This window comes from Streptomyces sp. NPDC110618 (genome assembly GCF_055657065.1).
On sequence record NZ_JBVKBN010000006.1, the window covers coordinates 55076 to 109900 of the forward strand.

The window sequence follows — 54825 nt, forward strand, 5'->3', positions numbered from 1 at the left end:
GTGCAGCACGTTGAGCTTGTGCAGGGCGAGGAGGTCGACGAAGCGGCGGAGGTAGGAGGCCGGCTGGAAGTGCCGGGCGACGTCGAGGAGCATGCCCCGCCAGGGGTGGGCGGGTACGTCCGTGATCTCGACGCCGGGCAGTTCGATGCCGTGGACCGGCGCGGACAGGGCTTCGTGGGGCAGGAGTTGACGGATCGTCTGGACTCCGCGGAGCAGTCCGGTGGGGTGGGCGGCGCGCAGCAGGACCTGTTCGCCGGAGACGGTGAGGGCGTACCCCTCCTCGGCGAGGCCGGTGAGGGCGGGGTCGAGGGCCAGGACGAAGGAGCCGTCGTCGGCGTGCTTCAGGGGCAGTCCGGTGGCGGGGTCGAGGTAGGCGCGCAGGAGGTCCGCGGCCTGCTCGGTGCCGGGGGTGACGCGCAGTCGGGCGGTGTCGTCCAGGCGGTATGGGTCTGGGCGTGGCGAGAGTGCGGTGGGGCGGGGGACGAGGGCGAGTTCGGGGTGTGGGGGCGCGGAGGGCAGCGGGTCCACGGGGCGGGGTCTCCGGGGTTCGGCGGGACGCGTCAGGAGGTCGGGACGCCTGGAGTCCACGCAGAGGGAGGAGGACCCCGACCTGACCAATCACTAGCCAGTGCTTTACCAGTTGGGTGCGCCACGAAGGTGGCATAGACCAATTGAACCGTCAACCCCTGGAGCAGCAAGGTCTTTTGAGCCGCACTCGGCCCGTGGATCCCACATCGCCGACCCACCACCACCTGACCACTTGACCAGTTATAGTTGACCAGCGAGTTTCCAATACGTCCCGACGACGAACGAGAGCCCGTATGGAGATCGGCGCGGCAGCCTCCGGCGCGATGCTCAAGCGCGAGCGGGTCCGGGACGCGATCCTCGAACTCATCGAGGCGCGGCGCCCCGGAGACGCCATCCCCTCCGAGCGCACCCTCTGTTCCCAACTCGGGGTGTCACGACCGACGTTGCGGGCGGCGGTGGACGAACTGGTCGTCGCGGGACTGCTGGTGCGGGAACACGGACGCGGCATGTTCGTGGCCGCGGAGAAGATCACCCAGGAACTGGTGTCCGACCGCAACTCGATGAGCCTGCCGCAGGCCGGCGGGGTGTGGACCAGCAGGCTGCTGGAGCTGAGCAGGCATCCGGCGGGCGCCCGGGTGAGCCGCAAGCTCCGCATCTCCCCCGCCGCGGAGATCCTGTACGTGGCGCGCCTCCGTCTGGTCGACGGCTCCCCCATCGCCATCGAGCACCTGCATGTGCGGACGGATCTCGCGCCGGGCCTGACCAGCGAGGAGCTGCAACAGGGCGACCTGTACGAGCATCTGCGCGACCGGCACGGCATCCAGGTCAGCGAGGCGGTGCAGTCCATCGAGCCCACGGTCGTCACCCGCGTCGAGGCCGAGCTGCTCCAAGTGCCGGAGCTGTCCCCCGCGTTGCTCTTCGAGCGGCTCACCACGGACACCCGCGGCCGTCCGGTGGAGTACGTCCACTCCCTCTACCGCGGTGACCGCTACCGCATCGTCTCCCGCCTCACCCTCAGCGCCCGTGACGAGCACCCCACCCCGGAGGACGGCCACCATCCCGGGATCCCTCCGGGGGATTTCACCGCGGGCGATCCGGTGAGCTTCTCGACCCGGGGAATCGTCCAGCAGAACACCTGAGCCGGCCTTCCCCGAACCGAGAAACGGAATCCATGACGAACTCCCCACTGCAGGTCAACGCCCTGATCATCGACGCCGTCGACCCCGAGCGGCTCGCCGCGTTCTGGTCCGAGCTGCTCGGCAGGCCGGTGGTGGGCCGCATGGGCCCGTATGTGTGGCTGCGCCGCGAGAACGGCCTCGGCCTGGGCTTCCAGCGCACCGACGAGCCGAAGTCGGGCAAGAACCGTATGCACTTCGACATCACCTCACCCGACCCCGCGACCGAGCAGCAGCGGGTGGAGTCCCTCGGCGGCCGCCGGCTCGGGCAGTACGACGACGGAGGGTTCCTGGTGATGGCGGACCCGGAGGGCAACGAGTTCTGCGTCATCCCGGAGGGCGCCTTCGAACTCGACGACGAGGGACGCGCCCACTACCTCGACTGACGGCGCCGGTCCGGCCGTCACACGTGCTGCAGGACAAGCACCGCGACGTCGTCCATCCGCTGCCCGTTCGTATCCGTGCCCAGGAGCAGGTGGTCGATCAGTCGGTCCAGGTCGCTGTCGTCGGCGGTGGACAGCTGGTGGGCGAGGTCGGTGATGGCCTCCTCGATGTCGGTACCGGGGGCCTCCACCAGGCCGTCCGTGTAGAGGGCGAGCAACGTGCCCTCGGCCAACGGGACTTCGGTGACGGGGTAGTCGGCCGTGGGGTCGATGCCGAGGAGGGGGCCGGGGGTGACGGCGAGGGGACTCGCGGTGCCGTCGGGGCGGCGCAGCAGGGGCGGTGGGTGGCCCGCGCTCGCGATCGTCGCTCGACGCAGGGCGAAGTCCAGGTGGGCGTAGAGGCAGCTTGTGAGCAGGTCGGGGGCGATGTCGATGAGGAGGTGGTTCGTGCGGTACAGGACCTGGTCGGGGGGTGCGCCGAGGGTCGCGTGGGCGTGGACCGCTGTGCGTACCTGGCCCATCAGGGCCGCCGCGGCGGCGTTGTGGCCCTGGACGTCGCCGATGACCGCCCCCGCCGTGGTGTCGCCGAGCCGGATCAGGTCGTAGAAGTCGCCGCCGATGTCCATCCCGCGGGTGGCGGGCAGATAGCGTGCGGCAACCCGCAGGCCGGTGATCCCGGGCAGGCTGCGTGGGAGGAGGGCCTGCTGAAGGCTGTGGGCGAGTTCGTGCTTGGTGTCGTACAGCCGGGCCCGGTCGAAGGCCTGGCCGATGAGCCCGGCGAGGGAGGTCATCACGGCGCGTTCCTCGGCGGAGAACGCGTGCGGGCTGTCGTAGGACAGGATGCACACCCCGACCGGCCGCCCGGAGATGATCAGCGGCAGGAAAGCCCAGGCCTGTTTGCCGCTGATCAGCGCCACCTCGGCGTAGCCGCGCCGCATCTCCTCCGCGGTGCCGAAGAAGGCGGGGACACCGGTGCTGAGGGCCTGGCCGGCCGGGGTGAGGGAGGTGTCGACGCGCAGTCCGTCGAGGCGGTCGATGGCGTCGGCGGGGTAGCCGCGGTGCCCCACGATGTGCAGCCGTCCCCCGCTGGCGGTGGACATGACCAGGCCCTGGGCGCCGAAGGCGGGCATGATCTCGTCGGCGACCAGGTCCACCACGTCCTGGACGCCGACGACCTCGGTGAGCGCGGCGGCCAGATGGGTGAGCTGGTAGAGCCGGCCGGCCCGCGTCGGGGTGGCGGTGCGAGCGGACCGGGGCGGTGCCGGTGCGGCGGGGGTCCGGCCGCCGCTGGGGACGATGCGGGCGCTGATGCCGCTGTCGTCCGGGTACAGGTGGAACTCCAGCCACTGGCCGGACGGGCGGCACGCGGTGAACGACACCGGCTCGCGGCTGATCACCGCGGCCCGGTAGCGGTCCTCGATGGTGGGGTCGTCGAGCCAGCGCAGCGACTGCCAGGGGCGGGTGCCCAGCAGCCGCCCCTCGTCGCAGCCCAGCAGTGCGCAGGCGCCCGAGCTGACGTAGGTGAACCGTCCGTCCAGGTCCACGGCGCAGCTTCCCCCGGGCAGCCGTTCGGCGAAGTCGGCGGCGGCCGTGGCCTGCCTCCCTGTGGGGACGTCCTTGTCCAGGGTCACGACGCGGGGCCGGGCGGGCCGCTCGGCGGCCTCCTCCAGCAGCCGGGCCAGGCGGCGGCAGCTGGACGTGATGTTGGCCCGCTCCCGCTGGGTCATGTACGGCGGACGCGTGGCCGGGGGCCACATCAGCAGCAGCGAGCCCCACTGCCGGACACCGGTGACCGGCGCCGCGACCAGGGCCAACGGGTAGGGCAGGACGATCGCGGTGCGCGGGTAGGAGCGGGCCATCTCCTCCATGCCGCTCACCCAGACCATGCGATCGTCCCGCACGGCGTCGGCGACGGGCGCCGGGGCGGCGAGCGGCACGCGCTCCCACGGCGCGGCGAACTCCAGCGGCGCTCCGTACAGCGCGTCCAGGCACAGCAGCTCTTCGCCCGGGGCCAGCAGGTACAGGGCACCGATGGTGGCCCCGGTGGCCCGTACGGTCTGCGCGAACGCGGCGTCCAGCGCGTCGGCGTCCGGGGTCGCGTCAGCCGTACCTGTCATGACCGTTCAGGCCTTTTTCGCGGCCGTCCGTTTCGCGCCGCTCCTGCTCCGGCCGGTGGCGCCGCTGCTCCGCGCGGACGAGGCCGGCCACTTCAGCTCGATCTCCAGCTCGACCTCCCCGTCGCCGATCTCGACCTCCACCTCGCTGCTGAGGTCGTCGGGGAGGCGCAGGCTCAGCGTTGCCGCTCCGAGGTCCAGCTCGGCCTCCCCGCCCTCCCTCAGCGCCTCCGCGAGCGCCATGAGCTGGTCGGCGGCCTCCTGGCGGGACAGTGAGCGCTTCTGCTCGAACTTGAGGTCCTTCATGGGCACCTTCCGATGCGTGCGCACGGGGCGCACATGTCATATAGGCCGCATAGATGGACGTAGAGGCCTGATATCGGTCATTGTGGCGCGCTGTGCCGTGCGGGGCATCCTCGCCCGGCCCGGCCGCGCCCCGGCCCGCGCTTGTACGCTTTTGCCATGGTGGAACGGTGCGAGGAGTGGGCGACGGCCCCACCGGCGCCGCCGCTGCTGCCGTTCGTCGAGCGGTACTGCGGCTACCGGCTGACGGGGTTCCCGCCGGCCGTCCACCGCGGTCTGCCGTCACGCCATATGACCTTCATCGTCAGCATCGGCGACGACATCGACGTAGTGGCCCAGACGGACCCGGCGCAGTCCCCGCGGCACTACGCCTGTGTGCTCAGCGGCCTCCAGGCGTCGTCGGCGCTCATCTCCCACAGCGGCGATCAGGAGGGCGTGGCGATCGAGCTGACGCCGCTCGGGTCCCGGGCGCTGTTCGGCATGCCGGCGGGCGAGCTGTGGAACACCTCGGTCGAGCTCGGGGACGTGGTCGGGGCCACCGGCCGTGAGCTGTGGGAACGCCTGCAGACCACCCCCGGATGGCGGCAGCGGTTCGCGGTCTGCGACGCCGTGCTCGGCCGTCTGACCGGTGACCGTGCGCCCGCGCCCGAGCTGCGGTTCGCCTGGGAGACGGTGGTCGCCTCCCGGGGCGAGGTGTCCGTGCGCGACCTGGCCGAGGAGAGCGGGTGGAGCCGCCAGCACCTGGCGCGCCGCTTCCGTGACGAGTTCGGTCTGTCGCCGAAGCTCGCGGCGCGGGTGGTGCGGTTCGAGCGGGCCCAGCAGATGCTGCGCGACGCGCCGCCGTTCGTCTCGATCGCCCAGGTGGCGGCGGCCTGCGGGTACTACGACCAGTCGCACCTGAACCGGGACTTCGTGACGCTGGCCGGCTGTACTCCGACGGAGTTGCTCGCCGGGGATGTTCCATCCGTACAAGACGGCACCGGCGACGGCGGGGCATCGTCGCCGTATGAACGCCAACACCACGACAACGACAGCAAGCGTCTGGCCGTGCCTCGCCTACCGTGACGCACGCGCCGCGATCACTTTCCTGACCGAGGTCTACGGTTTCCGCGAGATGGCGGTCCACGCCCGCGAGGACGACCCGTCGGTCATCGAGCACGCGGAGCTGCGGTGGCCGCTCGGCGGGGGCGTCATGCTGGGCAGCGCCGGCAAGGACGACTCGGCCTGGGGGCGCCGCGCGCCGGGCAACGACGCGATCTATGTCGTCTGCGACGACCCCGACCGGCTGTTCGAGCGGGCCGAGAACGCCGGGGCCGAGATCGTCCGCGGTCCGGTCGACGAGGACTCCGGCTCCCGCGGCTTCAGCGTCCGCGACCCCGAGGGCAACCTGTGGAGCTTCGGCACCTACCGGGGCGAGGGCGCGGCGCCGAGGGCCGACCGGGAGACCTTCGCCGCCCTGCTGGACGAGTGGGCCGCCGCCCTCGTCGCCAACGACGCCGAGGCGATCGCCCGTTTCGCCACCCCCGACTGGACGTTCGTCACCAGCACCGGGATCACGGCGGGCTCGGAGTTCCTCAAGCTGGTCGCCGCCGGTGAGGTGACCCACGACTCCATGCACCTCGAAGTCGAGCGCGTGGCAACGCTGTCGGACACGACCGCACTGGTGACCACCCACGGCACCAACAGCGGCACGTTCCGGGGCGAGCGGTTCACCGCGGACGAGTGGGCCACGGACGTGTTCGTGTGGGACGGCGAGCGGTGGCGCTGCTCGCTGACCCAGCTGACGTCGGTCGACTCGCAACAGCAGTGACCGGAGGGCTGTGGCCCGGCACGGGGAACAACACGGCCTCGGAAGGCGCTGTCACTGATACCCCGTACGGCATCGAGGCAGGAGGTGGACGATGACGACGGCAGAAGGCACCCGGTTCGTCCCGCATCACCACGACGACCAGGTCGTGACCGGCTGCGGGCGCAGGATCGCCGTGCGGTGCCTGCAACTCGCGCCTGCCGAGCGGCCGATCAAGCGGGTCACCCTCAACGTGGGCCAGGACCGCGACGGCGAACACGGCGCGTGGGCCGCGCTCACCGCGGACGAGGCCCGCGATCTGGCCCGCCTGCTGCTGCGCCACGCCGACCTGGCCGAGTCCGGCATCTGACAGCCGGCCGAACCCAACGGCTGACAGCCGGCCGATTCCGGCCGCTGACAGCTGATCACCGTCCGAAAGGACCCGGTTGCCGCTCCCGAAAGCGCCGGTAAAATACCGGGCAGGGTATATCGCCGAGACATTCGGGCGCGCAGACCGACCGGTCCCGGCGTGCCTCGTCGGCCCCTCCCCCGGCCCCGTGCCCAGCGGTGGCCCGGAGTCGGGCAGCCGACGCCAGCGAGAAGGGCACCGGCCATGACCGGCAGCACACTGCAGCCCCTCGGAACGGTGAGCACGGCATCGGCACCGCCCGCCACGGCGCTGCTGGAGCGCATACGCGACGGGCTCATCGGCGACGACGAGGTGCTGGAGGGCCCGTACGGGCCGAAGCGGATCGTCTACGCCGACTACACCGCCTCCGGCCGCTCCCTGGACTTCATCGAGGACTTCCTCCGCGAGCAGGTGCTGCCCCGCTACGGCAACACCCACACGGAGAGCTCCAGCACCGGTCTGCAGACGACCCGGCTGCGCGAGGACGCCCGCCGGATCATCCGGGACGCCGTCGGCGGCACCGAGGACGACCTCGTGATCTTCTGCGGTTCCGGTGCCACCGGCGCGGCCAACAAGCTGGTCGGCATCCTGGAACTGCGCCGCCCCGACCGGCCACCGGAGCGGCAGCGGCCGGTGGTGTTCGTGGGCCCGTACGAGCATCACTCCAACGAGCTGCCCTGGCGCGAGTCGATCGCCGACGTCGTCGAGATCGGCGAGGACGCCGACGGCCACATCGACCTCGCCGCCCTGGAGGCGGGGCTACGGCGGTACACGGACCGTCCGTTGCGCATCGGCAGCTTCTCCGCCGCCTCCAACGTCACCGGCATCCTCACCGACACCGAGCGCGTCGCACGCCTGCTGCACGCCCACGGCGCCCTGTCCTTCTGGGACTACGCGGCGGCGGGACCGTACGTCCCGATCCGGGTGGCGGAGAGCGCTCCGGGCGCCGGGGACCACAAGGACGCGCTGTTCCTGTCCCCGCACAAGTTCGTGGGCGGGCCGCAGACTCCGGGGGTGCTCGTGGTCCGCCGGGACCTGGTCCGCAACCGGGTGCCCACGGTTCCCGGCGGCGGCACGGTGCTGTTCGTCGATCCGCTCGTCCACCGGTACCTCGACGACCCCGTGGCCCGTGAGGAGGGCGGCACCCCCGCGATCGTCGAGTCCATCCGGGCCGGGCTGGTCTTCAAGCTCAAGCAGGCCGTCGGCACCGACACCATCCAGGCCGCCGAGGAACGCCACTGGCGCCGCGCCCTCGCGCGCTGGGACCGCAACCCCGACATCCAGATCCTCGGCAACCACCACGCCCGCCGGCTGTCGATCGTCTCCTTCCGCATCCGCCACGGCGAGCGGTTCGTGCTGCACCACAACTACGTCGTCGCCGTGCTCAACGACCTGTTCGGCATCCAGGCCCGGGGCGGCTGTTCCTGCGCCGGCCCCTACGGCCACCGCCTGCTGGCCATCGACGCCGCCACCTCGCACGCCCTGCTCGACGAGGTGGTGCAGGGCTGCGACGGCATCAAGCCCGGCTGGATCCGCGTCAACTTCAACTACTTCATCAGCGACACGGTCCGCGACTACCTCATCGACGCCGTCGACCTGATCGCGACCAGCGGGCACCGGCTCATGGCCGACTACCGTTTCGACCCGCACACGGGGCAGTGGCACCACCGCGCCGGTCCGGTCGATCCGCCGCTGCGGCTGACCGATGTGCGGTACACGGCCGACGGCCGTCTCACCGCCCCGGCCGTCACCCACCGGCGGCTGGGCGAGGACGCGCTGCCCGCTCAACTCGACCGCGCCCGCGAGGTGCTGGCCGCCCGCCCCGACCGTCTCGACGACGGTCCCACCGGTCTGCCGCCCGACTTCGAACAGATGCGCTGGTTCCCGCTGCCGCCCGTCTGCGTGGCCGGGCACGGGGACGGCCCGCACCCCTGAGGACCCCGGTCAGGGCCGGATGTTCTCCAGGTCCGCCAGCAGTCCCGGCTGCTTCGGCACCCAGTCGAGGGCCTGCCGGGTGTGGTCGCTGGAGGCGGGCTGGTCGGTCGCGAAGATCGGGCCGATGGGGCCGTACGTCTCCGCGGGCACGGACGCGACCGGCAGGCCGAGGCGCCGGCCGATGACCTCGGCGATGTCCCGTACCGCGTCGCCCTCGTCGGCGACCGCGTGCCAGGCGGTACCGGCGGGCGCCCGCTCCAGGGCGAGCCGGAAGAGCGCGGCCGCGTCGAGCGCGTGCACGGCGGGCCAGCGCTGCGTGCCGTCGCCCGGGTAACCGGAGACCCCGCTCTGGCGTGCGATGCCGGTGAGCAGCCCGGCGAAGCCGCCCGCGCCCTGGTTGTGGACCGTGCGCGGCAGGCGTACGGCGGAGCTGCGCACCCCGCGCGAGGCCAGTTCCAGCACCGCGTTGACGGCCCGGCCCCGGCCGCCGACCGGCCCGTCCAGGGGCACGGGGTCGGCCTCGGTGGCGGCGCGGCCCGGTACGGCGGGCGTGCCCGAGACGGTGACGAAGGGGCGGTCGCTGCCGACGAGTTCCTCGCCGAGCGCCGTGAGCGCGGCGGTCTCCTCGTCCATGGACCTGGCGAGGGCCTCGGGGCTGCTGAAGTCGTTGCCGAACGCCAGGCGGATCACCCCGTCGGCGCGGGCGGCTCCGGCGCGCAGGACATCCAGGTCGGCGAGGGATCCCCGGATTACCTCGGCACCGGCCGCCCGCGCCGCCTGTGCGGAGGCGTCGGAGCGGGCGAGCGCGAGGACGGTGTGGGCGTTGCCGAGCAGTTCGGCGACGACCGCGGAACCGACGAGACCGGTGCCGCCGGTGACAAAGACACGCATGGGAAACTCCGAACAAGTGACGGGACTCTTGTCCCATCACAGTAGCGAGTGACGGGACCTTTGTCTCATCACGTATGATCGACCCATGCCTCGATGGGAACCCGGTGCACGCGAACGCCTTGTCGTGGCTGCTGTCGATCTCTTCACCGAGCAGGGCTACGACGCCACGACGGTCGCGCAGATCGCCCAGCGCGCCGGCGTCACCAAGAGCACCTTCTTCCGGCACTTCCCCGACAAGCGCGAGCTGCTGGTGGCGGGGCAGGAGACGCTGAGCAGGCTGCTGGCCGAGGGCATCGCCGAAGCCCCTGGCGACGCCGGCCCGCTCGACGCGGTCGCCGCGGGCCTGGAGCGTGCCGCCGGCGCGATGGGGCCCATGAACCGGGAACTCGCCCCTCGCCTCAAGGCGGCCGTCGCCGCCAGCACCGAGCTTCAGGAACGGGACGCCCTCAAGAGCGTCAGCCTGGCGGCCGCGATGACCGGGGCCCTGACCGCCCGGGGCGTACCGGACGCGACCGCGGCGGTGGCGGGCGAGTTGGGCGTCCTCGCCTTCAAACGGGGCTACGCCGCATGGTCGGAGAGCGACCGCGGCACCGACGAGGCCCTGGCCCCGTACGTCCTGACGGCCCTGGCCGAACTGCGCGCGGCGAGCGCGGCATTGAGCTGACCGGGCAGGTCAGCGGCCCATTCCGCCCCGGGGGCGGCCGAGTTCACGCCCGTGCGCGGCGACCGCGCGAGGTGACGGATGTGCCTTTTGGTTCATCTGTCTTGTGACGAAATGCAGTTGGGGGCATTCGGGTGGACCGCGGCTCGATCCGCAACTTCCCCGGCCCCCGGCCCGTCGTGTCTTTCGACGACATCCCGACCGAGGAGGAACTCGTGACTGGAATGCAGGCATTCACCACGGGCCACGCGGCGATTCAGGATCTCGACCCCTACCGCTTCCCCGCCGCGCGCATGGAGGAGCGGCCGGAGCAGGCGCCGACCGTGGTCGGCCTCATGGATCACGACGACTACCTGCTGCCCGCCCCCGACCCGGCGACCCGGCTGTCCCTGCCGCTGGACCCGGCGGACCGGCGGCGCCTGGAACTGCACGCCGCCCTGACCACCGCGGGCATCGCGCCCCTGCCGGGCGACCTCGACGCGATCAAGGCACTGTGCGAGCTGGACGACTCCACGCACGCCGCGCTGCGGCGGTGGCTCCAGCACTCCCTGTGACCCGGCAGAGGGGCGAACCGGCGGCCGGTCAGCGGCCGGCGAGCAGTTCCAGCGTGTCGATCACGCGGTTGGAGAAGCCCCACTCGTTGTCGTACCAGGCGACCACCTTGATGTGGCGGCCGTCGACGCGGGTCAGGGCCGAGTCGAAGATCGACGAGGCGGGGTTGCCGGTGATGTCGGACGACACCAGCGGGTCCTCCGAGTACTCCAGGACCCCCTTGAGGGGGCCCTCCGCCGCGGTGCGGTAGGCGGCCAGGACGTCCTCGCGGGTCACGTCGCGGGCCACGGTCGTGTTGAGCTCGACGATCGAGCCCACCGGCACCGGGACGCGGATCGAGTCGCCCGACAGCTTGCCGTCGAGGTTGGGCAGCACCAGGCCGATCGCCTTCGCGGCACCGGTCGTGGTCGGCACGATGTTGACGCCGGCGGCGCGGGCGCGGCGCGGGTCGCGGTGCGGGCCGTCCTGGAGGTTCTGCTCCTGGGTGTAGGCGTGCACCGTGGTCATGAACCCGTGCTCGATACCGGCGAGTTCGTCGAGGACGGCGGCCAGCGGGGCGAGCGCGTTGGTGGTGCAGGAGGCATTGGAGACGATCGTGTGCACGTCCGGGTCGTAGGCGTCGGTGTTCACGCCGTACGCGAGCGTGACATCGGCGCCGTCGGACGGCGCGCTGACGAGGACCTTCTTCGCACCCGCGTCCAGGTGGGCGCGGGCCGCCTTCGCGGAGGTGAAGCGGCCGGTGGCCTCCAGGACGATGTCGACACCGAGGTCGGCCCACGGCAGCTGGGCCGGCTCCCGCTCGGCCAGCACCTTGATCCGGCGGCCGTCGACGACCAGCACGTCCCCGTCGACGGTCACCGGGCGGCCCAGTCGGCCGGCGGTGCTGTCGTAGGCGAGGAGCCGGGCCAGCGCGGTCGGCTCGGTGAGGTCGTTCACGGCGACGACCTCGAAGGCGCTGTCCCGTTCGAGCAGGGCACGCAGCACATTGCGTCCGATGCGGCCGAATCCGTTGATGGCGATGCGAGTCATGAGTGTGAAGTCCCTTCGTCCCTTGCTTCGCCACCAGGGTCGCCCGCGGCCGGGCCCGCTGACAGTGGCGGCATCGCCATGGTTCAAAAGGATCTCGCCACCCGGGGGCCCCGCTCGCCACCCGGCCCCGGGCGGCCTCACTCGCCCCGGGTGAAGGTGCGTCGGTACTCGCTCGGCGTGGTGCCGAGGATGCGCTGGAAGTGCAGGCGCAAATTGGCGCCGGTGCCGAGACCGACATCGGCGGCGATCTGCTCGACCCCGCGCTGGGAGCGTTCGAGCAGCTCACGGGCCAGGTCGATACGGGCCCGCATCACCCACTGCATCGGCGTGTACCCGGTCTCCTCCACGAAGCGCCGGGAAAACGTGCGCGGCGACACCCCCGCCTGCCGCGCCAGCATGTCCAGGGTGAGGGGTTCGCCGAGCCGGTACAGGGCCCACTCCCGGGTCGCCGCGAACCGTTCCCCGCGCGGCTCGGGCACGCTGCGCGGCACGTACTGGGCCTGGCCCCCACTGCGGTACGGGGCGGCGACCAGGCGCCGGGCGGCGTGGTTGGACGCGGCCACGCCGAGGTCGCCGCGCAGGATGTGCAGGCACAGATCGATGCCGGAGGCGGCGCCGGCCGAGGTGAGCACGCTGCCCTCGTCGACGAAGAGCACGTTCTCGTCGACCCGGACGCTCGGGTACCGGGTCATGAGCGCCCGCGTGTAGTGCCAGTGCGTCGTGGCCCGCTTGCCGTCGAGCAGGCCGGTGGCGGCGAGCGCGAAGGCGCCCGTGGAGATGGCGGCGAGCCGCGCGCCCCGGTCGTGGGCGGCGACCAGGGCCTCGACGACGGCTCGCGGCGGGTCCTCGCGGTCCGGGAACCGGTAGCCCGGCACGAAGACGATGTCGGCCCAGGTGAGCGCGTCGAGACCGTGCTCGACGTGGTAGGCGAGGCCGTCCCCGCCGGTCACCAGCCCGGGGGTCGCCCCGCACACCCGCACCTCGTACGGCATGCTCGCGCGGGTCGTGAAGACCTGCGCCGGGATCCCGACATCGAGGGGTTTCGCGCCCTCCAGCACGAGGACGGCGACACGGTGCTGGCGAGAGGTGGACACAGCACGAGGTTACGTCCACGCGGCGCCGGTCAGTTCGGGGCGCAGCCGTGGGTGTGCTGGTCGCGCTCCACCACCTCCAGCTGCTCCCGCAGCGCCTTGGCCTGCCTGTTCAGGCGGGTGGCCTCACGCCTGGCCTCGTACGGGTCGCTCCAGTCGATGCCCTCCAGTTCGCCCCGCACGTCGTCGAGCTGCCGCGCGAGGTCCTGGTACTGGGTGCGCAGTTGGTCGCAGACGCCGGAGGTGAACCCGACGGCGACGGTGACGCGGGGGCTCGGCTGGCCGAACCAGCGGACGCCCTCACGCACCATCTGCCAGCAGAAGGCGTACGTGCCCGCGGTGGCGGGCGCCTCGACGCCGAACCGGAACACGGCACTGTCCCCGGGGTCGACCGTGGGCCGCGGCAGCTCGACCCGGCCGGTGCCCCAGACGGTGTTGTCCTGGGGGGACTGGCTGCCGAGCCGGTAGAGGTCGGCGGCCGTCCACGTGGTCGACCCGTTGTTCACGGCGGTGACCGTGACCTGGGCGCGTGCGCCCGCCGCCATCGGGGTGGGCGGCCGTGCGGTCATCCGTACGAAGGCTCCGTCGATGTAGGCGGGAGCGGGGTCGGCATGGGTGTACGGGATGCGGAAGAAGCCGCGGACCTGGCCGGGCGTGCCGTCGGTGCCGTTGGTGGAGATGGTCTTCGCCGGGCGGTGGGAGCTGATGTCGAGCTGGATGACGATGTCGTCCCTGCCGGGCTCGTTGCAGTCGTAGGTGCGCAGGGTGAGGATGTCGCCGTGCCGCTCGTACCCCCACACGAGCACCACGTGGTTCTTGAACACGTCCCAGGGGGCGTACGAGTGGACCAGGACGAGGCCGATGGGGCACAGGACGCCGTTGTCGATGTCGTCGAGGATGCCGGGGATCTCGTCGATGGTGCGGTGGAAGAGTCCGGGCCCCCAGAACACGGTCCCGTGGTCGAGTGCCTGGGTCTCGCCCAGCCACCGGCCGACCACGCCCGGACCGCTGAAACTGTCGATCAGGCGGCGCAGGATGTGGTGGGCCAGGTCCAGCGGAATGTGCTCGGAGGAGCGCCCGCGCAGTTGGGGTGTGCCGCTCTCGTGGATGTCCCGGGCCAGGAAGGACATGCCTCCGCAGAGGCCCATCTCGGTGGCGTCCAGCGACACCGGGGGCAGCCCGGACAGGGAGACCTGCAGAGTCGTACCGGCGGGCCACGAGCTGTTGCCGAACAGCGGTGCCCGGGTCGACGGCCGGAACCCCGGCACGGTGACGGGACCGAACCGCTGCACGGTGCCGGATGCCCACAGGGCGGCGCCGGAGGCCGCGTACACGACGAGGTTCCCGTCGTCCTGGAGGACCAGCCACGCCCCGGCATTGCCGTCGGTGTTGCTGGCCCAGAGGGGTTTCTCCTCGTCCGTGTAGAGCACGAAGTTGCCGTCGCCCTGCATCACCGCGTGGGTGGCGGGCTGCTGCCAGGTGTCGGTCGCCCACAGCGGCGCCCCGTCGTCCGTGCGGTACAGGACGAGGTTGCCGTCGCCCTGCATCACCAGCCGTACCCGGCCGTTGCCGGATGTCAGTTCCTCCCCCGTGCCGAGCCGTTGATCCGCGTGCAGACGGTCCATGGCGAGCCTCCCCCGGCCGCTCGGTTGCGGGGAGTGTCCCAGCGGAACGTCCGGTTCGTAAGGCGCGCGCAGCGCTCCGGCGAGCGCCCCCGGCGCGGGCCGGGTACGCCCGCCTAACAGCGGGACAGGATCGCGTCAAAGATGCTGAAGTCGGCATCGCAGTGGGCGCATTGGGCGCGGCCGAACACGGAGCGGAGCAGGTGCTCGCTCCAGCCCTCGACTCCCTCGAAGGCGAGCAGCGTCGACAGCAGGTTGACGTAGGTCGTGGAGTCGCCGGCCAGGGAGGGGTCCCGCAGGGTCTCCTCGGTCAGCGCCAGGAGTTCGGCGAAGGTGGCGGCGGGGGTGACGAAGGGGTCCGCCGCCTCACCCCGGATGTGCCGGGCGGCCACGATCCGGCTGCCAGGAAGAGCGGCATGCGGCGTTCCACGGGTGACCAGCGGCGGGCCGGCTCCGCCAGATGCGGCAGGGCGGCGAAGCTCGCCGGGTAGACGGTGCCCTGGTGGTACAGGAGATCGGACAGGGTGTCCCAGCCGGGATCGCGTGGGTCCGGGCCGACCGCTTCGAGCAGGCCGGGTATGTTCTCGGCGGTTCCGCGGGCGTGGTGGAGTCGGGGCCAGTCCGTCATGACGGAGATCCGAGCAGGGGCCCGCGGGCGGGGCGTCAGCGGGGGCTGTAGGGCTCCAGGAGCTGGTCGACGGGTGCGTAGTCGTCGGTGAGCCGGGGGGAGTCGCCGATCCAGGAGGCGAGGGTGTCGCCCTCGCTGATCCTCCAGCCGGTCTCGCGGGTGTCCAGTGCCTTCTGGACCGCCGTCAGGTCCACGGGGCGGTCGGAGGCGAGGACGACCAGGTTGCCTCCCCGGTCGGTGGCGCCCGGGTCGAGGCCGATGTCGGCGGGTTCGCCGAGGAGGGCGACGTGGTCGAACGTCGCGCTGAGTGTAGCCACTTCGGCGCGGGCGAAGGCGAGAGCGCCGTAGTCGATGAGGTTGGCGACGTACAGGCCGTCCACGGTGAGCACGCGCCGTATGTCGGTCAGCGCCTCCGTGGTGGTGAGGTGCCACGGCACGCTCACTCCCCCGAAGGCATCGCCCACGACGAGGTCCCGGCTGCCGGTGTCCAGCCGCCGCAGGCCGAGCCGGGCATCCTCGGTGCGTACGTCGATGCCGCGCTGGGGCCCCAGGCCCAGCCGCTCGCGGTTGATGCGCACCACACCGCTGTCGATCTCGGAGACGAGGCTGCGCGTCCCGGGCCGGGTGACCGCGAGGTAGCGCGGGAAGGTGAGGCCCCCGCCGCCGACGTGGTACGCGGTGAGGGGCCGTCCCTCGGGGAACGCCGTGTCGACGACCGAGGCGATGGCCCGCACGTACATGAACTTCAGGTAGGTCGGGTCGTCGAGGTCGACGTAGGAGTTCCGCACACCGTCCAGGACGAGCGTGCGGCCGCTCTCGCGGTCGGGGTCGGTGACGACCCTGGCGCAGTGGTACTTCGTCTCCGCGTCGCAGCCGCCGGGCGCGACCGTGGCGGCGAGGCCTCCGGCGACGAGTGCGACGGTCAGGGCCGGGACCCCCGTCCAGCCGCGGGTCCGCCACTCCACCAGCGCCGAGCCGAGGACCAGCAGGACACCGAGGCCGATCAGTATGCCGCTGACCGGGAAGCGCGAGACCAGCACGAAGCCGGTGAGGACGGTGCCGACGATGGCGCCGAGCGTGCCGACCCCGGAGAGCCGCCCGACCACCGTGCCGGTCTCCGCGAGGCTGGTCAGCCGCAGCTTCGTCACGACCGGCGTCACCGCGGACAGCAGCGCGCCCGGCACCAGGATGGTCAGGGCCGCGACGAGGAAGAGCGCCACGGGGGCCCACTCGGCCGTGCTGCGCAGCACGGCGGGGGTCAGCGCCACGACCGCGCCCGAGAGCCCGAGACAGGGGCCGATGAGCCGGCGTGGGTTGACCGCGTCGGCGACGCGCCCGCCCATCCAGGACCCGGCGGCGATCGCGGTGAGGGCGACGCCGATGACCATGGTGCTGGTCTCCAGGGTCAGCCCGAGGTAGGGCGCCAGCAGTCGCAGCGAGACGATCTCGACGACCAGGACGGCGGCCGAGGAGGTGAAGACGAGCGCGACCGCCGCACGGGGGCCGAGGGCCTGGTCACGCGGCCTGTCCCGGTCGGGTGACAACGAAGACGGTTCGGTCACTCACGGAATCCTTCCACGCGGACCGGCCCCGTGGGCGGTTCCTTCGGGCACGGGTCACTCGGTCAACTCGGCGGCTCCGCGAGGGGTTCCGGGGACGCGGGGGTGATTCGCGCCGACGGCCCGTCAGGTCAGGCCAAAGCCTGACGGCGCGGCAGGTGGCGGAGGGGCACGTCACCCTGCGGACGGCTCCAAGTGGCGAGGTGCCGATTCCCCGCTGACCGTGGATCACGTCGAGGCGGCACCGGAACCAGTTGACACGGCATCAGCCACCCGCCCCGGCAGAAAGGGATCCACCGATGCGCACTGCACGCACACTGCTCGCCGCAGCGGCGACCACCGCCGCCGTCGTCCTCAGCGCCCCCGTCGCCCTCGCCGCGCCCGAGGACCACGAGGACTCCTCGTACAGCCGGGAGCGCGACGGCGGCCGGGACTACGGCGACAAGGAGGACTCGTGGGGCGGCAAGCACGAGAAGGAGGACTGGGGCGGCAAGCACGACAAGAAGGAGGACTCGTGGGGCGGTAAGCACGAGAAGGACCACTCCTGGAAGGGCGACCACGACAAGCCCAAGGGCGGCATGCACACCGGTGGCGGCGCACTGGCCGGGCCGACGGTGACCGCGGGCGGTCTGGCGGTCCTGGCGGTCGCCGGCACGGGCCTGTACGCGGCGCGCCGCCGCAAGTCCGCGACCTCCGTGGCCTGACCGTGCCCGGCGCGATAGCCACCACGGCCGCCACGCACGTGCCGCGTGGCGGCCGCACGGCCTTCCCCCGGTCCGGCCGTCCGGACCATCCGCATCAGCCCGACCGCACGACTGCCGCACCCAGGTGAGGTGGACCCCCCATGACGACTCGTCCCTCCGACAGCCCCGACGCCGAGCCCCCCCGCCCGCAGAGCGGACTCAACCTTCGCGTGCTGGTCGTGGCCGTCATCGGCCTCGCGGTCCTCGCCATGACCGTGTTCACCGACGACGAGCCGTCCACCACCCCCGCCGCGACGCCGTCGGTACGCGCAACCGCACCGCCGTCGGTACGCGCAAGCACGCCGCCGTCCGCGAGCGCCACCGCATCACCGTCCGTACGCGCCACCGCGTCGGCACCCCCCGCGGGCCAGCCGGCCGTACGTGAGTCGGCCCGGCAGACGGGCCGTCCCGTCGCCAAGCACCTCCCGCGCTCCAAGCCCGTACGGCTGCTCATCCCGAAGATCTCCGTCGACGCCCCCTTCACCGACCTGGCCATCAACAGCTCGGGCCAGCTCAACGCCCCGCCCGCCGACGACACCAACCTCGTCGGCTGGTTCGCCAAGGGACCCACCCCCGGAGAGCTGGGGACCTCCGTGATCGCCGGGCACGTCGACACCGCCACCTCGCCCGCCGTCTTCGCCCGTCTGGACGAGCTGAAGAAGGGTGACGTCTTCGAGGTCAAGCGCGCCGACGCACGGAAGGTGTCCTTCGTCGTCGACAGCGTCGAGACCTTCGCCAAGGACGACTTCCCCAACGACCGGGTCTACGCCGACACCCCGCGCCCCGAGGTCCGCCTGATCACCTGCGCCGGTGACTACGACCGCTCGGCCAAGGACTACACCGACAACCTGGTCGTGTTCGCCCACCTGAAGTAGGCACGCCGGTCAGCGCAAGGGGTCCACGACCACCCCGGGGTTGAGGATCCCCGACGGATCGAGGGCCTTCTTGCCCGCCCGGAGCGCGGCGGCGAAGAGATCGGGGCGCTGCCGGTCGTACCAGGGCCGGTGGTCGCGGCCCACCGCGTGGTGGTGGGTGATCGTGGCGCCGCTCGTGATCAGCGCCTCGGAGACGGCCCTCTTGATCTCGTCCCACTGCTCCACCGTGCTGCCCCAGCGGCCGGCGGCGTAGACACCGAAGTAGGGTGCGGGCCCGTCCGGGTAGACGTGGGTGAACCGGCAGGTCACCACGCCTTCCGCAGCTACCTGGCGCAGGGCGTCCCGGGCCGCGTCGTCGACGGCCGCGCGCACGCTGTCGAACCGGTCCCAGGTGCAGGCCGTCTCGAACGTCTCCACGATCATGCTCTGCGCGGCGAGCGCGTCACGCTGGTACGGCATGCGCAGGAAGGACGAGCGCCAGGTGTCGGCGGCGTCGGTGCGCGCGGATCCGTCCATGTCCGCGCTGCGCCGCGGCGGTTCGGGCAGCGTTCCGCCGTGGTCGCGGCACAGCTCCAGTGCGCGGTCCAGCCAGGCGTCGACGGGGTGGTCGGCCGATTCGAAGCCGAGCACCAGGACGGCGGTCGGGGAGCCCGCGTTGAGGAACGCCTCCACCGGGTCCAGGAGTCTGCAGTTGGCGGGGTTCAGCCCGGACTGCGCCAGCGCGCGCACGGCCAGGACTCCCGCGCCGTAGTCGGCGAAGGCGACCGAGGCACCGGCCCGCCAACGCGGCCGGTCCTGGAGGCGGACCCATGCCCGGGTGATGACGCCGAGCGTTCCCTCGGAGCCGAGGAACATCCGGTCCGGGGAGGGCCCGGCGCCCGAGGCGGGCAGCCGACGGGACTCGACCGCACCCGCGGGGGTGATGACGCGCAGGGATTCGGTGAGGTCGTCGATGTGGGTGAGGTGCGTGGCGAAGTGCCCGCCCGCGCGGGTGGCCAGCCAGCCACCGAGCGTGGAGAACTCGAAGGACTGAGGGAAGAAGCGCAGGGTGTAGCCCTTGGGCCGCAACTGCTCCTCCAGGTGCGGCCCGAAGGCACCGGCCTCGACGAGCGCCGCCCGGCCGGCGGGGTCGACGTCGAGGACCCTGTTCATGGCCGTGAGGTCCAGACTGACCACGCCGTTGTAATCGTCCCCCACGCGCGGCTCGACCCCGCCGACCACGGACGAACCGCCCCCGAAGGGAACGACCGCGATACCGGCCTCGGAGCACCAGTCCAGTACCTGGACGACCTGCTCCTCCGAGGTGGGCCGCACGACGAGGTCGGGTACGTACGGCAGTCGGCCCAGCAGCGCCCGCACCACGTCACGGAACGCCTGCCCGTGGCTGTGGGCCAGCCGGTCCGCCGCGTCCTCGGACACGAGCGCCGCGAGTGAGGGCGGCGCCTGGACCCTGCTCGGGCGTACGTCGAAAGCCTCGACCGGCGGCGCCTCGTGCACGGTCAGATCCGCGCCGGGCATCAGTTCCGAGGCGCGGCGCGTGAGTTCGGCGCGCTCGGCGCCGGTCACCGCGTCCTCGACGTAGCCCCATCCCCACCACGACCGCGTCCTGCCACTCACGTGCGCACCGCCGATCTCTCCGCCGGGTAGTTACCAGTAGGTAAGTGCCCACATTTGATGGCGTGCCGTCAATACGCGGCACTCGGCGACTTGGGTCCGTCACCGGGTCACGGGGAGCCAGTCACGGGCGTCCACGGAGACGGTCGACAGGGTGGCGCCCTCCGTGTCGACCCAGTCGAGCATGAGGAGCCGCCAGTCGGGTTCCTCCGACGGCGGGCGGGACACCCGGTCCGGCCGGTCGGTGTGCGCGAGGCCGCGCGTGCCGTACACCTCGAAGGCCTCGACGCCGAGGGGCAGCGGGCTGGAGCGTTTGCGGGACGTCAGACGTACCCAGCGGGCCGGACGGGGGCCCGGGAGCTGGATGTTCACCACGCCGCCGGTGCCCGTGGTGGTGCGGTACGCCGTGGCCCAGGAGGTGTGGTCGTCGGAGGTCTCGACCGAGAAGACCAGCGAGTGGCTCAGCCGGGATCCGCGGCCGGGGGCGTACACCGGATCGGAGGCGTCGGCCTCGAAGGTCAGGCGGATGTCGGTGACCTCGCAGACCGCCTGGAGGTCGACGGTGATCCACTGCGGGTCACCGCCCTCGGCACGCCAGCCGCACCCGGCCAGCAGCGTGGTCCCCGTGGTGACAACGGTCCGTCGCGGCGGAACGCGCGACGGGCCCGACTGATCTGCCATGTGTGCGACATCCCATCAGAAAGCACAGGCCCAACCGGTTCGTACGCCGATGCCGAACCGGATGACAACGTTGCCAAAGACTGTGTCGACAGGCGGGCCCCTGTCAATCCCCCGAACCCCCGCAGCCCGGCCACGAAGGGGCGAGACCTCTCTGAACTTCTCGATCGCAAACGCCGTACGGGGCACTGTGACGCAGGCCACACAGCTCATCTGTCAGGAATCGGGCCGCTGCCCCGCTCAAGTCACGAGACCAAGCGAACCGACGGGAGAATCCCATGAAGCACCGCATCGTCGTCCTCGGCGCCGGGTACGCCGGAGCGTTCACGGCCGGCACCCTGGCCCGGCGGCTGTCGCCCGCCGACACCGAGATCACCGTGGTCAACGCCGTACCGGATTTCGTCCAGCGAATGCGGCTGCACCAGCTCGCGACCGGCCAGGAGGTCGCGGCCCCGAAGCTCGCCGACGTCTTCGCGGGCACCGGCGTACGGCTGCGCGTGGCCCGGGTGGCCGCCGTGGACCCGGAGCGCCGGACCGTCGCCGTGGCCGACGCCGGCCGGGGCGGCTCGCTACGATCACGCGTCATGGATTGGCTGGAGCGCGCCGCGGGTCTGCGGCAATGGAGGCGCGACGGGGTACGGGCGCCGCACAAACCGCTGCTCCTGCTGTACGCGCTGGGCCGCTTCCAGGAGGACGGCGAGGGCGAGTTGCGCTACAGCGCGGTGGAGGAGGACCTCAAGCGCCTGCTGGCGGAGTACGGTCCCCCGCGCCCGACCACCCCCGCGTACCCCTTCCACCACCTCACCGGCGACGAGGTGTGGGAGGTGCGCACCGACGCCGGGACGGGCAGTCCGGGACCGCTCATCGGTGAACTGCGCTCCAGCGGCGCGACCGGACGCCTGGCTCCGGACCTGCGCGCGGCGCTGTCCCGTGAGCCCTCACTGCTGCCCCGTATGGCCAGAGTGCTGCTGGACCTGAACTTCCCGCCTTCCCTCCACGCCGACCTGTGCGAGGCGGCCGGACTGGACCTGGAGCCCGCGGAGGCATACCCACCGGCGGGCCGCGAACGCAGGCAACGCGACCGCCGTATGCGGGAGTTGGTCCTGACCGCATACGAGTACCAGTGCGCCTTCTGCGGTTACGACGGCGTGCTCGACCGCACGCCCGTCGGCCTGGAGGCCGCCCATGTGCGCTGGTGGGCCCACGACGGACCGGACGAGGTCGACAACGGCCTGTGCCTGTGCTCCCTGCACCACAAGCTCTTCGACCTGGGCGTCCTCGGCATAGGTGACGGCCACCGCATCCAGGTCTCCCGGCTGTTCTCCGGACGCGGCCCCACGGCCCACGACCAGGTGGTCTCCCTCTCGGGCCGCCCCGTGCTGGGGCCGCGGCCCGGCGTCCGCCCGGTCGCCGACACCCATCGGGACTGGCATGCCAGACAGGTCTTCAAGGGGGCGGCGCGGGCCTTCGCCGCGTGAGGGGGCGCCTGCTCGGGGTCGACTCGCCCGACGTGCTCCGGGGCGGTTGCCCCGACGGAGGGTCTCACGCCGGGTCCAGCAGTCTCCCGTCCACCGTCGCCCGCAGCACCGGCTCCCCCGCCGACCTGCCCACCAGTACCTGCCATTCCCCCGGCTCGACGCGCCAGGCCCCGGACTCCTCGCACCAGTGCTGGAAGGCCCGCACCGGCAGCCGCACCGGCACGGTGACCGTCTCCCCCGGATCCGCCTCGGCGGACGCGTACCCGGCCAGCCAGCGGTGCGGTCGTTCCACCCGGGAGGCGGGCAGGGACAGGTACACCTGGACCACCTCACGCCCCCGGCGGCGACCGGTGTTGCGGATGCGGACGTGGGCGGCGAGGCGGCGGTCGGCGTCGCCGTGGAGGGTCACCTCCTCGTACGCCCAGGTCGTGTAGCCCAGACCGTGTCCGAACCAGTACGCGGGTCGGCGGCCCGTCCGCAGCCAGGCGCGGTAGCCGATGTGCAGGCCCTCGGTGTACGCGAGGACGCCCCGGTCCGGGCGGGTCGCACTCACCGGCAGGTCCTCGCTCGTGGCGGCCCAGGTCGTCGGGAGCCGTCCGCCCGGCTCGGCGTCGCCGAAGAGCACGTCGGCGACGCCGGCGCCGCCCTCCTGGCCGGGGAACCAGGCGAGCAGGATCGCTCCGGGCTCCTCCCGCCAGGGCAGTTCCACCGGGCTCCCGGTGTTCAGGACGACCACCGTGCGCGGGTTGGCGGCGCGGACCACGCGGACCAGGTCGTCCTGACGGCCCGGGAGGGCCAGGGTCGTACGGTCGTGGCCCTCGGACTCGCTGGTCTCCGTGGTGCCCACGACCACCACGGCCACGTCCGCCTCGCGTGCCGCGTGCGCGGCGGCGGCGAGGGCGGCATCGGGGTCGGGGGCGGGCGGGGCCGCCGTGAGCAGGGTCGCCCGGCCCGTGCCAGGCGCCAGTTCGCGGCGGGCCACGGCCAGTACCTCCTGTCCGGCCGGAAGTGTCGTCCGCCCGTACTGGCACGGCGGGTTGACGTGCACGACCGCCGGGTCGCCGGTCAGCGGCGGGAACTCCCCCTCGACCACCGCGCGGTCGTCCACCGTGAGCGTCATCCGCCCGAATCCGCCGACGCCGAAGCACCACTCGCCGCCGTCTCCGGTCGGCAGCACGGCGCTGATCTCCACCGTGTGCGCCCCCTGCGGCAGCGGCGGCTCCAACTGCCGGGCCGACGTGCGGTGTTCCGCGTGCAGTTCGCGGCCGTCGGCGTCCAGCACGCGCAGCAGCACCCCCGGCGCGCCCGTGCGCGGATCGCGGCAGCCGGCAGCCTCCAGCGGCTGCGGAGGGGCGTCCAGGGCCGGGCCCGGGATGTGGAGCAAGCGCACCCCGGCGGGCAGCGCGTCACGGATCCCGTCCACCAGGGTGATCAGGCGTTCCGGGAAGACGCCCGCGCTTCCGCCCCCTTGCGTGCGCGGCTGTGCCGCATGGGCGCCGATCACCGCCACCGCCCCCAACTCCTCGCGGTTCAGGGGCAGTACGCCGTTGTTGCGCAGCAGCACCGAGCCCGCGGCCACCGCCTGTCGCAGCAACGCCCGTCCGCCTGAGGGCTTGTGCGTCGCCCGCTCGCCCAGCGCCCCTACCCGGTCGGCGAGGCGCAGGAGTCGACGTACTTTGTCGTCAACGGCCTCGACCGGGACCGAGCCGTCCTGCACGGCGTCCAGCAAGGCTTCTTCCCACGGGCCCCCGGGGCCGGGCATCGCCAGGTCCAGCGCCGCGCGGGCGCTGGCCGCGGTGCTGCGTACCGCACCCCAGTCGGACACGATCACCCCGTCGAACCCCCACTCCCCCTTCAGCGGCTCGGCCAGCAGCGGGCTCTCGGTCATCGTGGCGCCGTTGACGCCGTTGTACCCGGCCATCACGGCCCACACCCCGGCCTCCACCGCGGCTTCGAAGGGTGCCAAGTACACCTCGCGCAACGCCCGTTCACCCACCCGTACGTCGACGGTGAGCCGGTCGGTCTCGGAGTCGTTCGCGACGTAGTGCTTCGCGGTGGCGGCGACTCCCTGCTTCTGGATGCCCCGGATCAGGGCGGCTCCGGTGCGGGCGGTGAGCCGCGGGTCCTCGGAGAAGCACTCGAAGTGGCGGCCGCCCAGCGGGGTGCGGTGGAGGTTGAGGGTCGGGGCGAGGACCATGTCCACGCCCTTGCGCCGGGCCTCCGTCGCGAGGAGTGCGCCGAGGCGTTCGACCAGCGGCTCGTCCCAGGTCGCCGCCAGCGCCGAGGCGGACGGCAGCAGCAGGGAGGTGTCGCGTTCGTCCCACGCCTCACCGCGCACCCCGGCCGGGCCGTCGGAGGTCGCCATCGCGGCCAGGCCGATGACGGGTTCGGCGTGTGTGCGCCACGTCGTGGCCCCGGTGAGCAGCCGGATCTTCTGGCGCAGGTCCAGTTTGTCGGCCAGCCGTGCGCGTTCTTCCTCGGTCATCCCACCCCCTGTGCCGCGCCTCCCCGGCTGGGAGAGCGCTCTCCGAATGGTGAGCGGGGATGCCCCGCCCTGTCAATGCGGGCCTCTTCCGGCGCTCGCGACCTCAATCCCATCCGCAACACCAGGAGTTGTTGTCCAACGGATTGACACGCCCATGTCTGGGCGGCAGTCTCCGGGAGAGCGCTCTCCAATCGGCACGGGACGCCGAGCCCCTCCTTTCGTTCAGGAGAGAACGTGTTCAGACCCCACACCCACCCCTTCACCCGCACACGAGCCGGAACCCTGCTCCTCGCCCTCATGGCCCTGCTGGCCTCGTCGTTGACCGTGTTGACGGCCCCGGAGGCACACGCGGCCGAGACGCTGCTGTCGCAGGGCCGCACCGCCACCGCCTCCTCCGTCGAGGGCGACGGTGACGCCTACCCCGCCTCGGCCGCCGTCGACGGCGATCTCACCGGCACCCGCTGGGCCAGCAAATGGAGCGACCCGCAGTGGATCCGGGTCGACCTGGGCGAGCGCAGGAGCCTCAGCCGCGTGGTCCTGACCTGGGAGGCGGCCTACGGCAAGGCCTACGAGATCCAGGGCTCCGACAACGGCGACGACTGGCGCACCCTGGCCTCCGTGACCGACGGGAACGGCGGCACCGACGAACTGGCCGTCTCCGGCTCGGCCCGCTACGTCCGCATGTACGGCACCGCCCGCCCCGGCGGCTACGGCTACTCCCTGTGGGAGTTCCAGGTCTACGGCGAGGCCGGCGACGACGACCCGCTGCCCGGCGGCGGCGCCGTCGCGGTCACCGGCACGCAGGGCAACTGGCAGCTCACCGTGGACGGCCGCCCCTACACCGTCAAGGGCCTCACCTGGGGTCCCGCCGTCGCGGACGCCGCGCGCTACCTGCCGGACGTGAAGTCCATGGGCGCCAACACCATCCGTACCTGGGGCACCGACGGCTCCACCAAACCGCTGCTCGACGCGGCCGCCGCCCACGGCATCCGCGTCATCAACGGCTTCTGGCTGCAGCCGGGCGGCGGTCCCGGCAGCGGCGGCTGCGTCAACTACGTGACGGACGACGCCTACAAGAGCAACATGCTCACCGAGTTCGCCAAGTGGGTCGAGGAGTACAAGAGCCACCCGGCGACCCTGCTGTGGAACGTGGGCAACGAGTCCGTGCTCGGCCTGCAGAACTGCTACAGCGGCGAGGAGCTGGAGCGCCAGCGCAACGCGTACACCACGTTCGTCAACGACGTCGCCAAGCGCATCCACACGATCGACCCCGACCACCCGGTCACCTCGACCGACGCCTGGACCGGAGCCTGGCCGTACTACAAGCGCAACGCCCCCGACCTCGACCTGTACGCGGTCAACGCCTACGGCGACATCTGCGGGGTCCGCGAGGACTGGCAGGAGGGCGGCTACGCCAAGCCGTACATCATCACCGAGGGCGGTCCGGCCGGTGAGTGGGAGGTCCCGGACGACGCCAACGGCGTTCCCGACGAGCCGACCGACGTGCAGAAGCGCGACGGGTACACCCGTGCGTGGAACTGCGTCACCGGGCACCAGGGCGTCTCTCTGGGCGCCACGCTCTTCCACTACGGCGTCGAGCACGACTTCGGCGGTGTCTGGTTCAACCTGCTGCCGGACGGGCTGAAGCGGCTGTCCTACTACGCCGTGAAGCAGGCGTACGCGGGCTCCACCGCGGGCGACAACACCCCACCGGTCATCACGGACATGTCCGTGTCGTCGGCCTCCGCGGCGCCCGCGGGGCAGGAGTTCACCGTCCGCGCCGACATCCGCGACCCCGACAACGACACCCTCACCCACAAGATCTTCCTGAGCGGCAACTACGCGAGCGGTGACAAGCGGCTCGTGGAGGCGAAGTGGCGGTCCACCGGCAACGGCACCTTCGCCGTCACCGCGCCGGAGAAGCTGGGCGTCTGGAAGGTCTACATCCAGTCCGAGGACGGGCACGGCAACGCCGGGATCGAGACCAGGTCGGTCAAGGTCGTCCCGCCGCCGGTGTCCGGCACCAACCTCGCGCTGAACAAGACGGTCACGGCCTCCTCGTACCAGAAGGAGTACGGCGACTGCCCGTGCACGCCCGCCAAGGCCGTCGACGGTGACACGGGCACGCGCTGGGCCAGCGACTGGAGCGACCCGCAGTGGATCTCCGTCGACCTGGGCGCGGCCACCACGGTCGGCAAGGTCCAGCTGGTCTGGGACCCCGCCTACGCCAAGTCGTACGAGGTGCAGGTGTCCGACAACGGCAGTGACTGGCGCACCGTGCACGCCACGACGAGCGGCAACGGCGACGTCGACAGCATCGAGTTCGCCGCGACCACGGCCCGTCATGTGCGGCTGCATCTGACCGAGCGCGGCACCGGCTGGGGCTACTCCCTGTTCGAGTTCGGCATCTACCGCTGACCACCCGAGAATCCCGAGGAGTTGTCATGAGACGACGAACCAAACCGCTGCCCGCGGTGCTGGTCGCGACCGCGCTGATCGCCGCTCTGTTCGGCGTGGGGTCGACCGCCCTGGCCTCCGGGCCCGGTTCGGGCACCGACGCGGCCCCGGCCGCCGCGCACGCGGGACACGCCATGGCGGCCTCCGCCGAGGCGTCCGGCGACGATCCGGACGGCGACGGCTACATCCCGGCGAACCCACCGGTCACCGGAGTCACCCCGTCCGACAAGGAGCCCGCGCCCGCCTACTTCCACGAGTTCCAGGCGAACTGCGAGGTCACCCACACCGCGGCCGACGACCCGATCGTCTACCCTGGCCAGCCCGGCCGCTCCCACGACCACACCTTCATGGGCAACAGGTCGACGGACGCGAACAGCACCACCGATTCCCTGTTCGGCGGCGCCACCAGCTGTCTGGCGCCGGGCGACGCGTCGGGGTACTGGATGCCGTCGCTGTACGACGGCGACCGGAAGGTGCTGCCGGTCGGGCCGCAGGTCATCTACTACAAGTCCGGCGTGACCGACTACACCAGTGTGCGGCCCTTCCCCAAGGGGCTGCGGTTCGTGGTCGGTTCTCCGATGCAGAGTGCCGAGGAGTTCCGGAACCACCCGGGCTGGGTGGAGGGCTGGGAGTGCGGCGACAGCTACATGAACGTCGACTTCCCGCAGCACTGCCCGGAGAACACGCAGCTGAACATCCGGATGCAGGCGCCGAGTTGCTGGGACGGCCGGTACCTGGACACCCCCGACCACCAGAGCCACATGGCCTATCCGGTGGTCAAGCCCGGTACGAACAACGACATCTGCCCGGCCAGCCATCCGGTGGCCCTGCCGATGATCGAGTTCAAGATGGCCTTCCCGGTGGACGGTGACATGTCCCAGGTCCGGCTGGCCAGCGGGCGCGGCTACTCGTTCCACTACGACTTCTTCAACGCCTGGCACGAGCCGACCCTGGCCGCGCTGGTCCAGCACTGTGTCGTGGGTGGGCTCCAGTGCAACGCACGGGGTTACGACGAGACGCGCCCCGAGCGGGGCGCGGCGCTGGGCCCGGACTACAAGCTGCCGTGACCTGAACCGACCTGATCCGACTTCCCCGACCGCCCGGTCCGTCGCGCGCATCCAGCCCCGCCGCGCGACGGACCTGGCACCATTTTTCACGCCGAATCGCGGACCACCAGCTCCGGTTCGAAGATGACGGAGGTGGGTTCCGTGCGGGCGCCCTCGACGTGTTCCTGGAGGAGCTGCGCCATCCTGCCCGCCATGTCCTCCATGGGCTGGCGGACGGTGGTGAGCGCCGGGCGGCAGGCGAGGGCGGCGCTGGAGTCGTCGAAGCCGACCACGGCCACGTCGTCCGGGATGCGTCGGCCGGACTCTCGCAGTACCTCGCAGGCGGCCTGTGCCATCAGGTCGTTGGCCACGAACACGCCGTCGATCCGCGGGTGTTCGGCCAGCAGGCGGGTCATCGCGGCGGCGCCGCTGTCGTAGGTGAAGCCGCCTTCGGCGATCGGGATGTACGGGTGCCCGTGCCGGGCGAGCGCGTCCCGGAACCCGGCGAGGCGGTCCTGTCCGGCGGGTACGTCCAGGGGGCCGGTGACGGTCGCCAGGCGTCGGCAGCCGCGGGCGAGGAGGTGCTCGGCGGCGAGGCGGCCGCCGTCGGCGTGGGCCAGGTCGACGTAGCTGACCGGGACGGGGCGTGCCGGGCGGGCGAAGAGCACGCAGGGCAGGTTCGCGTCGGCGAGTTGTTCCGGCAGCGGGTCCTCGGCGTGGGTGGAGACGACCAGGGCGCCGTCGGCACTGCCCTGGCGCAGGTACGCGACGACTTCGGCGCGGGTCGCCTCGGAGTCGGCGAACATCAGGACCGGGTGCATGGAGCGCGGGCGCAGGAAGTCGATGACTCCTCCGGCGACCCGGCCGAAGAAGGGGTCCGCCAGCATGCGGGCGGCGAACGAGCCCTGCTCGTTCTCGGGTTCGTCGCCGGCGCCGGAGACGACCAGGGCGATGGTCTCGGCGCGGCGGGTCACGAGGGAGCGTGCGGCCCTGTTGGGTGCGTAGCCGGTCCGCGCGACCGCCTCCATCACCACGCTCTGGATGGCGGGGTCGACATTGCGTACGCCGTTGATGACCCGGGAGACGGTCGCGCGTGAGACTCCGGCCTCCCGTGCCACGTCCTCCAGGGTGGGCAGCCGCCTGATCATGACCGCACCATACCTGGCGGTCGGGGGTTTGGGGGAGCGCTCTCCGGTGTTGGGGGTTTGCCCGCCCCCGCCGCCCCTACCCGTCCCGTCCCCGGGGGCTGCCGCCCCCGGCCCCCCGCCTGTCGGCCCTGGACGGGCCTCGTCCTCAAACGCCGGACGGGCTGGGATGGGCTACCTGGTGCTCGGCTCACCGTGGTAGCGCTGGGCCAGCCTGGCCAGGGCCACCGCGGCGAGCAGGAGGCCGAAGTCGCGCAGGGCGATGTCGTAGTAGTCGGGGATGGTCAGGAGGTTGACGATGATTCCGGCCAGCCAGCCGGCGACCAGCCAGCCGCCGAAGCGCGGGGCGACGGCGACGACGAGGCCCGCGACGATCTCGATAACACCGACGGCGTACATGGCCTGCTGGGCGCTGCCGGGGACCACGTCGTTGATCCAGGGGGCGAGGTAGCCGGGCCAGTCGACGAGGAGGTTGGCGAACTTGTCCAGGCCGAACAGGATCGGCGCCACGGTGAATCCGACGCGGAGGATGACGAAGGCCTGGTAGCCGGGGTCGGTGAGTGCGCCCCGCCGGGAGGCTGCGGTGGGGGCCGAGGTGGGGGTTGGGGTTGCGGACGACATGGCGTGCCCCTTCTTCTATAGGCAACTCTCATTAGCTATAGAACTCCCACGCCTCTCTTTAGTCAATGGCCGTGGGTTTTACACTGGGGATCGTGGACCGCCCGAAGGAAGTTCCCCGCCCCGAGGTCTCCGCCGTCGCCGCGCTCGACGAGCCGAACCGCCGCAGGCTCTACGACCACGTCGTACGGCAGACGCGGCCCGTGAGCCGTGACGAGGCCGCCGAAGCGGTCGGGCTGCCGCGCAAGACCGCGGCCTTCCACCTCGACAAGCTGGCAGAGGACTCACTGCTGGACGTCGTCTACGAGCGCCGCAGCGGGCGCACCGGCCCCGGCGCGGGCCGCCCCGCCAAGCTCTACCGGCGCTCCGACAGACAGATCAGCGTCAATCTCCCGGAGCGCCACTACGAGCTCGCCGGACGCCTGCTCGCCCAGGCCCTGGAGGAGTCCGAGACGACCGGCGAGCCGGTGCGCGAGGTACTCCACCGCAAGGCCCACGACCTGGGCACCCGGATCCCCGCGACGGACGGCGCGGACGTGTACGCGGTCCTCGAATCCCACGGTTTCGAACCCCGCCACGACGGCACCGCGATCGTCCTCGGCAACTGCCCCTTCCACGCCCTCGCCCTCGAACACACCGACACGGTGTGCGGCATGAACCTCCACCTGCTGCGGGGCGTCCTGGAGGGCCTCGCCGAGACCGGCTTCACGGCCCACCTGGCGCCCACTCCGGGCCACTGCTGCGTCCGTCTGGAGCCGACCGCCGCGCCGGGGACGGTGTGACGTCCTCGGCGGAGGCGTACTGGGATCCCTTGTGGGCCGGGGGCCGCCGCTACCGCCGTATGACCGACGCCGAGAGCGCGCTACTGGCGGAGCACCTGGGCCCGGGGCACGGCAGGCCCGCCCTCGACATCGGCTGCGGCGACGGCGAACTCGCCCGCCACCTCCACCACCTTCTCGGCTACCGCACGACCGGCATCGACTGCTCCCCCAGCGCCCTCGCTCTCGCCGCCGCCGAGGGCCCCGGTCCACGCCCCGGCCCCACCTGGCGGCGCCTGGACTTCGCCGTCGGCGACCTGCGTCAACTCCCCGACGAGGCCTACGCGGTGGTCACGTGCCGGCTGGTCTACCGGTGGATGGACGACAAGCCGGCCTTCCTCGACCGTGTCCGGAGCGTTCTCGCGCCCGGCGGAATCTTCTGGGTCGTCGCCGAAGTCGCGGGTCGACGCCCCGGGTCCGACCCGCGCGCGCATCTCGCGATCACCGAGTCCGAGGCCGAACTGCTCACCTCCGGCTGGTCGGTTGTCCGTACCGCCGATCTGGACGTGCTGCGCTGCTTCGCCCTGCGGCCCTGATTTCCGCGATTGCCACGGGCGAGGAACCGCGGCCGTCCCGGGGTATGTCCTTGCTCGCGGTGGAACTTCCGCGCCGCGCAAGCACCTGCGACAAAAGGGGGGTCGTCATGGGGCAGTTACGCGAAGGAGCACGGTGGGGAGTCTGGGCCGTCGGCGGGATCGTCGGGCTGGCCGCGCTGTATGTGATCGGGGTGTTCGCCTTCGGGGGCGCGGGGTGGATCACCGCGCCGTTCCGCGGTGAGGCGGAGAAGCGGGAGAACACCGTCGCCTCGGGCGAGTTCCGGCAGACCACCTACGAGCAGTTCTTCGCGCTGTGCGAGGCCGTGCAGAACGCCGAGGGCACGATCGAGGCGCTCAAGGAGGAGCGCGAGACCGCGTCGACGGCTCGCGCGGCGCAGATCGACCAGTCGATCACCGCGCTGAAGGTCACCCGGATCGAGTCGGTCAACGAGTACAACGCCAAGGCGGCCCAGGAACACCGCGCGCCCTTCCGTGACCAGGACCTGCCGTACCGGCTGGACGCCAACGCCGAGCACACGACCTGCGCCAACTGACTCCCCACCCCATTCCGTGAGGAAGGCAGCTCCGCATGATCCGCATGAAACGACTCGCACGCACCGTCCCGGCCCTGGTCCTCGCACTCGTCGCGGGCCTGACCCTGTCGTCCTGCACCGACGACTCCAGCCAGGACAAGGAGAACGAGGCCAAACAGCAGAACTACGACCACCTGGTGGCGCAGCAGCCGGCAGGCCGGATGGAGTACTCGCCGACCCGGGAGGCGATCAACCAGTGGATCAAGACGTGGGGACAGCGGGGCAAGCTGTCCTACGTCTACATCCAGAACGCCCGCGGGGAGTACGGGTACTTCATCATGAAGGGCCTGCCGGTGGCACGCTGCAAGATGCTGACGCCGACGGAGAAGGTGGAGTCCTCCTCCCACGGCGTCGCGGTCCTCGCGCAGCCCGGCATGGACGGCACGTACTCCGCGGGTTCCATGTGCAACGCCTACTACGGCTTCGACGCCACGACGGGCGCGTACATGGAGTTCACCGTCGGCACGAACCAGTCGTTCTTCCTGTTCGACAAGCCCATGACGATGCCGGAGTACGCGCGGGCCAAGCAACTGGGCCCGACCTCGGTCAAGGACGTCAAGAACCCGTCGTGACCGCGGACTTCACCTCCACGGAGAGGTCGTTGTCGACCGTGTAGTAGGGGCGCACGCGGGCCCCGCCGACCGTGGCGGCCGGGTAGACGAAGATCTCCTTGCGGTCCGCGATGTCGTCCAGCAGGCGGCCGAGCCGGATGTAGGGGGCGTCGGTGCCGGGGCGGACGCTGACGTCCCAGACCCGGTCCGCGCCCGCGTCGGCCAGCTCCGCCAGGTTCACGGTGAAGGAGAAACGCTCCCCCGCGTTCTCGGTCCCGCTCGTGCGTACCGCGCCGTCGGCGCCCCGCGCGCGTACGCGGACGACGGCTCCCTCGGCGAGCGTCGCTCCGTGCAGCCGCGCCCTGACGGTCATCGAGCCGTCCGTGACGGTGATGGTCTCGATCTCGGCGTGGGCGGTGCGCAGCCAGGTGCGGATCGCGAGGTAGCCGTCCTTGGTGGTGTACGGGACGCGCACGGCCAGCGGCGAGGGCCAGTTGCGGGTGTGTCCGTCGACCAGGGCCCGCTGGTCCCGCATGCCGGGGCGGAGCCGTTCGCGCGCTGCGTCCGGCTCGGGGACGAGGTAGGCGTCCCAGCGCCCCTCGGGGAGGACGAGTCCGGGCTCCAGGACCGCGCTCCGGCCGCCGTCGGCGTCCGCTTCGAGCGGGAGGAGGTGCACGGTCTCCTCGGGCATGCCCTTCTTGGGGCGCAGGCGCAGCAGCAGGCGGGGCTCGGCGGCGTCGAGTGCGGGCAGGCGGAAGGTGATGCGGCCGTCCGCCTCGGTCGTGCAGTGGGCGCGGAGCTGGGTGTTCGGTCCGCCGGTCATCGCTGTCCCCTCCGAAGCGCGCGCAGCGCGGTGCTGGCCGCCGCGTAGGCGGTGTCTCGTGCGGCGAAGCCCTGGCTGATCAAGGTCCGGTGCAGGCCGGGTCGTTGCGGCTGTGCCGGTGTCCCGGCGCTTCTCGCCGCCATCGCCTCACCGATCAGTCGCTCGGCCTGCTCCACGACGGGGGCGGGAGCGAAGCGCCGCGCGTTCTCGATGGCCGCGCGGCCCATGCGCCGGCGTCGCTCGTCGTCGCCGACGAGTTCCAGCAGGGCCGCGCCCATGGCGTCGGCGTCGCCGACGGGCACCAGGCGGCCGTCGACGCCGTCCTTGATGATCTCGCCGGGGCCGTAGGGGCAGTCGGTGCTCACGACGGGCAGTCCGCAGCGCATCGCCTCGACGATGGTCATGCCGAACGGTTCGAAGTTGGAGGCGGCCGCGCCGATCGAGCCCTTGACCCACTCGGCCTCCATGGGGGCGGCGGCGCCCATCAGGAAGACGTTGCCGGACAGGCCCAGCTTCTCGATGAGTGCGCGCAGCCGAGGCTGCTCCTCGCCCTTGCCGTAGATCCGCAGCTGCCAGTCCGGGTGTGCGGCGGCCACCCGGGCGAATGCCTCGATGAGCAGGTCGTAACGTTTCACCGGAACCAGTCGGCCGGCCGCGACGACGACCTTCGCACGGCCGTCCGCGGGCGGCAGCAGGGGGTCCGGGACGCTGTTGGGCAGCGCCTCGACCCTGACCCCGGGCAGCCGCATCTTGCGCCGGTAGGCGGCGGCGTCCGCCTCGGTGACGGTGGTGAGCACGTCGAGGCGGCGGTAGGCCCGGCGCAGCGCGGTGCGCAGGCGCGGCGGGTGGTTGTCCAGGGTGAGGTGCTCCTGCCCGACCCGGATGACATGGCTCGGGGCTTGCAGGGCGAGGTGCACATTGAGCCCGGGGCGGGTGCCTATGACGACATCGGCTTCTATCCCCTCCAGGCACTCCCCGATGCGCCGGTCGGTCAGTTCGCTGTACTGCTGGTAGCGGTACTCGGCGGCCGGGAACACGCGCGCCGGTCTCCGGTGCAGTGGGTTGTCCTTCTCCTTGCGCAGATCCACCAGCGGCCGCAGCGTGACTGTCGGGTCCAGGGTGAAGTTCGGGTGCTCCCTGTGGCGCAGCACGGAGACGATCTCCACCTCGTGCCGCTCGGCCAGGGCCTGGGCCAGGTTGAAGGTCGTGGTGATCGTGCCTCCGATCCCATAGGCGTTGTGGAGGAGGAAAGAGATCTTCATAGGGGACTAGACCTCGTCAAGACCCTTGCCGTTGCCTCTCGTTATCTCTTTGTTCCCAATCCCACAACCCCCCGGACGGAATCCGAGGTTCCGGTGCCACCGTGTCGTGGCTGTGTCACGGTCCGGGTACACCTCGCCCGGGTTGCTGGCCATGCAACCACTCTGGCCGAAAATGTGTCTCTCAGAGCACCGCCACAGGGGGATGCGATGAGCACATGGGAAGTTCCCGGTTACACCGAGTCCACCGAACTCGGGGCCGGGGCGAGCGGACGGGTCGTGCTGGCCGTCCACGAGGAGACCGGTGTCGCGGTCGCGGTGAAGTACCTCAGCGAGTCACTGCGCACCCGGCCCGGCTTCGTGCACGGCTTCCGCGAGGAGGCACGCCTGCTCGCGGGACTGGAGAGCCCGTACGTCACCGGTCTGTACGAGTACGTGGAGAGCCCGCAGGGCGCCGCCATCGTGATGGAGCTGGTGGACGGTGTCTCGCTGCGCACGCTGCTCAGCAGAAACGGTCCGTTGGACCCCGAGGCCGCGCTCGTGATCCTCAAGGGTTCGCTGCTGGGCCTGGCCGACGCCCACGCCGTCGGTGTCGTCCACCGCGACTACAAGCCGGAGAACGTCCTGGTCGTACCGGACGGGTCGTCCAAGCTGGTCGACTTCGGCATCGCGGTGGACTCCGGCGCCAGCGCCGGGGTGGCCGGTACGCCGTCGTACATGGCGCCGGAGCAGTGGTCGGGCGCGCCCGCCTCCCCGGCCGCGGACGTGTACGCGGCCACGGCGACCTTCTTCGAGTGTCTGACGGGCCGCAAGCCGTACTCGGGCGACAACTTCGCGGAACTGGCGTTGCAGCACCTTGAGGCGCCGATCCCGGCCGAGGAGGCGCCCGAGCCGGTACGTGGGCTGGTGCGCCGCGGTCTGGCCAAGGATCCGGAGCGGCGGCCCGCGCAGGCGGCGGAGTTCGTCATCGAGCTGGAGTCGGTCGCCGGGTCCGCGTACGGCCACGACTGGGAGGAGCGGGGCCGGGGACGGCTGGCCGCCCTGGTGGCGCTGGTGCCGCTGCTGCTGCCGTCGGCGCGGGGCGGCCCGCAGAGCACGACGGACCTCGCCCGCACCGTCCTGCCGGAGCCGCCTCCCGAGCCGCTGGGTCTGGACCCGGTCCCGGCGCGGTCCTGGGTGCCGGGTCGGCCCGGGATCCTGGTCTCCCTCTCCGCCGTCGTCCTCGGCCTGCTGCTGACGTACGGTGTCCCGTTCGCCTCGGGGAACACGGGCGACGACTCGGCGCAGGCGGCGGCCACGAGCAGTGCCGGTCCCGGCGCGGACCCGGCGGCGGGGACGACGGCTCCGGGCTCCTCGGCCGGCCCGTCCGCCTCGTCCTCGGCGTCGGAGTCGGCGAGCCCGTCGGCGTCGGCGAGCGAGTCGCCGTCGGCCACGGAGTCGGCAGACGACACGGACCCGTCCGCGGACACCGACCCCCCGGCCGGGGGCGGCACGACCACGACGCCTCCCGGAGGCACGGACACCACCCCGCCGACCACCGCTCCCACCGAGCCCGGGGCACCCGCCGTGAAGAGCGTGACGGTGTCGGGATTCAGCCAGACCGGCGCCACCACCGCTACCGCGACCCTGAACATCACGACGGACGGGCCCGGACCGGTCTCCCTGACCGTCTCCTGGTATTCGGGCAACACCAGCGGCCAGCTCGGCGGCATCGACGGCGCGCCGCAGACCTTCACCCGCAGTGGCGCCACCTCGTACTCGATCACCGTGGACCACACGTTCCAGACGCTGGGCTGCTACTGGTCGGTGTACGCCACGACCGACCCGGCCGCGGCCGGGGGTGCCGCGACCCAGCAGCTCCTGACCCGACGGTGTGACATCCGATGAGCGCCGAGAACGAGCGCACCACGCGTCTGTCCGGGAGCGGTGGGCCGGTCCCGAACCCCTCGGACGATCCCGAGTACAGCGCCACCGTGCTGGCCAGCCACTGGATCCAGCAGCCCGCCGGCAACGGGACGCTCGTCGAGGACACCGCCTCGTGCCCGCCGCCGGCACCCGACCGGGTCGACGGCACGGTGATGCGGTTCGGGCCGGGTGTGACCGCCGTGCTGGCGCATCGCACGCACGGGACGCTCGCCCCGGTGCCGGCGCCCACGCCGCCGCGCCGCCGTCGGGCGTGGCGCAGGCACGTACTGCCCGCGGTGGTGCTGCTCTGTGTGCTCGCCTTCCTCGCCTGGCAGCGGATCGGGCCGCCGGTCGAGGTCGAGTCGGTGAAGGTCAGGGCACAGCCCGGTGTCCTCGGGTGCGGTGACACGGCCGACATCGTCGGCGTGGTCCGCACCAACGGCCGTCCCGGCACGCTGACCTACCGCTGGACCAGGAGCGACGGCACTTCCTCGGAGGTCCTGCGGGAGGTGATGGTGCGCGGCCAGAAGGAGGCACGCCTGCACCTGAAGTGGACCTTCCAGGGCGAGGGCAGCCGTGCGGCGCGGGCCGAACTGCGGCTGCTGACACCGACCGAGCGGACCGTGTCCGCGCGGTTCACCTACGACTGTTCGTGACGGGCGGCCCGGCGTCCGCCGCCCCGGGAGGTGTCAGGGCGTGATCGCCGACTCGGCCGCCGCCTTGATCCGGGCGCCGAAGCCGGGCGCGTCCTTGCGGGCCGCGGCCAGCGCCAGGCCGACCAGGAGCTTGCCGAGCCCGTGGCCTTCGAGGACGTTGAAGATACGGACCCGGGTCCTGCCGTCGGGCAGGGCCTCCAGGTCGTAGCCGCCCTCGTCGGCCGTGACGCTGTTCTTCGACACCTCGGCCCACCGCAGCCGGGTCGGTGCCTGGAACTCGGTGATGCGGAACTCACGGGCCGTCTTCATCCCGGCGTCCTTGACGGTGCTGCGGAAGACCGTCCCCACGGCGGTGGGCGCGTCGGGCACCCGCTCGATGCGCTGGACGCGGGGGCTGAACTGCGGGTCGTTGCGGCCGTCGGCGAGGTAGTCGAAGACCGCGGCGATGGGCCGGTCGACCTCCACGGTCGCTTCGAACTGTCCAGCCATGAGCGCTCCTCGGTCGACGTGAGCCCGGTAGCCGGTGCCGCAGCGGCAAATCTACGGGACCGCTGGTGCCCGCACCACCGGGCGGCGCACGGTCAGGGGCGCACGTCGACGTAGTCGCCCGCGGCCTTCGCCGGGCCCGTGGTGGCGGTGCCGGTGAAGTTCCAGCGCCAGTAGCCGTCCTTCACTGCCTTGACCTTGGCGTGCAGGGTGCCGGTGCCGTTGGTCGTGGCGGAGGTGACCGTGGTGTAGGTGCTGCTGTTCTTGGGGCGGAACTGCAGGTGCACGGTGCGGCCCACGTAGCCCGCGTACCGGTAGGTGTCCCAGTTGGCCCGCGAGAGCTTGCCGGTGACGGTGATCGTGGCGCCCTTGGCGACCGGCTCCGGTGCCGCGTTCACGGTGAGCCGTGCCGCCCGCTTCAGGCTGAACGACCCGATGCCGCGGGCGAAGACGGTGGCGCCGTCCCGGGTGTCGACCAGCGCGTCGACCGACCACTTCCCGGCGTGGGCGTTGGCCAGGTCCACGGGGTCGTCGCTGCCCGGGCGTTCATGGGCGTTGACGGTGAAGACGGTCGTGCAGGCCGTCTGCGTCTCGCAGAACGCGTCGGTGGTGTAGAAGCCGCCGTTCGGGCCCTTGAGGTCCACGTCGACGAAGTCCAGGCCGGAGTCGTCCGAGCCGGTGACGGTGACCGGGAAGACGACGTCGTGGGTGATGCCCACGACGACGTCCCGTCCGGCGTTGACGGTGGCGCCGTCGATCACCGGGTCGGTGGGCGTGGCGGCGGCCGAGGTGCCGACCGCGGCCATCGCCACGGCGACGGCTCCGACGAATGCCGCGCGGCCGGTGGCGCGGCCGCGGGCGGGCAGTGCGATGCGGTGTCTCATGGTTCCCCCCAGGGAGAGCGGGTCCCGCCACAACCGCCCAGCGGGCGAGGGCAGTTGGTGAGCGGGCGCGGGATGCGTCGTATCCCGTACGACTCCCGGACGGGACCGAACGTTGTGCGCCCGGGGCCATGGGATGTGCGCCCCTCCCTGGGCGGTGCTGGCGGGAATCCGTTGAAGACTGGCACCGGCGCCACTGGGAGCGGGGTCGGGGGGCTCGTAGCGTCGGCTGCGTTCCCGGCGCGGGCCGGGGTCCCGCCGGTGAAGCGGCTGTTGGGGAGCCATCCACGTCGATGAGGAGCTATTCATGCATGCCCAGATCGTCCTGTTCGACGGCTTCGATCCGCTAGACGTCGTCGCGCCTTTCGAGGTGCTGCACGCCGGCGGCACGGCCTCGGGGGCGGTGAGCGTGGAACTGGTGTCCGCCGAGGGGCCGCGCGAAGTGGTCAGCGGCACTGGTGGGCTGGCCCTGCGCGCCACCGCCGCCCTCGATCCCGCGCGGGCGGATCTGGTGGTGGTACCCGGTGCCTCCGGCCGGGTCGGGGAGGCCGGGGAGGTGCCGGACCACGAGGTGGGGGCCGGGGAGCGGGCGCAGGACGATGCCATTCCCGTGCTGCTGGGCCGTACTCTGACGACCGAACTGCCCGTGCTGCTCAAGGCGGCGATGGACAATCCGCAGGTGACGGTCGCCGCCGTGTGCGGGGGCTCGCTCGTCCTGGCCATGGCCGGTCTGCTGGAGGGGCGTCACGCCGTCACCCATCACCTGGGGCTCGAGCTGCTCGACGCCACCGGCGTCCGCGTGGTCGACGCCCGCGTCGTCGACGACGGCGACCTGATCACCGCGGGCGGAGTGACCTCCGGACTCGACCTCGGGCTGTACCTCCTGGAACGCGAGGTGGGCCCGCGAATCGCGCACGCCGTCGAGGAACTCTTCGCCCACGAGCGGCGCGGCACCGTCTGGCGGGCCGAGGGCCCGGTACCCGTCGGCTTCTGACACCCCAACGCCCACGCATCTGACGCGAGGAGACAACCGCATGTCCGTCCCATCCGTGGAAGGCACCTGGGACCTGGTGATCGCCACCCCCATCGGCAGGATCAAGGCCGTGGTCGAACTCCGGCGGGAGAACGGCCTGCTGACCGGTACCGCCCGAGGCGCGGGAGAGGAGGTACCGCTCAGCGGGCTCACCCACGACGGTGACCGTCTCTGCTGGAAGCAGGCCGTCACCAAGCCGATGCGGCTGAACCTGGCCTTCGACACGACCGCCCACGGAGACACCCTCACCGGGCACTCCAGGGCCGGGCGCCTGCCCGCGGCGAAGGTGACCGGACAACGCCGCCGCGACCGGCCGGGAGCCGCCTAGGCACAGACGAGTACACGGCGATCCCGCCGCCCGCGGTCCCGACGAGGCGGCGTAACTTCGCAGCCCGCTCACGTGCCCGTCCCGGGCGCGGGGACGGCGTGGTCGGTCGACCGCGCCACGGATCCCGCGGTCCGGGTGGGTGCGGGGCGCTCGCGGACCCGGGGCGCTTGTCGCAGTGTCACAAGGGTGTTCTCAAACTGATCTCGATCGGTGTGAGCAGGCGGAATCCTGGCTTTGGTGAGGCACGATCACCGGGACACTCCAACTGCCCGGGGGACAACTCATGGCTATCTCCGCTCGTTCGCGCCGCACCACCGCCGTACTGGCCGCTCTCTCGCTCGGCGTGCTGGCGCTGACCGCCTGCAATGGCGACGGCGACACGGACGCCGCTCCCAGCACAGCGACGACCCCGTCCGCCACGGCTGCGGACAAGGGTTCCGACGCGCCCTCCTCGGCCGCCCCCAGTGACGGTGGCGGCACGGGAGGCGGCTCCTCCGACAGCGGTGGCGGCGCCACGGCGTCCGCGGACCCCGCCGCCGACGACCAGGACGGCGGCGTGGGCATGTGCGAGACCAAGGACCTGAGCTACAACGTCACGGTCGCCTCCAGCCCTGTGAACCACGCCCTGCTGACCGTGGTGAACAAGCAGAGCGACCCCTGTCTGCTCCCGGCGAACGAGCTGTCGCTCACGATCCCGGGCCTCGACGGCGCCTTCCAGCACATGGGCCCCGAGAACGAGGACCGGATCCTGAAGGCCGGGGAGAAGGCGTACGCCGGGATCATGTTCTCGCGCGCCGACACCCCGGGCGGTAAGAGCGCCGACAAGGTGGAGATCGCGCTGACGGCCGCCGAGACGCCCGCGACGGTGACGATCTCCGGTGGCCCGGTCACGGTGAACGACAGCGAGGTGACCAGCTTCTTCACCACCGCGGAGGACGCGCTGACCTACTGAGCGGGCCCGTCAGAACTTCCCCATGTGCTCCGCGGTGCGGTGTCCCAGCCGCCGGCCGAACTCCGCGCGGAACGTCTCCGACAGGGGCGGCCAGTTGCAGAAGTCGAAGGCGAGGGCGCCCACCGCGAACCCGGAGTCCCACTCCCACTCCGTGACCGGCGCCGAGGCACCGCACGCGGAGCAGGGGGCGCTCCCCTGCCCCGTCTCCTTCCAGGCGGCGATGCCGTCCGCGAACGGCTGCCAGACCAGGGGATCGGGCCGGAACTCCTCGGGGTAGTTGATGATCACGGTCCTCGTCCCGCACCGGGGACAGACGGCGTACTCCGCCTCGTCCTCCCCCTGCCCGCCGACGTGGTGGTTCCGCCCGACGACCACCGCGACCGGGCCCGGCAGCCAGGTCGGGTCCGACGAGTCGGCCACGGCCCGCGCCCAGTCGGGTCCCGGGACATAGCCCTCGTCGGCGTTGGGGCTGTACACCAGGGCGCTCGACAGTTCACGCGTGATCAGGCCCTCGGCGACCATCCAGTCGACCATCCGCTCGGCGAGCGCCCCGGCCTCCTCACCGCTCACCTCGACATCGACGATCCGCTCGAAATAGACACCCATGCGGGCCTCCCCGTTCCTTCCGATACGCCGGCGCCCCACACCATGCCATCGGTCAGCGTGCCGAAGCACGTTTACCCAGGTGCCTGCCGGTCCGTCGCAGTTCTACGCCGGCCCGGACCGGCCGAGCGGGGGTATCGACGATGAGCATGTACTTCGACATGGGGGACGAGACGCTGTGGAACCCGTCGTCAGGGGCCGGGCGCCTTTTCGTGGGGCAGGTGGAGGTCGTCGAGACGGAACTCCGTTTGCCCTCGGGAATCGGCCAGGGCAAGCACTGGGGTGACCCGGACACGCTGGAGGTGGATCCGCGCTGTTCGCGGAGTTCGTCCGCGGCCTGCTCGCCCAGCACGACCGCACACGCCATCCCGTGTTCCGCGCGCTCTCCGAGGGCTTCGTGGCAACGGCGGTTGCGCTCGCCCGGCGCGCCGGGATCGAGGGGGAGCCGCCCGAGCCGGTGGATGCGTACGCCCGTGAGCCGGACCGCTCGATGACCCGCTGAGCCTGTCCGACCAGGAGCGCCCTCAGCGTTTACTTGTGCAAGGTCGGGCGGTAGACCAGCTCCTGGGTCCGCCCGTCCAGCGTTCGGCTGTCGATCAGTTCCAGGTCGAAGTCCTCCGCCCCCTTGAAGATCGGGTCCAGCCCGTTGCGCCCGGTGATCACGGGGAAGATCGTCACCTGCACGCGGTCCACGAGACCCGCGGCCATCAGGGCTCGGTTCATCGACAGGCTGCCGTGCGAGCGCAGCGGGACGGGCGACTCCTCCTTCAGACGGGCGACGATCTCGACGGCGTCGCCCTTGGCGATGGTCGCGTCCGGCCAGTTCAGGGGGGCTTCCAGGGTGGACGACACCACCGTCGCGGGCATGTTGATCATGCGGGTGACCCAGGGGTCGCGGACGGCTTCCTCGGTGCCCTCGGCCAGGATCTGCGTGAACGCGCGGTACGTGTTGGCCCCGAAGGCCATCCGCTGCTCCTCGCGGTACAGACCGAGGCGGTGTTCCAGCAGTTCGGGGCCCTGCTTGCCCCAGTAGCCGGTCCAGTCGCCGCCGGCGGCGCCGAAGCCGTCGAGGCTGCTGAAGACGTCGAAGGTGTAGGTGGCGGTCATGATGCTCCTCCGGGAAGGGGGTGCGGATCCAGTCTGCTCTACGGCAGACCGCCCCCGCCCCCGGAACTCATCGTCAGGACGACGCGCGCACCACCAGTTCGGTCGGCAGCGTCACCCGTCGGCGTTCCGCGTCGTGCAACGTGATGTCGGTCAGGATGCGGGCCATCGTGCGGCCGACCTCCTCCACCGGCTGGCGCACGGTCGTCAGGGGCGGGTTGGTGTGCCGGGCGAGGATGGAGTCCTCGAAACCGACCACGGCGACGTCCTCGGGCACACGGAGGTCACGGCGGTGGAGTTCGGCCAGGGCGCCGACCGCCATGAGGTCGGAGGCGGCGAAGACGGCGTCCAGGTCAGGGATGCGTTCGAGAAGCGAACGCATCGCGCGGCCGCCGCTCTCCTCCGTGAAGTCACCTTCCTCGACGAGAAGTTCGCTCGGGTCGAGCCCGGCCTCCTCGTGCGCGGCGCGCCAGCCGGCGAGGCGGCTGCGGGCGACGTCCATGTCCAGCGGCCCGGTGATCGTGGCGATCTTCGTCCGCCCGCGGCTCAGCAGGTGCCGTACGGCCTGGGCCGCTCCCCCGGCGTTGTCGGACTCCACATGGCTCAGCTGCTCGTCCTCGCCGCGGCGGCCGGCCAGCACGGTGGGCAGGCCCATGTCCTCCAGCAGGCCGGGCAGCCGGTCGTCGGTGTGGACGGAGACCAGCAGGACTCCGTCGACCCGGCGGGTGGCCACCGACTCGGTCAGCTGATCGCGTTCTGCCTGGTCACGAACGAGACAGAGCTGGAGCTGGGTGCGGGTCTCGGCGAGGGCCGCGCTCACCCCGCGGATCAGTGCGGCGAAGAACGGCTCCGATCCGAGGCGGCTCTCCGACTCCGGGATGACCAGGGCGACGGAGTTGGTGCGGCTGGTCACCAGGCCCCGGGCGACCGAGTTGGGTACGTAGTTCAGTTCCTTGATCGCCGCGAGGACGCGGGCGCGGGCCTCGGCGCTGACCAGTTCGGAGCCGTTGACGACCCGGGACACCGTCGTCCGGCCGACGCCGGCGCGGGCGGCGACCGTCTTGATGGTGGGACGGCGGTTCCCTGCCATGGGCTCCCCTCCTCGGCGGGCGCGGCAGCTCTGCCGCTTGTGTGACCGGCGACGATTCTTGCAGACGGCGGCTGTGCGGAGCAGGCCGCGTGCCTGTGGAACCGCACATCGATCATCGGGATCGGTGGCCATTTGCGTTCAAGTCATTGACATAACCGGTCGGCGGCGCGAGTCTCTCTGCGTCGGTGGGCACGTTCCCACCCGTCATTGGGAACGTGCCCACCTTTCTTTGGGAACGTACCCACCCCTTTTTTTCAGAGCCGCTGTAGGCATCGCGGACCTCGTCTCTCCGATGGGTCGGCGCCGCCGCTAGGAGGAAGATCCATGGGCAGTCCCGGTTCGATGCGCACGAAGGCGGTGGCGGCGGCCGCGACCGCCGCCGCGCTCACGCTCGTCGTCGGATGCAGCAGCAACGACTCGGTCACCGGTGGTGGCAAGAAGGACGGCAAGGTCGTCATCACCATGGGCATGTTCGGGGTGATGGGCTTCGAGGAGTCGGGGCTCCTGGAGCAGTACGAGAAGGAGAACCCGAACGTCGACATCAAGGCCGAGATAGCCGGTGACGAGCAGACCTACTACACCGCGCTGCAGACGCATCTCGCCGCCGGGAACGGCCTGAAGGACATCCAGGGCATCGAGATCGGCCGGGCCAAGGAGATCACCGAGACCCAGGCCGACAAGTTCGCCGACTTCTCCAAGCTGTCGGGCACCGACCACTTCCTGCCGTGGAAGCAGTCCCAGATCACCACCAAGGACGGCAAGGTCCTGGGCCTCGGCACCGACTCCGGTCCGATGGCGGTCTGCTACCGCAAGGACTACTTCGAGAAGGCCGGCCTGCCCACGGACCGCGAGGAGGTCTCGAAGCTGTGGGAGGGCGACTGGAAGAAGTACGTCGAGGTCGGCCGCACCTTCAAGAAGGACTTCAAGGGTGACGACGTCGCCTTCATGGACGCCGCCAGCGGCCTGTACAACGCCATGGTCTACGGCTCCTCCGAGCAGTACTACGACGAGCAGGGCGAGCTGATCTACGCCGAGAACCCGGTCGTCAAGGACGCCTGGAACCTGTCCGCCGACGCCGCCGAGGAAGGTCTGACCGCCAAGCTGCGCCAGTTCCAGCCCGGTTGGGACCCCGGTCTGGCCAACGGCACCTTCGCCACCGCGACCTGCCCCGCGTGGATGCTGAGCCACATCAGCGAGAAGGCCGGCGAGAAGAACAAGGGCAAGTGGGATGTCGCCCGTGCCCCGAAGGGCGCCAACTGGGGCGGCTCCTTCCTGGGTGTGGTGGAGGCCAGCCCGGTGAAGGAGGAGGCGCAGAAGCTGGTCGCCTGGCTGACCGCGCCGGAGCAGCAGGCGTACATCTTCAGGAAGCTCGGCAACTTCCCGTCCTCCAAGTCCGCACTGGACCGCGAGGACGTCAAGACCATCACCTCCGACTACTTCAGCGGCGCACCGCTGGGCCAGATCTTCGGCGCCGCCGCCCAGGACATCCCGGACAAGCAGGTCCTCGGCCGCAAGGACGGCACGATCAAGGACACCTTCTCCCAGGGCCTGGCACTCGTCGAGCAGGGCACCGCGCGCGACAAGGCCTGGAAGACCACCACTGAGCGCATCGAGAAGGCCGTCGGCTGACCCGCCGGTCCTCCGGAGTCCCGGGTCCGCCGCTCGTGGGCGGGCCCGGGCCCGGCTGCCACACCCGCTCTCAGGAAGGAACTCCGGTGGCCACCTCCACCACCAACGCCCTGGCCGACGAGGGGCGTCCGAGCCCGGCCAAGTCGGGGGCCGACGGCCCTCAGCCGCGTCGGCGCGGCGCGCTGCTGCACCGGCTGGACGTCAAGGGCGCGCCGTACGCGTTCGTCGCGCCGTTCTTCGTCGTGTTCGCCGCATTCAGTTTCTACCCGCTGATCTACACCTCGTGGATCTCCCTGCACCGCGTCGAACTGGCCACGCTCAACTCGATGGAGTGGCTGGCGTTCGACAACTACGTGAACCTGTGGAGCGATTCACGGTTCTGGAACGCGCTGCAGAACACCATCACCATCGGCGTCATCTCCACGGTGCCGCAGCTGCTGATGGCGCTCGGTCTGGCACACCTGCTCAACTACAAGATGCGCGCCTCGCTGTTCTTCCGCGTGGCGTCCCTGGTCCCCTACGCCACCTCGGTCGGCGCCGCCGCGCTCGTGTTCACGATGCTCTTCGAACGCGACTTCGGCATGATCAACTGGGGGCTCGGTCTGGTCGGCATCGACCCGATGGACTGGGAGGCCGACAAATGGCCCGCCCAGATCGCCATCTCCACCATCGTGATCTGGCGCTGGACCGGCTACAACGCCCTGCTGTACCTGGCCGCGATGCAGGCCATCCCCGCCGAGCGCTACGAGGCGGCCTCCCTCGACGGCGCCTCGCGGTGGAAGCAGTTCACCCATGTCACCGTGCCCGGGATCCGTTCCACCATCGTCTTCACGATCGTGCTCTCCACGATCGGCGCCACCCAGCTCTTCGGTGAGCCGCTGATCTTCGGCCAGGGCCCGAACGGGGTCACCGGCGGCGCGGACAACCAGTACCAGACGCTGGGTCTGCTGCTGTACGAGGAGGGCTGGAAGAACTATCAGATGGGCCGCGCGGCCTCCGTCGCCTGGGCCATGTTCCTGCTGCTCGTGCTCGTCTTCGTGGTGCAGCGCGTTTTCGCGCGGCTGCGTGCCCGTACGTCCTGACCTGGAGCCGTGATGACCACTGAAAGCCTCGCGGTCCGGACGGACACACCGGTCCGGCCCGCTGCCGAGACGACCCGGCGCGGCGGCCGCCGTCTGCTGCGCCAGAAGGCCGGCCGCCAGCACCACGCGGGCCCGCTCGCCTATGTGCTGCTCGCCGTCATGGCGCTGCTGTCGATCTTCCCGCTGTACTGGACGATGGTGGCGGCCTCCACCGACAACACCCGGGTCAGTCAGACCCCGCCGCCGTTCCTGCCCGGCCCGAACCTGTTCAGCAACCTCGCCCGGGCCTGGGACGAGGCGGCGATGGGCAAGGCCATGATCAACAGTTTCATCGTGGCCGGGGTGATCGCCCTGTCCACGGTGTTCTTCGCGACGCTGGCGGGCTTCGCCTTCGCCAAGCTCCGGTTCAAGGGCCGTAACGCCCTGCTGATGCTGGTGATCGGCACCATGCTGGTGCCGCCGCAGCTGGGTGTCGTACCGCTGTTCATGATGATGTCGGAGCTGGGCTGGTCGCAGCAGTTGCCCGCCGTCATCTTCCCGACGCTGGTGAGCGCGGTCGGTGTGTTCTTCATGCGCCAGTACCTGACCGAGGCGCTGCCCGACGAACTCGTCGAGGCCGGCCGTGTGGACGGGGCGCACTCGCTGCGGATCTTCTGGAGCATCGTGTTGCCGATCGCGCGGCCCGCGATGGCCGTCCTGTTCATGATCACGTTCGTGCACGCGTGGAACGACTTCTTCTGGCCGTTCGTGGTGCTCGACATGACCAACCCGACGGTCCCGGTGGCGCTGACCCAGCTCAGCGCCGGTTACGTCCGCGACCAGTCGCTGATCATGGCGGGCGCGCTGCTCGGCACGCTGCCGCTGCTGGCGATGTTCATCGTCTTCGGCCGGCAGATCGTCAGCGGCATCATGGCGGGCGCCGTCAAGGGCTGAGCCGCCCCCTCCCCTCCTCGGGCGCCGCGGCGTCCCCTCCCCACTCCCCCACCCCGAAAGGACTTACGTGGCCAGCGCAGCACGACCGACAGGATCCGACCGGCAGGGCGCCCGGGTCTTCCCCAGGACATTCCTGTGGGGATCGGCGACCGCGTCGTACCAGATCGAGGGGGCGGCGTCCGAGGACGGCCGTACCCCGTCCATCTGGGACACCTACGCCCGCACCCCGGGCCGGGTCCGCAACGGCGACACCGGTGACATCGCCACCGACCACTACCACCGCTGGCGCGAGGACGTCGCCCTGATGGCCGACCTCGGGCTCGGCGCGTACCGCTTCTCGCTCGCCTGGACCCGCATCCAGCCCACCGGGCGTGGGCCCGCCGTGCAGAAGGGGCTCGACTTCTACAAGCGCCTCGTCGACGAACTGCTGGACAAGGGCATCAAGCCGGTCGCCACGCTCTACCACTGGGACCTGCCGCAGGAGTTGGAGGACGCGGGCGGCTGGCCGGAGCGGGCGACGGCGGAGCGGTTCGCCGAGTACGCGGCGATCGCGGCCGACGCCCTCGGCGACCGGGTGCGGACCTGGACCACCCTCAACGAGCCCTGGTGCAGCGCCTTCCTCGGCTACGGCTCCGGTGTGCACGCCCCCGGCCGGACCGACCCGGTCGCCGCGCTGCGCGCCGCCCACCACCTCAACCTGGCCCACGGCCTGGCGGTTCAGGCGGTGCGCGACCGGGCCGCGGCCGACGCCCAGTGCTCGGTGACCCTCAACATCCACCACGTCCGCCCGCTCACCGACAGCGAGGGCGACGCGGACGCCGTGCGCCGCATCGACGCGCTCGCCAACCGGGTGTTCACCGGACCCATGCTCCAAGGCGCCTACCCGGAAGACCTGTTGAAGGACACCGCGGGCCTCACCGACTGGTCCTTCGTGCGGGACGGCGACCTGGGGAATATCCACCGGCCGCTGGACTTCCTCGGCGTCAACTACTACACGCCGACCGTCGTGTCGGAGGCCGACGGCAGCGGCACGCACACCTCGGACGGGCACGGCAGGAGCGAGCACAGCCCGTGGCCGGGCGCCGACCAGGTCGCTTTCCACCAGCCGCCCGGCGACCGTACGGCCATGGGCTGGGCCGTCGACCCCACCGGCCTGTACGACCTGCTGCGCCGCCTGTCCGCCGACTTCCCGGACCTGCCGTTGATCATCACCGAGAACGGGGCGGCGTTCGACGACTACGCGGACCCCGAGGGCAACGTCAACGACCCCGACCGGATCGCCTATCTGCGGGGCCACCTGGCCGCCGTGCACCAGGCCGTCAAGGACGGCTCGGACGTGCGCGGCTACTTCCTGTGGTCCCTGCTGGACAACTTCGAGTGGGCCCACGGGTACGGCAAGCGCTTCGGCGCGGTGTACGTCGACTACCCGACCGGGACCCGTATCCCCAAGGCCAGCGCCCGCTGGTACTCCGACGTGGCCCGCACCGGAGTGCTGCCCGCCGCCGAATGAGCGCGGCCCTTCGTGCCCCCGCCCCCGTGTTCTCCTGACCGGAACCGGGGGCGGGAACGCGTCCTGTCACGCCACGGCGGTTCCCTCCAGCTCCACCATCAGGTCGGGAAGCGCCAGCCGGGTCACCCCGAGCATGGTGGTGGCCGGGGCCACCCCGGCGGCGCCCAGGCGTGCGGCCAGGACTCCGTAGTGCTCGAAGAGCCGGTCGACGTCGGTGGTGTGGACGTTCAGCCGCACGAGGTCGGCCAGCGACATACCGCCCTCCGCGAGCACGGCCTCCAGGTTGTCCAGGGCCAGCGCCAACTGGGCCGCCATGTCACCCGCGTGCTGCGGTTTGCCGTCGCCGCTCATCGCGGTCTGCCCGGAGAGGTACAGGGTGCGGGTGTGCCCGGAGACCATCTCGCCCTGGTTGTAGCCCAGTTCGACGGACCAGGGCCAGGGGTTGACCGCCGTGCGTTCCATCGCCATTTCAGCTCCATTCGATCTTCTTGGCGTTGCCCTGCCAAGCCTCCAGGTGAATCACGACATCCTGCGTCACGTATTTCGTTAGCGTTCTCGTATGCGCGCCGACCGGTTGATCTCCCTGGTGCTGTTGCTGCGTCAGCGCGGCCGGATGACCGCGTCCGCGCTCGCCCGTGAACTGGAGGTGTCCACGCGCACCGTGCTGCGGGACATCGAGGCGCTGTCCGCGGCGGGCATCCCGGTCTACGCCGAGCGCGGCCGGCGCGGCGGTTTCGCGTTGCTGCCGGACTTCCAGACCGACCTCAGCGGACTCAACCGCGACGAGGCGCTCGCCCTGCTGGTCGCCGGATCGGGGCGCGGGGAGCAGGTGTTCGGGCTCGGTTCGGCGCTCGCCGCGGCCATGCGCAAGGTCGTCGAGGCGCTGCCCGAGAGCCACCGGGCCCTGGCCGGCGAGGCCGCGCAGCGCCTGCTCGTCGACCCGGAGACCGACCTGCTCAACCACCGCCTGGTCACCGAGGAGGTCCCGGACCCCACCATGCTCGTGGTCCGGCACGCGGTCCTCGCAGGACACAAGCTGCGTATCCACTACGCGGCCACGGACCAGACGCCGAAATGGCGGACGGTGGACCCGATCGGCCTGGTGACAGTGCGAGACCGGGGATATCTGCTGGCCACGCGTTCCGGAGAGGACCGCACCTACCGGCTCTCCCGCATCCGGGCCGCCGAGGAACTCCCCGAGCCCGCGGAACGCCCCGGCCAGGTCGACCTGGACCGCGTCTGGCGGGAGCGAACCGCGCGGTTCCTGTCCTCCGGGGACCAAGTCACCGTACGGGCAAGGGTCCACCCGGACCGACGGGACGAACTGACCGGTACCGCACTGGCGGTACGGGTCGAGGAACCGGATCCGGACGGCTGGCTGCGCCTGGAGGTGACCTTCCAGGACGCCCGGCACGCGGAGTGGGCGGTGTGGCAACTCACCACGGATGTCGAGGTGTTGGAGCCGCAGTGGCTGCGTGCGGTGCTGCGGGAGCGGGCGGCCGCGATCGTCGCGCGGTACGAACCGGCTGCGGGTGCCTGAGACACTGGCCGACGGTACGAACCGGTCGCGGGTGCCTGAGACACTGGCCGACGGTACGAACCGGTCGCGGGCGCCTGAGACACTGGCCGACGGTACGCGCCCACCACGAGGAGAACCGTGACCCGCTGGTCCACCGTCCTGACCCGAGCCGGTGTCCGCGAGCCGCTGATGCGCGCGGACTACGACGCTCAGCGCCGGGTCGTCCGGCGGTTCGAGCCGCACGCCTACCTCGCCGCGCGGCTGTTGCTGCCGCCGCGGCTGCACGCGCCGGTGGTCGCGGCGGTCGCCTTCATGCATCTGACGGACGAGCTGATCGACGTCGGAGAGGTGGGCGCTCGCCGGGAGGCCCTTCGTGCGTGGGACGGTCGGGTCACACAGGCATTGGAGCTGGGCGGCTCGGACAACTCCGCGCTCCGGACCCTGGCCGACACCGTAAAGCTGCACCCCCAACTGGCCTCCAGGGTGCGGGACTTCCTCGACGGCGCGGCGGTCGAGGCGTCGTGGACCGCCTTCGCGACCGAGGCGGACTTCCAGGCGTACGTCGACCAGTACTCCCTGCCCGCGCTGCTGCTCACGGCCTCGCTGGTCGCCCCGGCACCCGACTCGGAGAGGTACGCGCCCTTCCTGCGGTGCTGCCGGGACCTGATCGAGGGCTGGCAGCGGCTCGACAATCTGGCGGACCTGCGCGAGGACGCGGAGCGGGACCAGGTGGGCATCCCGCTCCGCGCCTTCGCCGAGCACGGGCTGAAGCCGGAGGAGCTGCTGGCTCAGTCGCCCGACGCCGTTGCGGTCGGGCGGCTTGTCAGTGCGCAGGCGGCGCTCGCGGGTGACGCGTTGAGCAGGGCGCAGGCCCTGCCCGAGCTGGTGGACGCCGAGTTCCGGCCCTTCGTACGGACCCTCGTGTCCGTACAGGAGCTGCGGCTGGAGGTGCTGCGGCACAAGGGCGCCGCCGTCCTCACCGAGGACGTGCGACCGCCTGTCCTGGCTGCGGTGCGGGTGCTGGGCCGTGAGGCTCTGCTGGTCCGGCGCCCACGCCGGCGGTAGGCGAGGTCACCTGCGCCAGAACAGGTGATGGGTCACACCGCTCGGACTCGGTACGACCTCCAGGTGGAAGCGGTCGAGGAGTTCCTCGGGGGACTCCCACAGGTGCAGGCCGGTCCCCAGCTTCACCGGCGACACCGCCACGTGCATCGTGTCGACGAGGTCGGCGTCCAGGAACTCCCGGATCGTGGTCACCCCGCCGCCGAGCCGGACGTCTTTGCCGTCGGCCGCCGCACGCGCCTGCTCCAGGACCGTGGCGGGGTCGCCTTCGACAAAGTGGAACGTGGTGTCGGAGAGGGTGATCGACGGGCGCTTGTGGTGGGTGAGGACGAAGACCGGGGTGCGGAAGGGCGGCTTGTCACCCCACCAGCCCTGCCAGTCGTGGTTCTCCCAGGGGCCCCGCTGGGGTCCGAACTTGTTGCGGCCCATGATCTCGGCGCCGATGTTCCGGGGGAAGTCCCGGGTGAAGTAGTCGTCGAGGCCCCGGGTCCCGCCGGGATCGGTGCGCATCGGCCAGCTCGCCGTGGCTCCGGCCCAGGAGAACAGGCGTCCCGGGTCGACGTGGCCGAAGGGCTTCTCCAAGGTCTGGTCCTCCCCGGCGGCGATGCCGTCGCTGGAGACGCAGAAGTTCATCACGCGCAGCAGTTGTTCCATGGGTGCCTCACCAAGTTCCGGTCGCGTAGTCGTGCGGCGAAGTGCCTCTCATCCTGTCGTCGAACGGGAGACGTCCGGATCGACAGCGGTCGGTGGTTCTCTTTCGGCACTCGTTTGCGGTAGTCCCGCCGGGTTCCGGCGCCACACGAGTGCACCCACCTTGCATTAGCCCGCGTATGCAAGTATTGTCATTGCATGTAAGGCGCGCCCGCAAGAAGTAGGAGCGTTCCCCGCACTGGCGGATCACCGCCTCGCACACCCGAAGGCACTCCATGTCCTTGAAGGAAATCCTCCCCGGCCGTCTCGGCTTCGGTACCGCACCGCTCGGCAACATGTTCCGGGCCATCCCCGACGACGAGGCCCGCGCCACCGTCCAGGCCGCCTGGGACCACGGCATCCGCTTCTACGACACGGCTCCCTTCTACGGCGCCGGGCTCGCCGAGGAGCGACTCGGTGAAGTCCTCGCCGACAAGCCCCGTGACGCGTACGTGCTGTCCACCAAGGTCGGCCGGGTGATCCTCGACGAGCACGAGACCGCCACGCCGGACTTCGGCGAGAAGGGCGGACTGTTCGAGCACGGCAACCCCAACAAGATCCTCCACGAGTGGACCGCCGACGCCACCGAGCGCTCCATCGAGGGCTCGCTCAAGCGTCTGGGCACCGACCGGCTCGACATCGTCTGGGTCCACGACATCGCCCAGGACTTCCACGGCGACGAGTGGCTGCGGAAGTTCGAGGAGGCCCGTACCGGCGCCTTCCGCGTGCTGTCCCGGCTGCGCGAGGAGGGCGTCATCAAGGCGTGGGGACTCGGCGTCAACAAGACCGAGCCGATCGAGCTCACCCTCGGCCTGGACGAGCCGCGGCCCGACGGGTTCCTGCTCGCCGGCCGCTACACGCTCCTCGACCACGGGCACGCCCTACAGCGGCTGCTGCCCATGGCGCAGGAGCAGGGCGTCGACATGGTCGTCGGCGGCCCCTACAGCTCGGGCGTCCTCGCGGGCGGCAGCCACTTCGAGTACCAGCAGGCACCGGCCGAGATCGTCGAGCGCGTCGGCAGGCTCAAGGCGCTCGCGTCCCGGCACGGCGTGAGCATCAAGGCTGCCGCCCTCCAGTTCTCCCTCGCCCATCCGGCGTCCGCCGCGGTCATCCCCGGTGCCACCCGCCCGAGCCGGATCGCCGAGGACACGGCCGCCCTGAACGAGACGGTCCCGGCCGCCTTCTGGACCGACCTGCGCGCCGCGGATCTGATCAGCGAGGCCGCGCCGCTCCCCGGCAACGCCTGACGGCACTCCCCCGAGCAAGAGCACGCTCCCCGAGAAAGAACAGCACCATGGCTTCCACCTCCGTCAGCCACGTCCTGCCCGCCTCGCCCCAGCGGGTCTGGGACCTCATCGGCGGCTTCGACGCCCTCCCCGACTGGCTCCCCTACATCCCCGAGAGCACCGCTCTCCAAGGCGGCCGGGTCCGCCGTCTCACCAACCCCGACGGCGGCACGATCGTGGAGCGCCTGGTCTCGTTCAGCGAGGCCGAGCGCTTCTACACGTACGCGATCCTCGAAGCGCCGTTCCCCGTAACCGGCTACCTCTCCACCCTCCGGGTCCACGCCGTGCCCGGACGGGACGATGTCGCCGAGGTCCAGTGGTCCGGCCGGTTCACGCCCGACGGCGCGAGCGAGGCCGAGGCGGAAGCCCTCTTCGCCGGGATCTACCGCGACGGCCTCGCCGCGCTCCATCAGGCTCTGGCCGCCTGATCCCGGCGGCGCCCGCCGCGCAGTTCCAGTCGCTCCCCCGCGAACTGCGCGCGGAAGGCGCGGTCGTGCGAGACCACGACCACGGCACCCGGGTACGCGGCGAGCGCCGCCTGGAGGTCCTCTACCAGGTCGAGGGCGATGTGGTTGGTCGGCTCGTCGAGGACGAGGAGGTCCGCGGGGCGGGTCACGAGGGTGGCGATCTGCAGCCGCCTGCGCTGCCCTGCGGACAGGTCGGCGACGGGGACGTGCAGGTCCTCCTCGCGGAACAGGCCGAGGGACAGGAGCTGTTCGGCGTACTCGTCCGGGAGTCCGGGGCATCCGGCGGCGAACGCGGCGAGCAGCGGGAGCCGGGTGGTGCGCGTGGGCAGTTCCTGGGCGAGGTAGCCGATCCGGGCGGTGCGGCGCACGGTGCCGGCATCCGGCTCCAGGTCGCCGGCGAGGACACGCAGGAGCGTGGTCTTGCCCGCGCCGTTCTCACCCGTCACCAGCAGCCGCCGCCCGGGAGTGATCGTCAGGCGCCCGTCCAGGCGGAGTCGATCGCCGACCCGGACATCCTCCAACTCCACCAGGGCATCCGGGACTTCGCCATCCTCCGCCGTCGCGATCGGCGTCGTGAAGCGAAGGGGTGCCGGTGGCTCCGGCACCGGGTTGCGCCGCAGCTGGTCCAGGCGCTCCCGGGCCGCGCGCACCTGGCCGCCGAGCTTCGCCTCGCTGGAGCGGCGGTGCTTGCCGAAGCCCTGTTTCGGGTCGCGGCCGGTGATGGCGAGCCGCCTCCCCGCGGCTTCGAGGAGGTCTTCCGTCCGGGTCACCTCCTCGACCCACTCCGTGTATCGCTGCTCGGCGCCGCGTCGGGTGGCGGCCTTCGCGGCGCGGTAGCCGCTCCAGCCGTCGCCGTAGCGGCGGACGGTGCGCTCGTCGCGGTCGACCTCAAGGATCGTCGTGGCAACGCGCTCCAGGAAGCCGCGGTCGTGGGTGACCGCGACCACGGTGCCCCGGTGGGCGCGCAGATGTTCCTCCAGCCAGTGCACGGCCGCCGCGTCGAGGTGGTTGGTCGGTTCGTCGAGGAGCAGCAGCTCGGGCGCGGCGGCCAGCACGCAGGCAAGGGCGAGCCGTGACTGCTCGCCGCCGGACAGGGAGCCGAGCGGACGGTCACGGCTGATCCGGGCGAGCCCGAGTCCGTGCGTCGCGGCGTCGACGCGGGCGTCCGCCTCGTAACCACCGCGTTCCTCGTATGCGATCAACAGGTCGCCGTAGGCAGCGAGT

Annotated in this window: 54 protein-coding genes and 1 pseudogene (2 of these 55 only partly in view); 31 read left to right on the plus strand and 24 right to left on the minus strand. The window is 71.6% G+C overall.

Annotation, left to right across the window (positions count from 1 at the left end; all coding sequences use genetic code 11):
- On the minus strand, positions 1-528 hold the 5' portion of the coding sequence (locus ACZ7L7_RS13500; protein WP_472075856.1) for a beta-N-acetylhexosaminidase. It extends 1047 nt beyond the left edge of the window; 528 of the gene's 1575 nt are visible here — the first part of the coding sequence; it begins with the start codon at positions 526-528; its stop codon lies off the left edge, out of view.
- A gap of 293 nt (positions 529-821) precedes the next feature.
- On the opposite strand from ACZ7L7_RS13500, the gene ACZ7L7_RS13505 reads away from it, so the two are divergent.
- Positions 822-1667, plus strand: a complete 846-nt coding sequence (locus tag ACZ7L7_RS13505; RefSeq protein ID WP_285512463.1) for a GntR family transcriptional regulator — start codon at positions 822-824, stop codon at positions 1665-1667.
- Positions 1668-1699: 32 nt separating this feature from the next.
- Positions 1700-2089: a VOC family protein gene (locus ACZ7L7_RS13510; protein ID WP_285512464.1), complete on the plus strand. Its 390-nt coding sequence runs from the start codon at positions 1700-1702 to the stop codon at positions 2087-2089.
- Between the two features lie 17 nt (positions 2090-2106).
- Here ACZ7L7_RS13510 and ACZ7L7_RS13515 read toward each other — a convergent pair whose 3' ends face one another.
- Positions 2107-4203, minus strand: coding sequence for a SpoIIE family protein phosphatase (locus ACZ7L7_RS13515; RefSeq protein ID WP_472075858.1), 2097 nt, complete (start codon positions 4201-4203; stop codon positions 2107-2109).
- Between the two features lie 6 nt (positions 4204-4209).
- Positions 4210-4506: an amphi-Trp domain-containing protein gene (locus ACZ7L7_RS13520; RefSeq protein WP_285512466.1), complete on the minus strand. Its 297-nt coding sequence runs from the start codon at positions 4504-4506 to the stop codon at positions 4210-4212.
- 156 nt (positions 4507-4662) lie between these two features.
- On the opposite strand from ACZ7L7_RS13520, the gene ACZ7L7_RS13525 reads away from it, so the two are divergent.
- The 4 genes from ACZ7L7_RS13525 to ACZ7L7_RS13540 all read left to right on the plus strand — a co-directional run bounded on the left by ACZ7L7_RS13525 (position 4663) and on the right by ACZ7L7_RS13540 (position 8633).
- Entirely contained in the window at positions 4663-5568 is a 906-nt protein-coding gene (locus tag ACZ7L7_RS13525; RefSeq protein WP_285512467.1) for a helix-turn-helix domain-containing protein, read from the plus strand.
- Positions 5510-6313, plus strand: coding sequence for a DUF4440 domain-containing protein (locus tag ACZ7L7_RS13530; RefSeq protein WP_285512468.1), 804 nt, complete (start codon positions 5510-5512; stop codon positions 6311-6313). The genes ACZ7L7_RS13525 and ACZ7L7_RS13530 overlap by 59 nt, the downstream gene beginning before the upstream one ends.
- Before the next feature lie 91 nt (positions 6314-6404).
- Positions 6405-6659, plus strand: a complete 255-nt coding sequence (locus ACZ7L7_RS13535) for a hypothetical protein (RefSeq protein WP_285512469.1) — start codon at positions 6405-6407, stop codon at positions 6657-6659.
- Positions 6660-6902: 243 nt separating this feature from the next.
- Positions 6903-8633: an aminotransferase class V-fold PLP-dependent enzyme gene (locus ACZ7L7_RS13540; RefSeq protein ID WP_285512470.1), complete on the plus strand. Its 1731-nt coding sequence runs from the start codon at positions 6903-6905 to the stop codon at positions 8631-8633.
- A gap of 9 nt (positions 8634-8642) precedes the next feature.
- Here the strand turns inward: ACZ7L7_RS13540 and ACZ7L7_RS13545 are convergent, their stop codons facing one another.
- Complete coding sequence (locus ACZ7L7_RS13545) at positions 8643-9524, minus strand: SDR family oxidoreductase (RefSeq protein ID WP_472075861.1); 882 nt, start codon at positions 9522-9524, stop codon at positions 8643-8645.
- Positions 9525-9609: 85 nt separating this feature from the next.
- On the opposite strand from ACZ7L7_RS13545, the gene ACZ7L7_RS13550 reads away from it, so the two are divergent.
- On the plus strand, positions 9610-10188 hold the full coding sequence (locus tag ACZ7L7_RS13550; RefSeq protein WP_285512472.1) for a TetR/AcrR family transcriptional regulator: 579 nt from the start codon (positions 9610-9612) through the stop codon (positions 10186-10188).
- Positions 10189-10409: 221 nt separating this feature from the next.
- Positions 10410-10739 (plus strand): hypothetical protein, encoded by a 330-nt coding sequence (locus ACZ7L7_RS13555; protein WP_285512748.1) that lies wholly within the window; start codon positions 10410-10412, stop codon positions 10737-10739.
- 28 nt (positions 10740-10767) lie between these two features.
- Here ACZ7L7_RS13555 and gap read toward each other — a convergent pair whose 3' ends face one another.
- From gap to ACZ7L7_RS13580, 5 genes are all read right to left on the minus strand, one after another.
- Positions 10768-11766, minus strand: coding sequence for a type I glyceraldehyde-3-phosphate dehydrogenase (gene gap, locus ACZ7L7_RS13560; protein ID WP_285512473.1), 999 nt, complete (start codon positions 11764-11766; stop codon positions 10768-10770).
- Positions 11767-11903: 137 nt separating this feature from the next.
- The gene (locus tag ACZ7L7_RS13565; RefSeq protein WP_285512474.1) at positions 11904-12860 is read right to left on the minus strand and encodes a GlxA family transcriptional regulator; all 957 of its coding nucleotides are present in this window, start codon (positions 12858-12860) and stop codon (positions 11904-11906) included.
- A 29-nt stretch (positions 12861-12889) separates the two neighbouring features.
- Positions 12890-14482, minus strand: coding sequence for a hypothetical protein (locus tag ACZ7L7_RS13570; RefSeq protein ID WP_472075864.1), 1593 nt, complete (start codon positions 14480-14482; stop codon positions 12890-12892).
- Positions 14483-14595: 113 nt separating this feature from the next.
- Positions 14596-14871, minus strand: coding sequence for a hypothetical protein (locus ACZ7L7_RS13575; protein ID WP_285512476.1), 276 nt, complete (start codon positions 14869-14871; stop codon positions 14596-14598).
- A 271-nt stretch (positions 14872-15142) separates the two neighbouring features.
- Positions 15143-16669, minus strand: a complete 1527-nt coding sequence (locus tag ACZ7L7_RS13580; RefSeq protein ID WP_472075866.1) for a fused MFS/spermidine synthase — start codon at positions 16667-16669, stop codon at positions 15143-15145.
- Positions 16670-16965: 296 nt separating this feature from the next.
- Here ACZ7L7_RS13580 and ACZ7L7_RS13585 point away from each other — a divergent pair, with 296 nt between their 5' ends.
- Both ACZ7L7_RS13585 and ACZ7L7_RS13590 read left to right on the plus strand, forming a co-directional pair.
- A complete protein-coding gene (locus ACZ7L7_RS13585; protein WP_285512478.1) occupies positions 16966-17370 on the plus strand; it encodes a hypothetical protein in 405 nt (134 codons plus the stop codon).
- A gap of 140 nt (positions 17371-17510) precedes the next feature.
- Complete coding sequence (locus ACZ7L7_RS13590; protein WP_285512479.1) at positions 17511-18284, plus strand: class F sortase; 774 nt, start codon at positions 17511-17513, stop codon at positions 18282-18284.
- A gap of 9 nt (positions 18285-18293) precedes the next feature.
- Here ACZ7L7_RS13590 and ACZ7L7_RS13595 read toward each other — a convergent pair whose 3' ends face one another.
- Positions 18294-19901: an FAD-binding oxidoreductase gene (locus ACZ7L7_RS13595; protein ID WP_285512480.1), complete on the minus strand. Its 1608-nt coding sequence runs from the start codon at positions 19899-19901 to the stop codon at positions 18294-18296.
- Between the two features lie 99 nt (positions 19902-20000).
- On the minus strand, positions 20001-20579 hold the full coding sequence (locus tag ACZ7L7_RS13600) for a galactose-binding domain-containing protein (RefSeq protein ID WP_285512481.1): 579 nt from the start codon (positions 20577-20579) through the stop codon (positions 20001-20003).
- Between the two features lie 581 nt (positions 20580-21160).
- Between ACZ7L7_RS13600 and ACZ7L7_RS13605 the strand changes: the two genes are divergently transcribed.
- Positions 21161-22054, plus strand: a complete 894-nt coding sequence (locus ACZ7L7_RS13605; protein ID WP_471429809.1) for a phosphorothioated DNA-binding restriction endonuclease — start codon at positions 21161-21163, stop codon at positions 22052-22054.
- Positions 22055-22118: 64 nt separating this feature from the next.
- Here ACZ7L7_RS13605 and ACZ7L7_RS13610 read toward each other — a convergent pair whose 3' ends face one another.
- On the minus strand, positions 22119-24539 hold the full coding sequence (locus ACZ7L7_RS13610; protein WP_472075869.1) for a glycoside hydrolase family 3 C-terminal domain-containing protein: 2421 nt from the start codon (positions 24537-24539) through the stop codon (positions 22119-22121).
- 297 nt (positions 24540-24836) lie between these two features.
- Here ACZ7L7_RS13610 and ACZ7L7_RS13615 point away from each other — a divergent pair, with 297 nt between their 5' ends.
- Both ACZ7L7_RS13615 and ACZ7L7_RS13620 read left to right on the plus strand, forming a co-directional pair.
- On the plus strand, positions 24837-26957 hold the full coding sequence (locus tag ACZ7L7_RS13615; RefSeq protein ID WP_472076038.1) for a discoidin domain-containing protein: 2121 nt from the start codon (positions 24837-24839) through the stop codon (positions 26955-26957).
- 26 nt (positions 26958-26983) lie between these two features.
- Positions 26984-28063, plus strand: a complete 1080-nt coding sequence (locus ACZ7L7_RS13620; protein ID WP_453601464.1) for a DUF1996 domain-containing protein — start codon at positions 26984-26986, stop codon at positions 28061-28063.
- 86 nt (positions 28064-28149) lie between these two features.
- Here the strand turns inward: ACZ7L7_RS13620 and ACZ7L7_RS13625 are convergent, their stop codons facing one another.
- Complete coding sequence (locus ACZ7L7_RS13625; protein WP_453601467.1) at positions 28150-29190, minus strand: LacI family DNA-binding transcriptional regulator; 1041 nt, start codon at positions 29188-29190, stop codon at positions 28150-28152.
- Positions 29191-29361: 171 nt separating this feature from the next.
- Complete coding sequence (locus ACZ7L7_RS13630) at positions 29362-29808, minus strand: hypothetical protein (RefSeq protein ID WP_453601470.1); 447 nt, start codon at positions 29806-29808, stop codon at positions 29362-29364.
- Positions 29809-29873: 65 nt separating this feature from the next.
- Here ACZ7L7_RS13630 and ACZ7L7_RS13635 point away from each other — a divergent pair, with 65 nt between their 5' ends.
- The 4 genes from ACZ7L7_RS13635 (at position 29874) to ACZ7L7_RS13650 (ending at position 32324) form a co-directional block, all read left to right on the plus strand.
- The gene (locus ACZ7L7_RS13635) at positions 29874-30587 is read left to right on the plus strand and encodes a helix-turn-helix transcriptional regulator (protein ID WP_453601473.1); all 714 of its coding nucleotides are present in this window, start codon (positions 29874-29876) and stop codon (positions 30585-30587) included.
- Positions 30584-31159 (plus strand): class I SAM-dependent methyltransferase, encoded by a 576-nt coding sequence (locus ACZ7L7_RS13640; RefSeq protein WP_285512486.1) that lies wholly within the window; start codon positions 30584-30586, stop codon positions 31157-31159. Before ACZ7L7_RS13635 ends, ACZ7L7_RS13640 begins: the two co-directional genes overlap by 4 nt.
- A gap of 107 nt (positions 31160-31266) precedes the next feature.
- A complete protein-coding gene (locus tag ACZ7L7_RS13645) occupies positions 31267-31713 on the plus strand; it encodes a hypothetical protein (protein WP_285512487.1) in 447 nt (148 codons plus the stop codon).
- A gap of 44 nt (positions 31714-31757) precedes the next feature.
- A complete protein-coding gene (locus ACZ7L7_RS13650) occupies positions 31758-32324 on the plus strand; it encodes a hypothetical protein (protein ID WP_285512488.1) in 567 nt (188 codons plus the stop codon).
- Here the strand turns inward: ACZ7L7_RS13650 and ACZ7L7_RS13655 are convergent.
- A complete protein-coding gene (locus tag ACZ7L7_RS13655) occupies positions 32308-33126 on the minus strand; it encodes a transferase (protein ID WP_285512489.1) in 819 nt (272 codons plus the stop codon). The two genes, ACZ7L7_RS13650 and ACZ7L7_RS13655, sit on opposite strands and share 17 nt — an antisense overlap.
- On the minus strand, positions 33123-34388 hold the full coding sequence (locus tag ACZ7L7_RS13660; protein WP_285512490.1) for a glycosyltransferase family 4 protein: 1266 nt from the start codon (positions 34386-34388) through the stop codon (positions 33123-33125). Before ACZ7L7_RS13660 ends, ACZ7L7_RS13655 begins: the two co-directional genes overlap by 4 nt.
- Positions 34389-34595: 207 nt before the next feature.
- Between ACZ7L7_RS13660 and ACZ7L7_RS13665 the strand changes: the two genes are divergently transcribed.
- Positions 34596-36272 (plus strand): serine/threonine-protein kinase, encoded by a 1677-nt coding sequence (locus ACZ7L7_RS13665; RefSeq protein WP_471429752.1) that lies wholly within the window; start codon positions 34596-34598, stop codon positions 36270-36272.
- Positions 36269-36946, plus strand: coding sequence for a hypothetical protein (locus ACZ7L7_RS13670; protein ID WP_285512492.1), 678 nt, complete (start codon positions 36269-36271; stop codon positions 36944-36946). Before ACZ7L7_RS13665 ends, ACZ7L7_RS13670 begins: the two co-directional genes overlap by 4 nt.
- A 33-nt stretch (positions 36947-36979) precedes the next feature.
- On the opposite strand, the gene ACZ7L7_RS13675 is transcribed toward ACZ7L7_RS13670, so the two are convergent.
- A complete protein-coding gene (locus ACZ7L7_RS13675; RefSeq protein WP_285512493.1) occupies positions 36980-37435 on the minus strand; it encodes an SRPBCC family protein in 456 nt (151 codons plus the stop codon).
- A 92-nt stretch (positions 37436-37527) separates the two neighbouring features.
- Complete coding sequence (locus ACZ7L7_RS13680) at positions 37528-38316, minus strand: calcium-binding protein (RefSeq protein ID WP_285512494.1); 789 nt, start codon at positions 38314-38316, stop codon at positions 37528-37530.
- Between the two features lie 304 nt (positions 38317-38620).
- Here ACZ7L7_RS13680 and ACZ7L7_RS13685 point away from each other — a divergent pair, with 304 nt between their 5' ends.
- The 3 genes from ACZ7L7_RS13685 (at position 38621) to ACZ7L7_RS13695 (ending at position 40626) form a co-directional block, all read left to right on the plus strand.
- Complete coding sequence (locus tag ACZ7L7_RS13685; RefSeq protein WP_471592479.1) at positions 38621-39307, plus strand: DJ-1/PfpI family protein; 687 nt, start codon at positions 38621-38623, stop codon at positions 39305-39307.
- 40 nt (positions 39308-39347) lie between these two features.
- On the plus strand, positions 39348-39674 hold the full coding sequence (locus tag ACZ7L7_RS13690) for a hypothetical protein (protein ID WP_453601488.1): 327 nt from the start codon (positions 39348-39350) through the stop codon (positions 39672-39674).
- A gap of 283 nt (positions 39675-39957) precedes the next feature.
- Positions 39958-40626 (plus strand): DUF4232 domain-containing protein, encoded by a 669-nt coding sequence (locus tag ACZ7L7_RS13695; RefSeq protein WP_285512497.1) that lies wholly within the window; start codon positions 39958-39960, stop codon positions 40624-40626.
- Positions 40627-40635: 9 nt separating this feature from the next.
- On the opposite strand, the gene ACZ7L7_RS13700 is transcribed toward ACZ7L7_RS13695, so the two are convergent.
- The gene (locus tag ACZ7L7_RS13700; RefSeq protein ID WP_285512498.1) at positions 40636-41232 is read right to left on the minus strand and encodes a hypothetical protein; all 597 of its coding nucleotides are present in this window, start codon (positions 41230-41232) and stop codon (positions 40636-40638) included.
- Between the two features lie 158 nt (positions 41233-41390).
- Here ACZ7L7_RS13700 and ACZ7L7_RS13705 point away from each other — a divergent pair.
- Positions 41391-41731 (plus strand): annotated as a pseudogene (locus ACZ7L7_RS13705) (DUF6086 family protein).
- Positions 41732-41760: 29 nt separating this feature from the next.
- Here ACZ7L7_RS13705 and ACZ7L7_RS13710 read toward each other — a convergent pair.
- Together ACZ7L7_RS13710 and ACZ7L7_RS13715 are read right to left on the minus strand one after the other, a co-directional pair.
- On the minus strand, positions 41761-42336 hold the full coding sequence (locus tag ACZ7L7_RS13710; RefSeq protein WP_471592480.1) for a dihydrofolate reductase family protein: 576 nt from the start codon (positions 42334-42336) through the stop codon (positions 41761-41763).
- Positions 42337-42409: 73 nt separating this feature from the next.
- Positions 42410-43423 (minus strand): LacI family DNA-binding transcriptional regulator, encoded by a 1014-nt coding sequence (locus ACZ7L7_RS13715; protein ID WP_285512501.1) that lies wholly within the window; start codon positions 43421-43423, stop codon positions 42410-42412.
- Between the two features lie 324 nt (positions 43424-43747).
- Between ACZ7L7_RS13715 and ACZ7L7_RS13720 the strand changes: the two genes are divergently transcribed.
- The 4 genes from ACZ7L7_RS13720 (at position 43748) to ACZ7L7_RS13735 (ending at position 48577) form a co-directional block, all read left to right on the plus strand.
- Positions 43748-45052: an ABC transporter substrate-binding protein gene (locus tag ACZ7L7_RS13720; protein ID WP_472075876.1), complete on the plus strand. Its 1305-nt coding sequence runs from the start codon at positions 43748-43750 to the stop codon at positions 45050-45052.
- 86 nt (positions 45053-45138) lie between these two features.
- The gene (locus tag ACZ7L7_RS13725) at positions 45139-46134 is read left to right on the plus strand and encodes a carbohydrate ABC transporter permease (protein ID WP_471429741.1); all 996 of its coding nucleotides are present in this window, start codon (positions 45139-45141) and stop codon (positions 46132-46134) included.
- Between the two features lie 12 nt (positions 46135-46146).
- Positions 46147-47067, plus strand: a complete 921-nt coding sequence (locus ACZ7L7_RS13730) for a carbohydrate ABC transporter permease (RefSeq protein WP_453601502.1) — start codon at positions 46147-46149, stop codon at positions 47065-47067.
- Between the two features lie 67 nt (positions 47068-47134).
- Positions 47135-48577, plus strand: a complete 1443-nt coding sequence (locus ACZ7L7_RS13735; protein ID WP_472075878.1) for a GH1 family beta-glucosidase — start codon at positions 47135-47137, stop codon at positions 48575-48577.
- 66 nt (positions 48578-48643) lie between these two features.
- Here ACZ7L7_RS13735 and ACZ7L7_RS13740 read toward each other — a convergent pair whose 3' ends face one another.
- A complete protein-coding gene (locus tag ACZ7L7_RS13740; protein ID WP_453601568.1) occupies positions 48644-49039 on the minus strand; it encodes a RidA family protein in 396 nt (131 codons plus the stop codon).
- Between the two features lie 97 nt (positions 49040-49136).
- Between ACZ7L7_RS13740 and ACZ7L7_RS13745 the strand changes: the two genes are divergently transcribed.
- Both ACZ7L7_RS13745 and ACZ7L7_RS13750 read left to right on the plus strand, forming a co-directional pair.
- Positions 49137-50117: a helix-turn-helix transcriptional regulator gene (locus ACZ7L7_RS13745; protein WP_285512506.1), complete on the plus strand. Its 981-nt coding sequence runs from the start codon at positions 49137-49139 to the stop codon at positions 50115-50117.
- 117 nt (positions 50118-50234) lie between these two features.
- Positions 50235-51161 carry a phytoene/squalene synthase family protein gene (locus tag ACZ7L7_RS13750; protein ID WP_453601508.1) on the plus strand — a complete coding sequence of 309 codons (927 nt, stop codon included), beginning with the start codon at positions 50235-50237 and terminating at the stop codon, positions 51159-51161.
- Positions 51162-51167: 6 nt separating this feature from the next.
- Here ACZ7L7_RS13750 and ACZ7L7_RS13755 read toward each other — a convergent pair whose 3' ends face one another.
- Positions 51168-51812: a dihydrofolate reductase family protein gene (locus tag ACZ7L7_RS13755; protein WP_285512508.1), complete on the minus strand. Its 645-nt coding sequence runs from the start codon at positions 51810-51812 to the stop codon at positions 51168-51170.
- Between the two features lie 272 nt (positions 51813-52084).
- Here ACZ7L7_RS13755 and ACZ7L7_RS13760 point away from each other — a divergent pair, with 272 nt between their 5' ends.
- Together ACZ7L7_RS13760 and ACZ7L7_RS13765 are read left to right on the plus strand one after the other, a co-directional pair.
- Positions 52085-53095, plus strand: a complete 1011-nt coding sequence (locus ACZ7L7_RS13760) for an aldo/keto reductase (RefSeq protein WP_285512509.1) — start codon at positions 52085-52087, stop codon at positions 53093-53095.
- Positions 53096-53142: 47 nt separating this feature from the next.
- Positions 53143-53562 (plus strand): SRPBCC family protein, encoded by a 420-nt coding sequence (locus ACZ7L7_RS13765; protein ID WP_285512510.1) that lies wholly within the window; start codon positions 53143-53145, stop codon positions 53560-53562.
- Here the strand turns inward: ACZ7L7_RS13765 and abc-f are convergent.
- Positions 53544-54825: the 3' portion of a ribosomal protection-like ABC-F family protein gene (abc-f, locus tag ACZ7L7_RS13770; protein WP_285512511.1), read on the minus strand. The gene runs 392 nt beyond the window's last position; only the last 1282 of its 1674 coding nucleotides appear in the window; the start codon falls outside the window, past its right edge; the stop codon is at positions 53544-53546. The two genes, ACZ7L7_RS13765 and abc-f, sit on opposite strands and share 19 nt — an antisense overlap.

What these genes read in the sequence shown, in the direction of transcription:
- ACZ7L7_RS13505 (WP_285512463.1), top strand. Translation starts at nt 822, where the DNA reads ATGGAGATCGGCGCGGCAGCCTCCGGCGCGATGCTCAAGCGCGAGCGG.
- ACZ7L7_RS13510 (WP_285512464.1), top strand. Translation starts at nt 1,700, where the DNA reads ATGACGAACTCCCCACTGCAGGTCAACGCCCTGATCATCGACGCCGTC.
- ACZ7L7_RS13515 (WP_472075858.1), bottom strand. Translation starts at nt 4,203, where the DNA reads ATGACAGGTACGGCTGACGCGACCCCGGACGCCGACGCGCTGGACGCC.
- ACZ7L7_RS13520 (WP_285512466.1), bottom strand. Translation starts at nt 4,506, where the DNA reads ATGAAGGACCTCAAGTTCGAGCAGAAGCGCTCACTGTCCCGCCAGGAG.
- ACZ7L7_RS13525 (WP_285512467.1), top strand. Translation starts at nt 4,663, where the DNA reads ATGGTGGAACGGTGCGAGGAGTGGGCGACGGCCCCACCGGCGCCGCCG.
- ACZ7L7_RS13530 (WP_285512468.1), top strand. Translation starts at nt 5,510, where the DNA reads ATGAACGCCAACACCACGACAACGACAGCAAGCGTCTGGCCGTGCCTC.
- ACZ7L7_RS13535 (WP_285512469.1), top strand. Translation starts at nt 6,405, where the DNA reads ATGACGACGGCAGAAGGCACCCGGTTCGTCCCGCATCACCACGACGAC.
- ACZ7L7_RS13540 (WP_285512470.1), top strand. Translation starts at nt 6,903, where the DNA reads ATGACCGGCAGCACACTGCAGCCCCTCGGAACGGTGAGCACGGCATCG.
- ACZ7L7_RS13545 (WP_472075861.1), bottom strand. Translation starts at nt 9,524, where the DNA reads ATGCGTGTCTTTGTCACCGGCGGCACCGGTCTCGTCGGTTCCGCGGTC.
- ACZ7L7_RS13550 (WP_285512472.1), top strand. Translation starts at nt 9,610, where the DNA reads ATGCCTCGATGGGAACCCGGTGCACGCGAACGCCTTGTCGTGGCTGCT.
- ACZ7L7_RS13555 (WP_285512748.1), top strand. Translation starts at nt 10,410, where the DNA reads ATGCAGGCATTCACCACGGGCCACGCGGCGATTCAGGATCTCGACCCC.
- gap (WP_285512473.1), bottom strand. Translation starts at nt 11,766, where the DNA reads ATGACTCGCATCGCCATCAACGGATTCGGCCGCATCGGACGCAATGTG.
- ACZ7L7_RS13570 (WP_472075864.1), bottom strand. Translation starts at nt 14,482, where the DNA reads ATGGACCGTCTGCACGCGGATCAACGGCTCGGCACGGGGGAGGAACTG.
- ACZ7L7_RS13585 (WP_285512478.1), top strand. Translation starts at nt 16,966, where the DNA reads ATGCGCACTGCACGCACACTGCTCGCCGCAGCGGCGACCACCGCCGCC.
- ACZ7L7_RS13590 (WP_285512479.1), top strand. Translation starts at nt 17,511, where the DNA reads ATGACGACTCGTCCCTCCGACAGCCCCGACGCCGAGCCCCCCCGCCCG.
- ACZ7L7_RS13600 (WP_285512481.1), bottom strand. Translation starts at nt 20,579, where the DNA reads ATGGCAGATCAGTCGGGCCCGTCGCGCGTTCCGCCGCGACGGACCGTT.
- ACZ7L7_RS13605 (WP_471429809.1), top strand. Translation starts at nt 21,161, where the DNA reads ATGGATTGGCTGGAGCGCGCCGCGGGTCTGCGGCAATGGAGGCGCGAC.
- ACZ7L7_RS13610 (WP_472075869.1), bottom strand. Translation starts at nt 24,539, where the DNA reads ATGACCGAGGAAGAACGCGCACGGCTGGCCGACAAACTGGACCTGCGC.
- ACZ7L7_RS13615 (WP_472076038.1), top strand. Translation starts at nt 24,837, where the DNA reads ATGGCCCTGCTGGCCTCGTCGTTGACCGTGTTGACGGCCCCGGAGGCA.
- ACZ7L7_RS13620 (WP_453601464.1), top strand. Translation starts at nt 26,984, where the DNA reads ATGAGACGACGAACCAAACCGCTGCCCGCGGTGCTGGTCGCGACCGCG.
- ACZ7L7_RS13625 (WP_453601467.1), bottom strand. Translation starts at nt 29,190, where the DNA reads ATGATCAGGCGGCTGCCCACCCTGGAGGACGTGGCACGGGAGGCCGGA.
- ACZ7L7_RS13630 (WP_453601470.1), bottom strand. Translation starts at nt 29,808, where the DNA reads ATGTCGTCCGCAACCCCAACCCCCACCTCGGCCCCCACCGCAGCCTCC.
- ACZ7L7_RS13635 (WP_453601473.1), top strand. Translation starts at nt 29,874, where the DNA reads ATGGCCGTGGGTTTTACACTGGGGATCGTGGACCGCCCGAAGGAAGTT.
- ACZ7L7_RS13645 (WP_285512487.1), top strand. Translation starts at nt 31,267, where the DNA reads ATGGGGCAGTTACGCGAAGGAGCACGGTGGGGAGTCTGGGCCGTCGGC.
- ACZ7L7_RS13650 (WP_285512488.1), top strand. Translation starts at nt 31,758, where the DNA reads ATGAAACGACTCGCACGCACCGTCCCGGCCCTGGTCCTCGCACTCGTC.
- ACZ7L7_RS13655 (WP_285512489.1), bottom strand. Translation starts at nt 33,126, where the DNA reads ATGACCGGCGGACCGAACACCCAGCTCCGCGCCCACTGCACGACCGAG.
- ACZ7L7_RS13660 (WP_285512490.1), bottom strand. Translation starts at nt 34,388, where the DNA reads ATGAAGATCTCTTTCCTCCTCCACAACGCCTATGGGATCGGAGGCACG.
- ACZ7L7_RS13665 (WP_471429752.1), top strand. Translation starts at nt 34,596, where the DNA reads ATGAGCACATGGGAAGTTCCCGGTTACACCGAGTCCACCGAACTCGGG.
- ACZ7L7_RS13670 (WP_285512492.1), top strand. Translation starts at nt 36,269, where the DNA reads ATGAGCGCCGAGAACGAGCGCACCACGCGTCTGTCCGGGAGCGGTGGG.
- ACZ7L7_RS13675 (WP_285512493.1), bottom strand. Translation starts at nt 37,435, where the DNA reads ATGGCTGGACAGTTCGAAGCGACCGTGGAGGTCGACCGGCCCATCGCC.
- ACZ7L7_RS13680 (WP_285512494.1), bottom strand. Translation starts at nt 38,316, where the DNA reads ATGAGACACCGCATCGCACTGCCCGCCCGCGGCCGCGCCACCGGCCGC.
- ACZ7L7_RS13685 (WP_471592479.1), top strand. Translation starts at nt 38,621, where the DNA reads ATGCATGCCCAGATCGTCCTGTTCGACGGCTTCGATCCGCTAGACGTC.
- ACZ7L7_RS13690 (WP_453601488.1), top strand. Translation starts at nt 39,348, where the DNA reads ATGTCCGTCCCATCCGTGGAAGGCACCTGGGACCTGGTGATCGCCACC.
- ACZ7L7_RS13695 (WP_285512497.1), top strand. Translation starts at nt 39,958, where the DNA reads ATGGCTATCTCCGCTCGTTCGCGCCGCACCACCGCCGTACTGGCCGCT.
- ACZ7L7_RS13700 (WP_285512498.1), bottom strand. Translation starts at nt 41,232, where the DNA reads ATGGGTGTCTATTTCGAGCGGATCGTCGATGTCGAGGTGAGCGGTGAG.
- ACZ7L7_RS13710 (WP_471592480.1), bottom strand. Translation starts at nt 42,336, where the DNA reads ATGACCGCCACCTACACCTTCGACGTCTTCAGCAGCCTCGACGGCTTC.
- ACZ7L7_RS13715 (WP_285512501.1), bottom strand. Translation starts at nt 43,423, where the DNA reads ATGGCAGGGAACCGCCGTCCCACCATCAAGACGGTCGCCGCCCGCGCC.
- ACZ7L7_RS13720 (WP_472075876.1), top strand. Translation starts at nt 43,748, where the DNA reads ATGGGCAGTCCCGGTTCGATGCGCACGAAGGCGGTGGCGGCGGCCGCG.
- ACZ7L7_RS13730 (WP_453601502.1), top strand. Translation starts at nt 46,147, where the DNA reads ATGACCACTGAAAGCCTCGCGGTCCGGACGGACACACCGGTCCGGCCC.
- ACZ7L7_RS13740 (WP_453601568.1), bottom strand. Translation starts at nt 49,039, where the DNA reads ATGGAACGCACGGCGGTCAACCCCTGGCCCTGGTCCGTCGAACTGGGC.
- ACZ7L7_RS13745 (WP_285512506.1), top strand. Translation starts at nt 49,137, where the DNA reads ATGCGCGCCGACCGGTTGATCTCCCTGGTGCTGTTGCTGCGTCAGCGC.
- ACZ7L7_RS13755 (WP_285512508.1), bottom strand. Translation starts at nt 51,812, where the DNA reads ATGGAACAACTGCTGCGCGTGATGAACTTCTGCGTCTCCAGCGACGGC.
- ACZ7L7_RS13760 (WP_285512509.1), top strand. Translation starts at nt 52,085, where the DNA reads ATGTCCTTGAAGGAAATCCTCCCCGGCCGTCTCGGCTTCGGTACCGCA.
- ACZ7L7_RS13765 (WP_285512510.1), top strand. Translation starts at nt 53,143, where the DNA reads ATGGCTTCCACCTCCGTCAGCCACGTCCTGCCCGCCTCGCCCCAGCGG.